Consider the following 57,671-nt stretch of genomic DNA (forward strand, 5'->3'; position numbering starts at 1 on the left):
CGTCGTCGGCGAGCTCCGGCGTCAACGCGGTCGCCCAGGACATGGCGGGTCAGCGACCGGCGCTGGCGACCCGCGACATCCCGGCGTTGATTTCGGTGCAGGTGATCGGCTTCGGCACCTGCGGGGCGGACGATCCGCGCTGCGCGAATTCGCCGTAGCTATCCGGGTTACGCGGCCGCGGGCGGCTCGCTTGCGGTGAAGCGGTCGAATGATCGAAAGGGGCGGCCATAGGGCCGCCCCTTTTATTTACGCGAACGACAAACAACGCGAAAGCCGCGATGCCTGCCTGTAGGAGCGGCGCGAGCCGCGACCGCGGGATCACATCTGCACCGGAGATATCGCCGCAGTTGCGTTGCCGCGGTCGCGGCTCGCGCCGCTCCTACAGGGGGATTGCATGCGCGGTCTTCGCGAAGATTTTATATTCATCGATAAGCGACGTTAGCCATGACGGCGATAACGAAGTTGTGGCACTACAACTGCTACGAAATTCTCATTGCAAACGTGATGCGGGATGGAAACGCACGCCGTCGCGAAACATAAAGAAAGCTTCGAAGTGTCCGTGTAGGAGCGGCGTAAGCCGCGACCGCGAAATCGCGCATATGACGAAAATAACGCCATAGTTGCGTTGTCGCGGTCGCGGCTTACGCCGCTCCTACAGGGATGCATTGCGACGTCCGTATCGGTCTGGCCGCAATGCACGCATCGATTGCGCCGGCGCCAATTGATAAAAAAAGCTCGCTCAACGTTGCATCCGCGCATCATCGCGCCCCTGAATAAAACCAAAAACCAAGACGCAAACACTGCTGCCCAATGCCGATGACATCGAATGCAATCGCGCACGCCGTCATCTCAACGAATCAAGACATGACAGTCGCATCCAACGCAGCGATACGCGCGATCGCAATGTGATGCGTTGCGCATCGCGCTTGTCATCTGGGCAAGCAACGACATTCGCATCGACACAAATGCTTAGCACTTGCGAATCCGAAACGAATTCGCGCGGCTAACTCCGCGTCGCGCATGCCTTTTGGCGATGTCACAAATTCTTACTTGCGCGGTCGTCGCCATGGCACACGCCGCGCGCATCGTGTGCCTGCGTCAAACAGCTCGTGATCGACGCACCGCATCGATTGGATTGATTCGCGGGCCCATGCCCGTAAACCCAACAAGGAGAAGTCTCGTGCATCGCAACAAGCTTCATATCAGCCTGCTGGCTGTCAGCGTTCTCATGGCCGCCGCCGGTTCGGCGACCGCGGCCGACCTGTATGCCGGTGGCGCCACCTTCCCGGCGCCGGCGTATGTCGGCGACCTGTACAACTCGCTGAGCCCGAAGGCGCGCCTGTCGCGCGACGCCGCGATCACCGCGCCGGCCGTCGGCTTCAGCGTTGCCGGTCTGGGCAACTCGACCGGCAGCAAAGTTCCGGTGTTCGCCAAGTACCGCACGCTGTTTCCCAGCGACGCGGTCTCCTACTGCCAGACCGGCAGCGGCACCGGCAAGAAGGTGTTGAACAACGACACCGTGTTCGCCAACGGCAACTGCGGCGACGCCTCCAGCGCCGCGGCCACCGGCTTCACCGCGCTGAGCACCACCCCGGACTTCATCGGCACCGACTCGCCGATCAGCACCGCGGACTACAACACCTTCAACACCAACATGGCCTCGACCCGCACCGCGATCGTGCAGATCCCGACCATCGCCGGCGCCATCGCCCTGCCGTTCAAGGACAACGCCGCCACCGGTCTGACCTCGGTCGCGCTGACCACCCAGCAGGTCTGCCAGATCTATTCGGCGCAGATCACCGATTGGGCCGACTCGCGCCTGGGCCTGACCCTGAGCGGTTCGCCGCACCCGATCACGATCGTCTACCGCAGCGAAGGCAGCGGCACCTCGTTCGCGTTCACCAGCTACCTGGCCGCTCAGTGCAACGGCAAGTTCGGCGTCGCCGCCGGTTACTTCAAGCCCGACCAGAGCTTCGCCGCCGCCGTCACCCAGGCCGGCAGCCTGCCGGCCTATGCCGCCGTCTCGCCGCAGAGCGGCAACAGCGGCGTGGTGTCGAAGGTCAAGACCACCACCGACGCGCTCGGCTACGCCGACATCGCCGAAGTGCTGTCGCAGGGCGTGATGTACGCCAGCGTCAACGGCTTCGACCCGGCCGCGCTGCCGGCCTCGATCAGCATCACCCCGGCCAACCTGCTGTCGGGTCAGGTGCTCAACGGCGCCACCACCGCCGCCGTTCCGGGCTCGGCTCCGGCCGCCGCCAAGAACTGCCTGCGTCTGGTCAGCCCGGCCGCGCCGATCTCCAGCGCCTACCCGATCGTCGCGATCACCTACGTCGCCGGTTACTACGCGGGCAACCCGGCCGCCAACGTCACCCCGATCAAGAACCTGTTCAAGCTGTTCTACGACACCACCAACCGTCCGGCCCTGCCGACCGGTTATGCCTACGTCGACGGCAACGCGCTGTTCCGCAGCTCGGTCGTTTCCTCGGTCAACAGCTGCATCAACTGATCGCGGGCGCGGCGGCGGAAGGATCCGCCGCCGCGCATGGGCGGTCAGGCAATAAAAAAAGCTCCCCGGTCGCATCGGGGAGCTTTTTCTTTGTTCGGACGTTGGCTTGCCGCGTGCTTCGGTGTTGCGTTGAAGCGATCAGCGCATCAGGTACCGCAGAAGCAGGTCGCGCTGGCGCCCGCGCGGGTGCCGGCCGGGGTGTCGATGAACAGCGAGCACTGCGAGGTATCGCTGCTGCCCTGGGTCGGCGTGCTCTGCGCGCTGGCGTTGCAGGTGCTGACGGTGCCCTTGCGGCCGCTGCTCACGGTCGCGGTCTGGCAGTTGGCCGAAATCTCGTCGCCGGTGCTCAGCAGCGCGCTGTTGTCGACCGCGACCACCGACTCGGGCGAGGACGCTAGGCCGGCGCCGAACACTTCGACCTTGCGCGAGCTCTTGGGGCAGGCGAACGAGGTGGTGCAGAACTTCGATTCCGACACGCCGGCATTGGCGTTGACGCTGCCGTACACCTGCACGACGCCGGGGAAGAAGCTGACCGTGTTGCAGCTGGCTTCGGCGCGGGCCTGCGGCGCGGCGAACACGCTCGCCGCGAGCATCGCGGCGGTCAACAGCAGTTTCGCGCCGATCGCGCGGTTGAGGTAATCCATTTGAGTCTCTCCATGAAAGCGTGAAAGGTGGGATGAATCCGGCACGGATGTGCGACATCCGCGGGGCGGGGAGACGCCGTGTACAGCCGGGCGCGAATGCGGCGGCTGGAGATCGAATGCAGATGGACGGCCAAGGCGCGCGTCGTGCCGGACGGCAGCCAGCAATGCTGAAAGTGTCGCGGGCGTTCCTTTCCCCAGCGATAGGAGAACAGCTTCACGTGTCGATGCTGTTGCATGCGCGTGAACCCGGTGCCGGCGCAAGGATTTATTTGCGGGTTTCGGGGTAGGGCGGCCCGGATCGTTAAGCCCCCTCGCCACGAAACCGCGCCATACCCCTGTAGGAGCGGCGTGAGCCGCGACCGCGGGATTTCGGCTACGTCGCGGGTTTCGTCGCAGCTACGGCGCCGCGGTCGCGGCTCACGCCGCTCCTACAAGGCGAGCACGAACCCACGCAATCTCCCTGTAGGAGCGGCGCAAGCCGCGACCGCGGGATTTCGGCAACGTCGAAGGTTTCGTCGCAGTTGCGGCGTCGCGGTCGCGGCTCGCGCCGCTCCTACAGGGCGAGCACGAACCCACGTAATCTCCCTGTAGGAGCGGCGCAAGCCGCGACCGCGGGATTTCGGTGACGTCGAAGGTTTCGTCGTAGTTGCGGCGTCGCAGTCGCGGCTCACGCCGGTCCTACAGTGCGAGCACGAAGCCGCGCAATCCCCTGTAGGAGCGGCGTGAGCCGCGACCGCGGGATTTCGGTAACGTCGAAGGTTTCGTCGCAGTTGCGGTGTCGCGGTCGCGGCTCGCGTCGCTCCTACAGGGCAAGCACGAAGCCGCGCAATCCACCTGTAGGAGCGGCGCAAGCCGCGACCGCGGGATTTCGGTGACGTCGAAGGTTTCGTCGCAGTTGCGGTGTCGCGGTCGCGGCTTACGCCGCTCCTACAGGGCCAGCCCGAGGCTAGCCGTTCAATCGCGCAACCGCGCCAAACTCCGCTCGCGCCGATGCATCAGCACGCCGGCCAGGCTGACGCCGATCGCCACCAGCACCACGATGATCGTGGTCAGCGCGTTGATCTCCGGGGTCACGCCGATCTTGACCTTCGAATACACCAGCATCGGCAGGGTGGTCGAACCCGGGCCGGAGGTGAAGCTGGCGATCACCAGGTCGTCCAGCGACAAGGTGAAGGCGAGCAGCCAACCGGCCAGCAAGGCCGGCGCGATCAACGGCAGGGTGATCACGAAGAACACCCGCCACGGCTTCGCGCCCAGGTCCATCGCCGCCTCTTCCAGGCTGGCGTCCATCGAGGTCATGCGCGAACGCACCACCACGGTGACGTAGCACGCGGTCAAGGTGATGTGGGCGAGGGTGATCGTGGTCATGCCGCGCTCGGGCCAGCCGAAGATCTGCTGCAGGCCGACGAACAGCAGCAGCGAAGACAGGCCGAGCATCACGTCCGGCATCACCATCGGCGCCGAATTCATCAGGCTCAGCAATCCGCGCCCGGGAAACCGGCCGAACCGCGACAAGGCCAGACCGCTCGCGGTGCCCAGCGCGACCGCGGCGGTGGCCGAGATCGCGGCGATCGTGAGGCTGCGCTGCGCGGCTTCGAGAATCTGCTCGTTGCGCAGCAGCGCGCCGTACCACTGCAGCGAGAACCCGCCCCAGGTGGTGGCGCGGTCCGAGCCGCTGAACGAGTACACGATCACCGACACGATCGGCAGGTACAAGAACGCGTAGCCCAGCACCATCAGCGTGTACAGCGCGAACGGCCGCCGGCTCACGACTGCGCCTCGCGCGCGACGCGCCGGTTCTCGACGTACTCGAACAACAAGGTCGGCAGCACGATCAACAGCAGCATCGCAACCGCGATCGCCGCGGTCAGCGGCCAGTCGCGGTTGGTGAAGAACTCGGTCCACAGCACTCGGCCGATGGTCAGCGCGTCGGGGCCGCCGAGCACATCGGGAATCACGAATTCGCCGACCGCCGGGATGAACACCAGCAAGGTGCCGGCGAGAATGCCCGGAAACGACAGCGGCAAGGTCACCCGCACGAACGCCTGCCAGGGTTTCGCGCCGAGGTCGGCGGCGGCTTCGAGCAAGGTGAAATCCAGGCGGATCAGGGTCGCCGCGAGCGGCAGGATCATGAAGGGCATGTAGTTGTAGGCGATGCCGATGTACACCGCCAAGTCCGTATGCAGTACCGCCTGGCCCGGCTCGATGATGCCGACCGCGGCCAGCGCCTGACTGATCACACCGTTGGCGCGCAGCAGGCCGATCAGCGCGTAGGTGCGCAGCAGCGAACTGGTCCAGAACGGCAGGATCACCAGCACCAGCAACAACAGACGCAGGCTGCGCGGCGCGCGCGCGATGCCGTAGGCGATCGGATAACCCAGCAACAGACAGCACAGGGTCGAAACCGAAGCGAACAACAGCGACTTCAGATAGGCCGCGATGTACAGCGGATCGGCCAGCAGCGCAGCGTAGTTGGACGCGTGCAGGCGCAGCGAGGTCGCGCCGTCGGCGCTGGTTTCCAATAGCGGCGTATACGGCGGCACCTGCCCGAACACCGCCTGGGCGAAGCTGATCTTCAGCACGATCAGGAACGGCACGCAGAAGAACAGCGCCAGCCACAGCATCGGGATCGCGGTGACGACGAAGCGCCCGCGCCGGGTGCGGAACTCGTCGCCTACGGCGCGGAACCACCCGAAAAGGTTGTAAACGACATCCGCCCAGAACCCCCAGGCCCCCGAGTCGCGCTTCTGCTCGCGCCCGCTCACGATGTCAGCACCACCGCGCTGGCCGCATCCCACGACAGCCACAAGGTATCGTCCCAATCGTAATGCGGCTGCGAGCTGCGCGCGACATGGGTTTCCTGCACCCGCACGATCGCGCCGGCTTGCGTCTGCACGTGGTAGATCGACACATCGCCCAGGTAGGCGATATCGCGGACCTTGCCGACCACCACGTTGTCCATGCCCTCGGGCCGGGTCTCGTGGACGTCGATTTTTTCCGGCCGCACCGCGATGCCGACCGCGGTGCCTTCCGGCAGCGGATCGGGATGGCGCGCGAGCAGTTCGCCGCCGACCTCGTCGCACTGGATGCGCAGGTTGTTTTCGTCGTGACCCAGCACGCGGCCGTCGAGCAGATTGATGCCGCCGATGAACTCGGCGACGAACCGCGTCGACGGGTATTCGTACAGCACCGCCGGGGTCGAGACCTGGACGATGCGGCCGGCGTCCATGACCGCGATGCGCGAGGACATGGTCATCGCTTCTTCCTGGTCGTGGGTGACCATGATGAAGGTGGTGCCGACGCGTTCCTGGATGCTGACCAGTTCGAACTGGGTGTGCTCGCGCAGCTTTTTATCCAATGCGCCCAGCGGCTCATCGAGCAGCAGCAACTTGGGTTGCTTGGCCAGCGCGCGCGCCAAGGCCACGCGCTGACGCTGCCCGCCCGACAACTGATCGGGCCGGCGATTGCCGAGCTGCGGCATGCGCACCAGTTCCAGCATCGCCTGCACCCGATCGCGGATCTCGCCCGCGCCGAGCCGATCCGCGCCGCTGGAATGCTTGAGCCCGAAGGCGATGTTCTGAGCCACGCTCATGTGCGGGAACAGCGCATAGCTTTGGAACATCATATTGACCGGTCGCTGGTACGGCGGCAGGTCGGTCACGTCGACGCCGTCGATCAGCACCCGCCCGCGATCGGGCGATTCGAACCCGGCCAGCACCCGCAGCAGCGTGCTCTTGCCCGAGCCCGAACCGCCGAGCAGGGCGAAGAACTCGCCGCGGTAAACGTCCAGGGAAATATCGTCGCAGGCGTAGACCTTGCCGAAGGTCTTGGTCACGCCCTCGATGCGCACGAACGGCTGCGCGGCCGGGTCGCGCCAGGGTTCGATCGCGGCGGGCGTCGCGGCGGAGCGGGGCGTGGGGACGCTCACGCGCTCAGTGCCCGCTCTTGATGCTGGTCCAGGCGCGCACGCGCTGGCGTTGCACGTCTTCGGGCAGGCTCTTGGGATCGATCAGCTTGGCGCGCACGTTTTCCGGCGGATACACGCCGACGTCCTGGGCGATCGCCGGATCGACCAGCGCGGTCGCGTCCTTGTTGGCGCTGGCATAGGCGACATGGTTGCTGATCGCCGCGGCGACCTTGGGGTCGAGCAAGTAGTCGATGAAGGCGTGAGCGTTGCCGAGGTGCTTGCTGTCCTTCGGGATCGCGATCACATCGACCCAGCGGATCGCGCCTTCCTTCGGAATCACGAAGCGCAGGTTCGGCGCCGGCTGTCCGGCTTTCTTGGCCGCATCGAAGGCATCGGTGCTGGCCTGGGCGATGTCGCCCGAGTAGCCCATCACCAGGCAGGCGTCGCCGTTGGCGAAGGCGTCCTTGTACTCGGCGTTGTTGAAGGTGCGCACGTACGGGCGGATCGCGCCGTAGACCTTGCGCACCGCGTCGATCTCGTCGGCGGCGCCGGCATTGGGATCGCGGCCGAGCCAGATCAGCGCCGCGCCGAAGGTTTCCTGATCGTCGTCGAGCACGGTGATGCCGCACTTGTGCAACTTGGCGGCATTGGCCGGATCGAACAGCAGCGACCACGAATCCAGCGGCGCATCGGCGCCGAGCGCGGCCTTGATCTTGTCGATGTTGATGCCCAGCCCGGTGGTGCCCCACATGTACGGCACCAGGTGGGCGTTGCCCGGATCGATCGCGGCGAGGTTGAGCAGCAGTTGCGGGTCCAGGTGATTCCAGTTCTTGAGCTTGCTCTTGTCCAGCGCGGCGTACATCCCGGCCTTGACCTGGCGCTGCGCGAACGGCCGCGCCGACGGGAACACCACGTCGTAGCCTGATGCACCGGCGCTGAGCTTGCTTTCAAGGGTTTCGTTGGCGTCGTAGACGTCGTAGTTGACCTTGATGCCGTTGGCCGTCTCGAAATTCTTGACCGTGTCGTCGGCGACGTAATCCGACCAGTTGTAGACGTTGAGCACCTTCTCCTCCGCGCCGGCCGGCGTGGCGGCCGTCGGGGCATCGGACGGCTTGCCGCCGCCGCAGGCGGTCAGCAGCAGGGCGCAGGCGAGCGGGGCGAGGCGCAGGATCACGGCGAACTCCGGAGAAACGAGGCGTTGCGGGGATGTTCGGAGCGGGGGCGCACGGTGTCAATGCGGGTATTGCTAGCTGTTTGCGACGACGCCCGGATTTGAAGCCCCTCTCCCGCCTGCGGGAGAGGGGTTGGGGTGAGGGTGTCGCGCCGCCGCGAAACGCCGCGCCCCCCCACACCCCGACCGCGCACCACCATGCACGCCGGCGCCTGCGTTATCGTCTGCCTCGACACCTGTCCAAGCCCACCACCACCGTTCGGGGAGAACTGTGATGCCGATTCGCCCACCCAACCGTTCCCCGCTCGCCACCGCGGCGCGGGCCGTCGCGCTCGCCTCGCTGCTGCTGCCGTTGCCGGCATTGGCCCAGGACGATCCGCCCGCCGCTCCCGCGAGCGCCGACGCCCCATGGTCGGTGCGCGGCAGCGTCAGCGCGATGAGCGACTACGTCTGGCGCGGCGTATCCCAGACCCAGGAAGATCCCGCCGTGCAGGCCGAGATCAACCTCGAGCACAGCAGCGGCTTCTATGTCGGCCTGTGGGCGTCGAGCATCGACTTCACCGGCGCGGGCGAAGAGGACGACGGCATCGATTACGAACTCGACGGCTACCTCGGCTGGGCCGGCGAACTGCGTCCCGGCCTGGAACTCGACCTCGTGCTGACCCGCGCCGCGTATCCGGGCGCGCGCAAAGGTTTCGACTACGACTACACCGAGCTGGAAGGCACCTTGAGTTTCGCCGAGTACTACCACGTGGGCCTGGCCTATTCGCCGGACATCTTCGGCCTGGGCGGCAAGGGCTATTACTGGAACGCGGGCGGCGAGTGGCCGCTGGGCGACAGCGGTTTCGGATTGAAGGCGCAGTTCGGCCACTACGATCTGCAGGATGCGGCCGGGGACAGTTACAACGACTATCTGCTGGGCGTGACGCGCGAGTTCGGGCCGGTCAAGGCGGAGCTTCAGTACACCGATACGTCCAGCTATGGGCCGAAATTATCGGAGGCGTTGGACGATGCGACGTTGGCCGATGGCAAGGTGACGTTGTTGGTTGGTTGGGAGTTTTAAGGGGGGATGGTGTGCCGACGTCGTGGTCTTCCGCTTTGTGTTGCTTTGCGGCTATGACGTAGGTTGCGAGATCGCTGTGATGACGCGGTCGCGGCTTGCGCCGCTCCTACAGGTAGGCCATGTGGCTTTTGCTTGGGCTTGAAGTCGCGCAGTTCATCCAGCGCTGCGAGGTCACTGGCTTGCGAGAACAAGAGGACACCCGTAGGGCGGCGCACATGGATGTGCGCCGTGCGCCACCGAGACAGGATGTCTCGTGTGGCGCATGCCCGCGAATGCTCCGCGCTTGCGGGCCCTTGATTCAAAGAAAAGCATTTTTCTTTGGTTACCTTTCTTTTGTTGCTTTAGACAAAAGAAAGTGACCCGCCGCTTTAGCGGCGGAACGCTTTTGATCCTGTTTGCAGCTTTAAAGGCTTCAAAGCTTTGAAGCTCTACAGCTTTTAAAGCTAAAGGCAAGATCAACAGCTTTCGTCCGCAAGCGGCCGAGTTACTTTCTTTTGTCAAAAGCGACAAAAGAAAGGTAACCAAAGAAAAACGCTTTTTTGTGAATCAAGGGCCCGCGCGTGAGGTGCCGACGCGGGCATGCGCCACACGAGACATCCTGTCTCGGTGGCGCACGGCGCACATCCCTGTGCGCCGCCCTACGGGTGTACCCTTGTTCTCGCAAGTCAGTGGCCTCGCAGCGCTGGATGAACTGCGCGGCTTCAAGCCCAAGCAAAAGCCGCATGGCCTACCTGTAGGAGCGGCGCGAGCCGCGACCGCGCCATTACGGCTACGACGAACGTTTCGCCGTTGCCGTAATGGCGCGGTCGCGGCTTGTAACCGACGGAAATCCAGTAGGACGCCGCTCCTGCCGGGGCCGGCGAAGCTCGCTATGCCTACGCGCTGAATGCAATTTATGGTGTTCAATGCAATGAACCGCAATCCAAACACGCGGCGCGAAAAGAACCACCCATCACCCAAACAACCCCCGCTCACACACCCCGCCCACCACCTCCCGCAACCACCGATTGGCCGGATCGAACTCGCTGTTCGCATGCCAATATAGATGCAGTTGCGCCGCCGGCAACGCGAACGGCACCGCCACCCGCAACAAACGCGAACGGCCGATGATCCGTCCCGCCAACCCCGCGGGCATCGTCAACAAGGCATCGGACTGCGCCACCACCTCGCAGGCCGAGTGATAGTTCTGGCAACGCAGCGCGATCGGTCGCTGCAGCCCGAGATTGAGCAGCGCGATGTCCTCGATCACCTGACCGCTCGCGCGCGTGGACACCGCGACATGCCGCGCCTGCAGGTACTGCTTCAAGCTCAGCCGCTTGGCCAACGCATGGCCGGCGCGCATCACCACGCAGAAGCCATCCTGAAACAAGGGCTGATGCCGCACCGGTTCGCTGATCGGCAAGGCCACGTCGATGGCCAGGTCGACCTGGCCGGCGGCGAGTTCGCGGCCCAGTTCGCGCCGCGCCACCGCCACGCTGGCCAGGGTCGCGCCCGGCGCCTGCGCGTGCAGTGCTTGCGCCAGGGCCGGCAGCAGGGCGGTCTCGGTCGCGTCAGGCATGCCGATGCGGAAGCCCTGGCGGGCCTGGGCGGGATCGAAACGATCCCATTGCTGCAGCAGTTCGCGCAGGCGGCTGAGCGCGTCGGTCAGCAGCGGCGCGATGCGCTGGCAGGCCGGGGTCGGGCTCATGCGCCGGCCGTCGCGCACGAACAGCGGATCGCCGAATTGTTGGCGCAGGCGCGCCAGGGCATGGCTCACCGCCGACGGCGTGAGGTACAGCGACTGCGCCGCGCGGCTGAGGTTCTGCTCGCGGTACACGGCCTCGAACACCTTGAGCAGGTTGAGGTCGAGCTGGTCGGTCCGGTTATGAATCTGGTTCATGATGCGAAGTTAGCAAAGATCACTTCATTCATGCCGGCCGGGCGCCTAGGATGCAGACGGGCCGGGCTTTCGCCGGCATCGGGAATTCGTGATGGACTTCGCACCCAGCGCGCGCAGCGCCGAGTATTTGCAACGCCTGCAAGGCTTCATCGCCGAACACATCGCGCCGTTCGAGGACACCTATCGGCGCGAGAACGCGCAGACCAACGCCGGCGCCGACTGGCGCCAGTGGCGGCTGCATCCGCGTATCGGCGAACTCAAGCGAAAGGCGCGCGAGGCTGGGCTGTGGAATCTGTTCCTGCCCGATGCGCAGCTCGGCGCGGGCCTGTCGGTGCTCGATTACGCGCCGCTGGCCGAGGCCATGGGCCATTACGAATTCGCCGCGGAAATCTTCAACTGCAACGCGCCCGACACCGGCAACATGGAAGTGCTGCATCACTTCGGCAGCGATGCGCAGAAACAGCAGTGGCTGCGGCCGCTGCTGGACGGCGAGATCCGCTCGGTGTTCTGCATGACCGAGCCCGATGTGGCTTCGTCGGATGCGACCAATATGCAGGCGACCGTGCGCGTGGACGGCGATCACTTGGTGTTGGACGGCCGCAAGTGGTGGTCGACCGGCATCGGCCATCCCGAGGCGAAACTCGCGATCTTCATGGGCCTGTCCGACCCGGACGCCGAACCGCACAAGCGTCACAGCATGGTGCTGGTGCCGCTGGATGCGCCGGGCGTGCGGATCGAACGCATGCTGCCGACCTTCGGCGAGTTCGATCCGCCGTACGGCCACGGCGAGGTCGTGTTCGACAACGTGCGCGTGCACAAGGACCAGTTGATCCTCGGCCTGGGTCAGGGTTTCGCGATCGCGCAAGGACGGCTCGGCCCGGGCCGCATCCACCATTGCATGCGCGCGATCGGCGCGGCCGAGCGCGCGCTGGAACTGACCATCCGCCGCGGCGCCTCGCGCCAGGCGTTCGGCCAGCCGATCCTGCGCCTGGGCGGCAATCTCGAACGCATCGCGCAGGCGCGCATGGCGATCGATCAGGCGCGTCTGCTGACCTTGTACGCGGCCTGGAAAATCGAGAGCTTCGGGGTCAAGGCGGCGATGACCGAAATCTCGGCGATCAAGGTGGTCGCGCCGAACATGCTGCAGGACATCGTCGACCAGGCGATCCAGATGCACGGCGGCGCCGGGGTGTCGAACGATCTGCCGTTGACCGGATTGTTCATGATCGCGCGCGCCTTGCGCATTGCCGACGGCCCCGACGAAGTGCATCGTGCGATGGTCGCGCGCATGGAACTGGCCAAGTATGGTCTGTCTTCCAATCGCAGCCGCGGCGCCAACAAGGAATCCGCATGACCAGCGCAACCCGCGTCTTCATCACCGGCGGCGCATCCGGGCTCGGCCGCGCCCTTGCCGAAGGCTACGCCCGCGACGGCGCGCGCGTGTGCATCGGCGATGTAAACGCGGCGCGCGGCGAAGAAACCCTCGCGGCGTTGCGCGCGTCGGGGGCGACCGCGCATTACCTGCACTGCGATGTGACCCGCGAAGAAGACTTGCAGGCCGCGGCCGACTGGCTGCTGGCGCAATGGGGCGGGGTCGACCTGGTGTTCAACAATGCCGGCGTCGCCGACATGGGGCCGGTCGAGGCCATGCCGATCGCCGACTGGCAGTGGATGATCGACATCAACCTGCTCGGCGTGGTGCGCGGCTGCAAGGTGTTCGCGCCGTTGCTGCGCAAGCAGGGCAGCGGCCGGCTGGTCAACATCGCCTCGATGGCCGGTTTGATCCATCCGCCGTTCGCGGGCGCGTACAACGCGACCAAGGCCGCGGTGGTGGCGCTGTCGGAAACGCTCAAGGCCGAACTCGGATCGGCCGGCATCGAAGTCAGCGTGGTGTGTCCGGCGTTCTTTCGCACCAACCTCAGCGAAAGCCTGCGCAGCACCGACCCGCGCTATGCGCGCTGGATGCGCAAGCTGGTCGACGAATCCACCATCGGCGCCGACGAGATCGCGACGATGATCCGCGCCGGCGTGGCGCGCGGCGAGTTCCGCATCCTCACCCATGCCTCGGCGCGGCGGTTCTGGATGCTCAAGCGGTTCTTGCCTTACAGCTGGTACGAAGCGGCGATGCGTCGCGCCGGCCAGGGTGGGGCGAAGAAGAAGCCGGCGCCGGTCGGCAGCAAGGCATGAGCGTGGCGGGCGAACGCAGCAGCGACGGCTCGCGCGCGGTGCGCGCGGGCGAGGAACTCGACGCGGCCGCGGTCGACGCCTGGCTCAAGCCGCGCCTGCCGCATCTGCAGGGTACGCCGCAGGTCACCCAGTACGCTGGCGGCGCGTCGAACTGGACCTATCGTCTGCACTACGACAACGACGACCTGATCCTGCGCCGCCCGCCGGCTGGCAAGAAGGCCAAGTCGGCGCACGATATGGGCCGCGAATTCCGCATCCAGCAGGCGCTGAGGCCGGTGTTTCCGTTCGTACCCGCGATGTACGCGCATTGCGAAGACCTTGAGGTGATCGGCGCGGAGTTCTACGTGATGCAGCGGCTCGATGGGCTGATCCTGCGCAAGAATCTGCCGCCCGGACTGGAACTGAGCCGCGACAAAGTGCGGACCCTGTGCATCCAGGTGCTGGACACCTTGATCGCATTGCATCAGGTCGATCATCGCGCCGCCGGCCTGGAGCACTTCGCGCCGGGCGCCGGTTACGGGCAGCGTCAAATCGACGGCTGGAGCAAGCGTTACACCGATGCGCGCACCTGGAACGTTCCCGGCGGCGGCAAGATCATGGCCTGGTTGCGGGCGAACCTGCCGCGGGACGAACGCATCTGCCTGACCCACAACGACTTCCGTTTCGATAATGTGGTGCTCGATGCGGACGATCCGACCCGGGTGATCGGCGTGCTGGACTGGGAGCTGGCGACGCTCGGCGATCCGTTGATGGATGTCGGCAATCTGCTCGCCTATTGGGTCGAGGCCGGCGACGACTTCATCGCCCGCGATACGCGGCGTCAACCGACTCATTTGCCCGGCATGTTCACTCGGCGCGAAGTCATGCAGTACTACAGCGAACGCACCGGCATGCAGCCGCGCAGTTGGGCGTTCTATGAGGTCTACGGACTGTTTCGCCTGTCGGCGATCGCCCAGCAGATCTATTACCGCTATCACCATCGGCAGACCCGCAACCCGGCGTTCAAACGCTTCTGGCTGTCGGTGAATTACCTGCATTGGCGTTGCCGACGCGCGATCGCGCAAGACCGGCGAGGGCGCTGACATGGCCGCGACCATCCATCTGATCCGCCACGGCCAGGCCGCGTTCGGCGCGGCCGATTACGATCAACTCAGCGAGCGCGGACGCGAACAGTCGCGTCTGCTCGGCGCCGCATTGGCGCCGTTGGCGGGCGAGGGCGACATCGCGATCTGCGGCGGCATGCGCCGGCATCGACAGACCGCCGAAGAATGCCTGGCGGCGATGTATCCAACACACGCACCCCAACACGACCACGCGGATGCAAGCCCCTCTCCCGTCCACGGGAGAGGGGTTGGGGTGAGGGCCCCCCCCCAAACCGACCCACGCTGGAACGAATTCGACCACCAGCAAATCATCGCCCGCCACAAACCCGAATACGGCGATCACGAACACTTGGTCGCCGAACTCGGCCGCGCCACCGACCCACGCCGCGCCTTTCAGACGCTGTTCGCCGCGGCGATGACGCGCTGGTCGGGCGGTGAGTTCGATCACGAGTACAGCGAACCGTGGCCGGCGTTCGGCCAGCGTTGCCGCGATGCCCTGCAGGCCGCGGCCGACGCCGCGCCGTCGTCGGCTTCGAATATCTGGGTGTTCACCTCCGGCGGCCCGATCGCCGCGATCGTCCAGCACCTGCTGCAGGCGCCCGATGCGCAGGCGATGAAACTCAGCTGGACGCTGGTCAACGCCGGCGTCACCCAAGTGCATGTCGCTCGCGGCGGCCTGCGTCTGTCCACCTTCAACGGCCACGCCCATCTTTACGGGCGCGCCGACCTGATCACTTATCGCTGAGGCTTCGCGCCTCAACCGGAACCGGAGTTCGCCGCATGCGCAAACGTATCCTCATCACCGGCGCCAGTTCCGGACTCGGCCGCGGCATGGCGCGCGAGTTCGCCCGCGCCGGCAGCGACCTCGCCCTGTGCGCGCGGCGCCTCGATCGCCTGGAAGCGCTCAAGGCCGAACTGGAGGGCGCGCATCCGGGCATCCGCGTGAGCATCCACAGCCTGGACGTGACCGATCACCAGCAAGTGTTCGCGGTGTTCGCCGCCGCCCGCGACGCACTCGGCGGCCTGGATCGGGTGATCGTCAATGCCGGCATCGGCCAGGGCGCGCCGGTCGGCAAGGGCCAGTTCGCCTTGAACCGCAGCATCGTCGAAACCAATTTCCTGGCCGCGCTGGCGCAGTGCGAAGCGGCGGTGGAAATCTTTCGCGCCGCGGGCCAGGGGCACCTCGTATTGATCTCCTCGATGAGCGCGATGCGCGGCATGCGCGGCGGCCTGACCGCCTACGCCGCGAGCAAGGCCGGCGTGGCCTCGCTGGCCGAAGGCATCCGCACCGACATGCTGCGCAAGCCCTCGATCAAGATCAGCACGATTTACCCCGGCTACATCCGCACCGAAATGAACGACGGCGCGCCGGCCAAGCAGACGCCTTTCATCATCGACGAGGCCACCGGTTGCCGGTTGCTGGTGCGGGCGATCGAGAAGGAGAAAGCCAAGGCCTACGTGCCGTGGTGGCCGTGGGCGCCGTTGGGGTGGTTGATGAAGCGGATGCCGTTGGCGTGGGTGGCGAAGCTCAATTGATCGTCCGCAGCCGTTCGTGTTGTTTCGGTAGCCCCCTGTAGGAGCGGCGCGAGCCGCGACCGCGAATTGCGGTCTGCGGCGAGGGTTTCGTCGTAGCCCGCTTGGTCGTCGTAGTCGTTGTGGCGCGGTCGTAGCTTGCGATGCGGGCTGCGACGCAGGCGTTGTGACGCGGTCGCGGCTTGCGCCGCTCCTACAGGGAGGCGCCGTAGCATCCGACGTGTATGTATATCCGTTATCTACCTGTAGGAGCGGCGTGAGCCGCGACCGCGCCTCATCGGTCATGACGTAATTTTCCAGAACGTCATTCCCGCGGAAGCGGGAATCCAGTGACTTCAAGCGTTCTCGCACGAAAGTCCCTGGATGTTCGGCTTCGCCGAAGTAAAGCAGAGCCCGCCTTCGCGGGAATGACGGTCTGGAAGGGACGCGGTGTTGCGTGGGGCATTCCCGGATCAACGATCCGTCTTTACGGTTTATTGTCCGTCGGCGCGTAAGGCATCGTCCGAGCCCCCACAACACTCATCCTGAGCAAGATCCTCAAGAATCGGACACTCCGGCCGATCGTCCCCGTGGCACCGCCGCGCCAGTTGCTCCAGTGTGTGCTGCATCGCCTGCATCTCGCGGATCTTCGCCGCCAGTTCAGCCGCGTGATCCAGCGCCAGCCGCTTGACCTCGCCGCTTTCGCGCGAGCGGTTGTCCCACAGCCCCAGCAAGGTCTCGATCTGCTTGATCGAAAACCCCAGCGAGCGCGAGCGCTTGATGAAGCGCAGCCGGTGCAGGTCGCTGTCGCGGTACAGACGATAGCCGGCGATGCTGCGGCCGGCGGTCGGAATCAGGTCGATGCTTTCGTAATGCCGGATCATCTTCGCGCTCACCCCGCTGAGCTGGGCGGCTTCGCCGATGTTGTGCAGGCCGTCGGCCTTGGCCTGGGCGAGTTCGGGCGCGTTGCGGGTCATGGCGCGGTTCCTGTTTCCGGTAACGAAGGGTACGTAAGCGTTCATGCCGGTTTCCAGCGGCGCAGCAGCAGAGTGTTGCCGATCACGCTGACGCTGGAGAAGGCCATCGCCGCGGCGGCGACCACCGGGTTCAACCAGCCCAAGGTCGCCAGGCCGATCCCTATCACGTTGTAGCCGAACGCCCAGAACAGGTTCTGGCGGATCTTGCGGCTGGTGCGGCGCGAGATTTCGATCGCGTCGGCGACCAGTCCCGGTTCGGCGCGCATCAGGGTGATGCCGGCGGCCTGCATCGCCACGTCGGTGCCGCTGCCCATGGCGATGCCGACGTCGGCCGCGGCCAGCGCGGGCGCGTCGTTGACGCCGTCGCCGACCATCGCCACGGTGCGGAATTGGCCGAGTTCGGCGACCGCGGCGGCCTTCTGTTCGGGCAATACGTCGGCGCGGATCTGGTCGATGCCCAGTTCGGCGGCGACCGCGCGCGCTGCGCCGATGTGATCGCCGGAAATCATCGCGGTGCTCACGCCCAGCGCGTGCAGGCGTTCGATCGCGGCCCGGGCGTTGGCGCGCGGGGTGTCGCGGAAGCCGAGCAAGCCCAGCAACTGCGCGCCGTCGGCGCCGTGGCGCGCGAGCCACGACACGCTGTGGCCGCTGTCGGCCAGGCGCTGCGCCGCTTCGCGCAGTGGTTGCAGATCGACGCCGGCCTCTTCGAGCATGCGGGTGCTGCCGAGCAGCAGGTTGCGGCCTTCGACCTCGCCGCGCAGGCCGCGTCCGGCCAGCGCCTGCAATTGCGACACCGGCGGCAGGCTCAGCGCGCGCGCCGCGTCGAGGGTGGCGCGCGCGAGCGGATGCTCGCTGCCCGATTGCAGCGCCGCGGCCAGGCGCAGCAGTGCGTCGCGATCGCCGTCGAGCGCGGTCCATTCGCTCAGCACCGGCTTGCCTTCGGTCAGGGTGCCGGTCTTGTCGAACGCGACCACGTCGATCCGATGCGCGATTTCCAGCGCTTCGGCGTCCTTGATCAGAATGCCCGCGCGCGCGGCCACGCCGGTGCCGGCCATGATCGCGGTCGGCGTGGCCAGGCCCAGCGCGCACGGACAAGCGATCACCAGCACCGCGACCGCGTTGAGCACGGCCTGGCTCCAGTCGCCGGCATACAGACCCCAACCGATCAGGGTCAGCAGCGCGATCGCGATCACCACCGGCACGAACACCGCGCTGACCCGGTCGACCAGATGCTGGATCGGCGCCTTCTTGGCCTGCGCGTCTTCGACCAGACGGATGATGCGGGCGAGCGCGCTCTCCGCGCCGACCGCCACGGTCTCGACCACGATGCGGCCTTCGCCGTTGATCGCGCCGCCGGTGACGCGGTCGCCGCTTTCGCGCGCCACCGGCAGGGATTCGCCGGTGAGCAGGGATTCGTCGACGTGAGTCAGGCCCTCGACGATGCGGCCGTCGGCCGGCAGGCGTTCGCCCGGACGCACCACCACGAGGTCGCCGACTCGCAGTTGCGCCAGCGGCAGTTCGTGTTCGACGCCGTCGCGCAGCACCCGCGCGCTGCTCGGACGCAGCGCCTGCAGGGCGCGGATCGCCGCGGTGGTCTGGCGCTTGGCGCGCGCTTCCAGCCACTTGCCGAACAGGATCAGGGTGACGATCACCGCCGAGGTTTCGAAATACAGCTGCATCTGATCGCCGCGCAGCAGGTGATACAGGCTCAGGCCGTAACCGGCGCTGCTGCCGAGCGCGACCAGCAGGTCCATGTTGCCGCTGCGCGCGCGCAGCGCGCTCCAGCCGGCGCGGTAGAAGCGCGCGCCGAGCCAGAACTGCACCGGCGTGGCCAGGGCGAACTGCAGCCAGCCCGGCAGCATCCAGTGCTGGCCGAACAACAGGCCGAGCATCGGCGCGACCAAGGGCAGCGACAGCGCGGCGGCGATCAGCAGATGACGGGTTTCGCGCGTCAGCGTGGGCTTGGCGTTGCCGTGGGCGGCGGCGGTGGCCGTGCCGCTGTCGGTGCGCGGCGCGTGCGTGCTGTCGCCAGCGGATGCGCTGCTTGCGCCGCCGCCGGACGGGTTGTCCGGGTCGCTGTCGGGCAGGCTCGCTTCGTAACCGGCGCGCTTGACTGCGGCGATCAGCGCGGCCGTGTCGGTGCCTTTGAGCATGCGCAGCCTGGCGCGCTCGGTGGCCAGATTGACCGAGGCCTCGAGCACGCCCGGCACCGCGGTGAGCGCCTTCTCGATCCGGCCGACGCAGGAGCCGCAATTCATCCCGCGCAGGGCCAGCACGAGCTCCTCGCTGGGGACGCTGTAACCGGCGGCGGCGATGGCGCGTTCGATCTGCGCGGCGGAGACGCTGGCGTCGTGGGCGACCTCGGCGATTTCGGTGGCCAGATTGACGCTGACCTCGGCGACGCCGGGCAGGGCGGACACGGCCCGCTCGATGCGGCCGACGCAGGAGCTGCAGGTCATTCCGGCGACGCGCAGGCGCAGGCGTTGCGGGAGGGGGGCGACGTGGTGCGGGGCGTTCATGGGGGTTCCCGGGAGACTCGATGCCGGGCAGGTTGGGGGTTCCCATGATGGTAAGGTCAAGCTTGGGGCCGGGGCGTGAGTGAAAGGCCGGTTCGACGCGGTGGATCGGGCGTCGGGCGTTGCGATTGCGATTGCGAGGCGTGAGTGGCGCCGTGGGCCGTTGGTTCGCGGTCGCGGCTCGCGCCGCTCCTACAGGAAGATACGAAGCCTCGGCCGCCCCCTGTAGGAGCGGCGCAAGCCGCGACCGCGCCACCGCAAACACGCCGCAAGCCCGAAGCCCCGCGCTCACCGCACATCGCCCCGTTCAGACATCTGCAATGCGCTTGCCCCCAAGCGGTGAACAATTCAGTCGCACCCACTGAGACACGTCGCCCACACGCTAGCCAATGCCAAAATCGGCCCCATATTCAGCAACGATCCCCAGTCACCGCTCCCAATCGGCAGGCCGTCCCCGCTCATGGTGCTAGACGATTTCCATCCCGCAGTCGCCGCCTGGTTCCGCGCGGCGTTTCCGGCGCCGACCCAGGCGCAGGAACTGGCGTGGCCGAACATCCGCGCCGGGCGCAACACCCTGGTGGCCGCGCCGACCGGTTCGGGCAAGACCCTGACCGCGTTCCTGGCCGCGATCGACGAACTGGTGCGCGAAGGGCTCGAACACGGATTGCGCGACGAAACCGCGGTGGTCTACGTCTCGCCGCTGAAGGCGCTGTCCAACGATATCCATCTGAACCTGGAAGCGCCGCTGGCCGGCATCGCCGAGCACTTGCAGCGCATGGGCCTGGCCGACCCCGGCATCCGCACCGCGGTGCGCACCGGCGACACCCCGGCCGGCGAGCGCGTGGCGATGCGCAAGCGGCCGCCGCACATCCTGGTGACCACGCCCGAATCGCTGTACGTGCTGATGGGTTCGGAATCCGGGCGCGCCATGCTGTCGACCGTGCGCTCGGTCATCGTCGATGAAATCCACGCGGTCGCCGACGACAAGCGCGGCAGTCACCTCAGCCTGACCCTCGAACGCCTGCGCGGCCTGTGTACGAAACCGCCGCTGCGCATCGGATTGTCGGCGACGCAGAAACCGATCATCGAAGTCGCGCGTTTCCTGGTCGGCAGCGACGCGGTCGATGCCGACGGCCAGCCCGATTGCGCGATCGTCGATATCGGCTACGCCAAGCAGCGCGATCTCGCCCTGGAATTGCCGGGTTCGCCGTTGTCGGCGGTGATGTCGCACGAACAATGGGACGAGGTTTACGAACGGCTGGCCGCATTGGTCGGCGAACACCGCACCACGCTGGTATTCGTCAACACCCGGCGCATGGCCGAACGCGCCGCGCGCCATCTCGCCGACCGGCTCGGCAAGGACGTGGTCGCCGCGCATCACGGCAGCCTGTCGCGCGAACTGCGCCTGGACGCCGAGCAGCGGCTCAAGAGCGGGCAGTTGCGGGTGCTGGTCGCGACCGCGTCGCTGGAACTGGGCATCGACATCGGCGATGTCGACTTGGTCTGCCAGCTCGGTTCGCCGCGCGCGATCGCCGCGTTCCTGCAACGCGTCGGCCGCGCCGGCCACCATGTCGGCGGCGTGCCGAAGGGCCGTCTGTTCCCGCAATCGCGCGACGATCTGGTCGAATGCGCGGCGTTGTTGGACAGCGTGCGTCGCGGCGAACTCGATGCGCTGCAGATTCCGCAGGCGCCGCTGGACGTGCTGGCGCAGCAGATCGTCGCCGAAGTGGCCGCGCAGGAATGCAGCGAAGACGCGCTGTACGCGCTGGTGCGCGGCGCCTGGCCGTATGCGCGGTTGCAGCGCAAGGATTTCGATGCGGTCGTGCGCATGCTCGCCGACGGTTTCACCACCCGGCGCGGGCCGCGCGCGGCCTATATCCATCGCGACGCGGTCAACGCGCGGCTGCGCGCGCGCCGCGGCAGCCGCATGACCGCGGTGATGTCGGGCGGCACGATTCCCGACACCGGCGATTACTCGGTGGTGCTGGAGCCGGAAAACCACATGATCGGCAACGTCAACGAAGACTTCGCGATCGAAAGCCTGGCCGGCGACGTGTTCCAGCTCGGCAACGCCAGCTACCGCATCCTGCGGGTCGAACCGGGCCGGGTGCGGGTCGAGGACGCGCAGGGCCAGCCGCCGAATATTCCGTTCTGGCTCGGCGAAGCGCCGGGCCGCAGCGACGAACTGTCGGCCAGCGTGTCGCGCCTGCGCGGCGCGGTCGATGCCTTGTTGGGCGAAACCGCGGGTGCGTCCGGCGCGATCGATAGCGGCGGCGCCGCGCGCAAACTCGGCGAACAGATCGATATCGATCCGGAAAGCGCGCTGCAGGTGGTCGATTATCTGGGCCGCACCCGTCAGGTGCTCGGCATCGTGCCGACCCAGGACACCCTGGTGTTCGAGCGGTTCTTCGACGAATCCGGCGGCACCCAGCTGGTGATCCATTCGCCGTACGGCAGTCGCATCAACCGCGCCTGGGGCCTGGCGCTGCGCAAACGCTTCTGCCGCAAGTTCAATTTCGAACTGCAGGCCGCCGCGACCGAGGACGCGATCGTGCTGTCGCTGTCGACCAGCCACAGCTTCCCGCTCGAAGACGTCGCGCGTTACCTGCATTCGGCCTCGGCGCTGGACGTGTTGATTCAGGCGCTGCTCGACGCGCCGTTGTTCGCGGTGCGCTGGCGCTGGAACGCGACCACCTCGCTGGCCTTGCCGCGATTCGTCGGCGGGCGCAAGGTCGCGCCGCAACTGCAGCGGATGAAGAGCGAGGATCTGCTGGCGACGGTGTTTCCCGATCAGGTCGCCTGCGCGGAAAATCTGGTCGGCGAGCGCGAAGTGCCCGACCATCCGCTGGTCGAACAGACCTTGCAGGACTGTCTGTACGAAGCGATGGACAGCGCCGGCTGGCTGCGCATGCTGCGACGCCTGGAAGCGGGCGAGGTGCGGGTGATCGGACGCGACGTCACCGGCCCGTCGCCGATCGCGGCCGAGGCGCTCAACGCCAAGCCCTACGCCTTCCTCGACGATGCGCCGCTGGAGGAACGCCGCACCCAGGCGGTGATGGCGCGGCGTTACGCCGAAGCCGACAGCGCCGACGATCTGGGCCGGCTCGATCCGGAGGCCATCGACGCGGTGCGCGCCGAGGCCTGGCCGGAAGCGCGCGACCCCGACGAAATGCACGAAGCGTTGATGGGCCTGGGTTACGTCACCGTCGACGAAGCGGCGGCCAATGCCTGGACCGATTGGCTGGGCGCGCTCGTGGCCGACGGCCGCGCCACCGCCTTGCGCCTGCGCGCCGACGACCCGGCGCCGTCGTGGTGGGTCGCGACCGAAACCCTGCCGCAGGCCCGCGCGATCTTCGCCGACGCCATCGCCGAACCGGCGGTCGAAGTGCCGCGCGAATACGCGCAAGTGCAGTGGGGCGCCGAAGACGCGCTGATCGATCTGCTGCGCTCGCGCCTGACCGGGCTGGGCCCGACCACGATCGCCGCGTTGGCGCGCGACAGCCGGCGTGAATCGGGTGAAATCGAACTCGCCCTGCTGCGGCTGGAGCAGGAAGGCTATGTGATGCGCGGCCGTTTCAGCCGCGCCAGCCTGCTCGCCGGCGAGGAAGAATGGTGCGAACGCCATCTGCTCGCGCGTATCCATCGCTACACGGTCGGACGCCTGCGTCGCGAGATCGAACCGGTCGCGCCACGCGATTACGCGCGCTTTCTGTTCGATTGGCAGCACCTGTCCAAGCCCACCCGCATGAGCGGCCCGCAGGCGCTGCGCACGGTGCTGGAACAACTCGAAGGTTATGAAGCGCCGGCATCGGTCTGGGAAAGCGAACTGCTGCCGTCGCGCATCGGCGACTACGATTCGGCCTGGCTCGACGAGCTATGCACCGCCGGACGGGTGACCTGGGCGCGGCTGCGTCCGAACGCCGGCGGCACCGACCCGAGCGCGCCGCAAGGCGTGCCGAGCGTGCGCCAGACCCCGATCGTGCTGCTGCCGCGCCGCGCGCTGGCCGACTGGAGCCTGAGCGCGGTGCGCAACACCGATCCCGCGCCGGTGTCCTCGCGTGCGCAGCGGGTGCTCGCCGCATTGGAATCGCGCGGCGCCTCGTTCTTCGACGAGCTCGAACATTCAGCGCATCTGCTGCGCACCGAACTGGAAGAAGCGCTCGGCGAACTGGTGACCCGCGGCCGCATCACCTGCGACAGCTTCGCCGGTCTGCGCGCCTTGCTGGTGCCGCCGTCCAAGCGCGCCTCGGCGCACGGCAGCCGGCGGCGTCGGGCGATGCTGACCGATCTGCAGGACGCCGGACGTTGGTCGCTGACCCGGCCGCTCGACGCATCGGCCGAGCCGACGACCGCCACACCGGCGCAGACCGCGGCGCGCAACACCGAGGCGACCGAACACATCGCCTGGCGCCTGCTCGAACGCTACGGCGTGGTGTTCTGGCGGCTGATCCAGCGCGAGGCGGCGTGGTTGCCGCCGTGGCGCGATCTGCTGCGGGTGTACCGGCGTCTGGAAGCGCGCGGCGAAATCCGCGGCGGCCGTTTCATCAGCGGCATGACCGGCGAGCAGTACGCGCTGCCCGATGCGGTCAACGCCTTGCGCCAGGTTCGCCAGCGCGAGCACAGCGGCGAGGTGATCTGCATTTCCGCCGCCGATCCGCTCAACCTCACCGGCAGCGTGCTGGCCGGCGCCAAGGTGCCGCGCATTCCCGGCGCGCGCATCGCCTTCCGCGACGGCGTCGCGGTGGCGAGCCTGCTGGCCGGGCAGGTGGAGGAAATCGAAAGCCTGCCGGCGGACGCGCAACGCGAGGTGCACCGCCTGCTGATGCGCCGCCCCGGCAGCGCCGCGGCGGCCGCGGAGTCGACCATCGACGAGGTGCTGCGCAATCTGGGGCGGACCTAGCCCGATCGCCTGTCGTCGCATTGTCTCGCCGCATTGCGGGCAAGCACGCGGCGGTCGCGCATCTTCTCGCGCATTTACTTGCGCGATTGCTTTATGACTCGGGTTGATCGCGCCGGTCCGACCAACGGCATGGGCCGCGTTCATCGCAAGCGCGCATTCGTCGGGCGCGCATATCGCTCGCGCCTCCGGTTAAGCCCGCGTGTTCGACGGATGAATCTCAGGTTAGACGGCCGCGTCGCAGCTTCGGTGTTGCGCCGGTGTGAGCGCGCCGTGTTGCGTCGATGCGCCGCCGCGGAATTGCGTCACAGTTAACGACTGAATGCTTCATCGGCTTCGCGTTACGACGCTCTGCGCCCCAGGCAGCTTGATGAACGAAAGCGCAATCGCGCGTAATCGCACTGACGCAGTCTTCGCATGCGCAAGTGGCAAGGTACGGCACACAGCGATTCACGCAGCGCGCCATCGATGTCGCCGATCCAGCGAACGCCGCGCGCTCCTCGCGATTCAATGCAGCCCGTCCATGCAGCTCGCTCCCGCAGCTCGTCATCGGTCGCCTGCGCCCCGTCCGTCAAGAGGATTCGATCATGCCCGTCGACAATTACCGAACCAGCGATTCCGAATCGTCCGCTTTGAACGTCACCGCGCAGGCTTCCGTCGACGCGTCGTGCCTGGCCGCAGGGTCCACCGGCTCGATGCTGGCGCACGATGTCGTCGACATGGATTCGGAGCTGCTGTATTGGCGCGGCCAGTATCGTGTCCTGGTCGATCGTCCCGGATTGCGCTACAGCGACTACGAACCGGCGGTGAAACTCGGCCTGGACGCCTACATGCGTTCGCACGGCCGCGGTTTGCGCGAAATGGAGGAGGACCTGATCCGCTGCTACAAGCGGGTACGCGGCGTGTCGAAACTCGATTGGGACGAAGCCCGGCCGATGGTCGAAGCGGCCTGGCATCGCCTGGAACAACGCGATCGGCTGCGTCCGCGCCGCAGTCACCACGCATGAGCCTGCGCCACGCCTTCGAGCGCGGCGCGAAGGCCGCGGCGCGGTTCACCGGCCATCCGACCTGCTTCGGACTCGCGGTCGGCGTGGTGCTGGCGTGGGTGGTGTCCGGTCCGCTGTTCGGTTTCAGCGATACCTGGCAACTGGTGATCAATACCGGCACGACCATCATCACCTTCCTGATGGTGTTCCTGATCCAGAACTCGCAGAACCGCGACTCCGCCGCGGTGCAGATCAAGCTCGACGAACTGATCCGCGCGGTGCGCCGCGCCGACAACACCTTGCTGGACATGGAGGAACTCGACGAGGCCACGCTGGAACAGTTCCGCAACCGTTACGAAGCGCTGGCGAAGAAAGCGCGCGACGGCGGGGCGAGGGCGGCCTGCGAGGATCCTTCGTTCGGCATGGACGACGACGGCGATCGCGACGCTCCGCCGCGGTCCGATCAACAAGGCGCCGACCCGCGCGATCGCGACGGCGACCGCCGTTCCAACACCCAAGACGAGGTTTGACCATGGCCCGCCCGATCTGGACCGGTACCCTGTCGTTCGGCCTGCTCAATATCCCGGTCAAGCTGATGACCGGCGAGCGCCGCGTCGACCTGCATTTCCGCATGCTCGACAGCCGCAACAAGGCGCCGATCCGCTACGAGCGGGTCAACGAGGAAACCGGCGAAGAGGTGCCGTGGAAGGAAATCGTCAAGGCGTTCGAATACGACAAGGGCAGCTATGTGGTGATCGAGGAGGCCGATATCGCCGCGGCCTCGCCGGACAACAAGGAGAGCGTCGACATCGACACCTTCGTCGACGCCGACTCGATCGGCGCGCAGTTCTTTGAGAAGCCCTACATCCTCGAGCCGGGCAAGAAAGCCGAGAAAGGCTATGTGCTGCTGCGCGAAGTGCTCAAGCGCAGCGGCAAGGTCGGGATCGGCCGGGTGGTGATCCGCACCCGCGAATACCTGGCCGCGGTGATGCCGCACGGCGAAGCCTTGCTGTTGATGATCCTGCGCTACGCCCAGGAACTGGTCGATCCGGCCGACTACAAACTGCCCGAGGGCGGCTTGGCGAAGTGGAAGATCTCGCCGCGCGAGATCGACATGGCCGAGCAGTTGATCAAGTCGATGAGCAGCCAGTGGCAGCCCGACAGCTACAAGGACGACTTCCGTCAGCGCCTGCACAAGGTGATCGAGCAACGGGTCAAGTCGAAGAAGGTGGTGCGCGGCAAGGACACCGACGACGCCAAGCTGCCCGAGAACGCGGCGACCAACGTCATCGACTTCGCCGAGCTGCTCAGGCGCAGCCTGAGCAAGAAGAGCGGTAGCGCTCAGGCCGCGCCGGCGCAGGCGGGCAAGAAAACCGCGAAGAAGGCGGCGAAGAAGACCGCGCGCAAGGCGCCGGCCAAGAAACGCGCACGCAAGTCGGCTTGAGGCCGTGAGTAGCGTCCGCCGCGTGGACCGCCGTCGATGAGCCTGCGCGACTATGTGCGCAAACGCCGGCTCGACGCGACTCCTGAGCCCGGAGTCGAGCGGGCGAACACCAAGCCGGGCGCGAAATCGCGGCACAGCCGCGCGCAACCCATTTTCGTAGTGCAGCTGCATCACGCCCGCGCCCGTCATTACGACTTCCGCCTGGAAGCCGACGGCGTGCTGAAGAGCTGGGCGGTGCCCAAGGGCCCGTCGCTGCGCGCCGGCGAACGCCGGCTAGCGGTCGAGGTCGAGGATCATCCGCTCGACTACGCCGGTTTCGAAGGCGATATCCCGCAGGGCCATTACGGCGCCGGCCATGTCGATATCTTCGATCGCGGCACCTGGCACAGCGACGGCGATGCGCTGGAACAGATCGCCGCGGGCAAGCTGGATTTCGAGCTCGACGGCGAGCGTTTGCGCGGCCGTTTCACTCTGGTCAGGACCAAGCCCTCGGGGCGGCAGCGGCAATGGCTGTTGATCAAGCGCAGCGACGAATATGTGCAGGACAGCGATGCCGATGCGATGGTCGAGGCGATGGGGGCGGGTGTCGACGCGGCCACTGGTTCCGCGCGTTCGCGCGGCGGGGCTCGGGCGACGACGAAGACAAGCAAGCGGGCCGCGAAAAAGTCGGCGATGAAAGCCGCCGCGAAGCCCGTCGATAAATCCTTGCAGACGGCAAGGGCGGCCAAGGCCAAGCCTGCCTCGAAGAGTTCTGTCGCGAAGGCTTCGGCCGCAAGCACCGACTGGCGCAAGCAAGCGCTGGCCTTGCCGGGCGCGGAGGTCGCGGCGATGCCGAAACAAATCGAACTGCAACTGGCGACGTTGCGCGAGCATCCGCCGGTCGGCGGCGACTGGCTGCACGAGATCAAATGGGACGGCTACCGCCTGATCGGGTATCGCCAACGCGCCACGCGCCTGGAATCGCGCAATCGCCTGGACTGGACCGGACGCTTCCCGGCCTTGGCCGAGGCGGTGGACGCGCTGCCGCTGCGCAGCGCCATCCTGGACGGCGAATTGATCGCGCAAGACCGCGCCGGCCACAGCGATTTCGGCGAACTGCAGCGGCGGCTGGAAGCGGGGCAGGTCGATGCATTGCGCTACGTCGTGTTCGATCTGCTGTACCTGGACGGGATCGATCTGCGCGGCGCCGCGCAGTCGGCGCGTCGCGATCTGTTGCGCGAGGTATTGGCGGCGGGCGAAGCCTCGCCGCTGGCCTTCAGCGAGCACGTGCAAGGTCCGGCCGATCAGGTGCTCGCGGCCAGCGCCAAGGCCGGGCTGGAAGGCATCATCAGCAAGCGCGCCGATGCGCCGTACCGCGGCGGCCGCAGCCAGGCCTGGATCAAGCTCAAGCACAAGGCCGACGAGGAATTCATCGTGGTCGGCTACACCCCGCCGAAGAACAGCCGGCAGGGCTTCGGTTCGTTGCTGCTCGCGCGTCCCGAGCAAGGCGGCCTGGTGTATGTCGGCCGGGTCGGCAGCGGCTTCAACGACGACACCTTGCGCAGCCTGACCCGGCGCCTGCGTGGCCTGCATAGCGAGCACGCGTCGGTCGAATTGCCAGAACACGTACCGTTTTCGCGGCGCAGCGTGCATTGGGTCGAACCAAAACTCGTCATCGACGTGCATTCGCGCGGCCGCGGCAAGGAAGGCCTGATCCGTCAGGCCAGTTTCGCGCGCTTGCGCGAGGACAAGAGCGCCGCGGATCTGGGTGCTGCGTCTGCGGGCGAGGGCAAGGGTAGAGGCAGCGGGGGTCGGCCATCCGCCGCTACCGATGGCCGCGCCAAGCCGAGCGCAAAATCCGCCGCGAAATTGCCCGCGAAGTCACGAGCAAAGGCCGCCGTCGAGGAGCAGGGCATGTCCGAACAACGCATCACCCATCCCGAACGCATCGTGTTTCCGGATGCGAAGATCAGCAAGGGCGAGGTCGCCGACTACTATCGCGCGGTCGAACGCTGGCTGTTGCCGGAACTGATCGACCGGCCGGTCTCGCTGCTGCGCTGTCCCGACGGCATCGGCTCGCAGTGCTTCTTTCACAAGCACCACAGCGACGGCTTCGGTCCCGATGTGCATCCGGTGAGCTTGCGCGAATCCGCAGGCCAGGCCGACTACGTCTATGTCGACGACATCCAGGGCGTGTTGGCGCTGGTGCAGATGAATACCCTGGAGTTCCATCCCTGGGGCGCGCGGCGCGACAAGCCGGACCGGCCCGATCGTCTGATCTTCGATCTCGATCCCGCCGAAGGCATCGCCTGGAGCGAACTCAAGCGCGCCGCGCGCGAAGTGCGCGACCGGCTGGCCGAGATCGGCCTGGACAGCTGGGTGCGCCTGTCCGGCGGCAAGGGCGCGCATGTATGCGTGCCGATCCAGCGCGGGCCGGACTGGCCGCAGGTCAAAGCCTTCTGCGAAGCCTTCGCCGATGCGATGGTGGAGAACTCGCCCTTGCGTTACGTCGCCACCGCATCCAAGGCGGTGCGCAAGGACCGCATCTTCATCGACTGGCTGCGCAATGCGCGCGGCGCGACCAGCGTCACCGGCTGGTCGCTGCGCGCGCGCGAGGGCGCGCCGGTGGCGATGCCGCTGCGCTGGGACGAATTCGCGCGCAGCCGCGCCTCCACCGATTTCGATCTGGGCAAGGCCCTGCGCCGCGCGAAGCGGCTGCGCAGCGATCCGTGGGAAGGCTACGCCTCGAGCCGGCAGCGATTGCCCAAGCTCTAGCGGCCACGCCCTGGCGCGAAACCGGCGGCCTCACACCATTCCAGGCCACCCCATCTCCGGCTCCGCTTAGCTCCCTCTCCCGCTTGCGGGAGAGGGCCGGGGTGAGGGCCCGCGCCCAACCGCAAGCATCCAATCGCCCCGAACAAAGCGCCTTACTCCCCGCGTCGCCCCCGAGCCTAGCCACGTGATGCATCACCTTCGCCATCGCCCTGCGCTTGCGTCACACCCCTCATCCCGAACCGCCGTTCGCTCCAGTTCAACACCGTAAGCACCAATAAAGTCAGCACCGCCGCGGCCACGGCGAGCACGTGATAACGCAGGCCGGTGCAGGCGCCGATCACCGCGACCATCAGCAGCGAGGCCGCGGTGGTGATGCCGGCCACATTGCGGCCGCCGCGCGAGGCGAAGATCGTGCCCGCGCCGATGAACGACACGCCGCCGATCACCGCCTCGACCAGGCGCATCGGGTCCATGGTGATCATGAAGGGCATGCGGAAACGCGGATCCATCATCGCCAACTGGCCCATGCCGATCAGCAGCGACGAGGCGCCGGCCACCAGCATGTGCGTGCGAAATCCGGCCGGCCGGTTCTTGAGTTCGCGTTCGAATCCGATCGCGCCGCCTAACGCCATCGCGTACGCGGCGCCGCCGACCACCCACAACTGATCCATGAGTTGCATGAATGCGCTCCGCTGCGCCGATAGCAGATTCATGGATAACGACGCCGCCGTTATTCGAATGTGACTGGCGCTTGCTCGCGCTGAAGCTTGTTCGCTGAAGGATTCATCGTGACGCGACGACGATGAACCGCACACCTCGCGCTAACACCGCACTGGCCTGCTCTTAACTTGTGCGCGCGTAGTTTCGGTGGCGTACCCACAGGCTCCAGGGAGAGCGACCATGCCACGCGGCGACAAATCCTCGTATACCGACAAGCAGAAGCGTCAAGCCGAGCACATCGAAGCCGGCTACCGCGAACAAGGCGTGTCCAAGCAGGAAGCCGAGGAGCGGGCTTGGCGCACCGTCAATAAAAAAGATCACGGCGGCAAGAAGTCGGGATCCGGACGCAAGGACCATCACTGAGCGTACCCGGCGCGTCGCGCCTTCGGTGCAAGCAGCAGCAAGCGACCGCTTTCAACACGCGACACCTTCGAGACCACGCGTCTCAGCCAATGAGGAATACCCCGATGAACAGCACTCACACCCATTCCATCCGAATCGCCACCGCCGTGCTCGCCCTGGTCCTCTCGGGCGGCGCGTTCGCGCAGAGCGCGGGCACCCCCAACGGCAACGATCCGGCCACGGCCGCGGCGAAGAACGACTCGGCGCAGCCGGTCAGCGACACCTGGATAACCACCAAGGTCAAGACCGAATTGCTGGCGTCCAGCGAGGTATCGGGCACCGACATCAAGGTCGAGACCGTCAACGGCGTGGTCAAGCTGTCGGGCACCGCGAACAAGGCGCAGGTCGAGAAGGCCAAGTCGATTGCGCAGAACATCGATGGCGTCAAGAGTGTGGATACCAGTGGGTTGATGGCGGGTAGCAAGAGCGCCAAGAAGTAAATAGTGTGAGAAGTGAGGAACGAGAGTTAAAGCAAAGAGCTAAAGCCAAGCGAAAGAAGTAGGCCTGCGAACACGGCTAATTGGCGCCGGCGCGTGAACCGCTCATGCGCGCCGGCGTCCTCGGCCGACGTGGGTCCGGCGATATTCGCTACATCGGCGGCACGGTCAGGCCGGAATTGTCCGGCCTGACCGCCGCGGAGAACCCGTGATGACCCAGACAGCCGATCGCGTCTATACCGATCCCGCCGATATCGATCGGTTGCGTCAGTTGATCGGGCGTCTGCCGGACGCGGGCCTGGTCGATATCGTATTGATCGACGGAAGCCGCCAGTCCGCGGTCGTCACCGTGCGTCCGAGCCTGCAGACCTTTCTCGACGGCGAGGGCAACGAAGGCATCAACGCGGTCGTGCGGCTGGACGATCCCGAGGTCGCCAACGGCAGTCGCTATCTGTGGATCGACGAGATCCTCGATATCCATCCCATCCATTCCGATGAACGCGTGTTCGCGCAGCCGCCGCGGCGGCCGTGACGGCGCGGCGGCGGACTCGGCCGTTGAGACGCCGATGCGGGAGCATGCCGGCATGTCCTTCCTGCGCACCCGCGATCCAGACACCGGCCCCGGCTGCAGCGAAGGCGTTTGCCATGTCTACGTGCTGCCATGCGCCTACGAGGATCTGCTCAAGCTGGGGTTCTCGCGCAATCCCTTGTCGCGCGCGCAGGCGCTGCAGGCGCGCTATTTCGAATTCTTCGATCTGGACCGCGCCTTCCTGATCCAGACCGAGACCGTGCGCGATGCGCGCGACCTGGAGCTGCGTCTTCGCCACGTGCTCATCGAGCACAACGCGCCGGCGCCGTTGACGGTTCGCCGCGAAGCCGGCGGTCATAGCGAGTGGTATCGCGGCGCGTACACGGCCTTGGCCGGGCAGGCCGACGCGCTCGAGGCGCGGGGATACACAGTGTATCGGCCGTCGCGCGCCTGGTTCGCGCGCGAACTGGCGGCCCAGGGCGATCAGTTGTTCGAACGCGCATCGATGCTGCTGGCGCAACTGCAGGGCGATCTGGATTGGTTGCGGCGCCCGGATCTCGGCCCGTTGCGGCGCAACCTGATCGACGCGCTCGATGCGCATGCCGCGCTGGAGATCGACCTGGAACCGCGCCTGCCGCAGGCGCTGCTCGACTGGTACCGCGACGACCGGCCGGCATAAGGCGCCGGACCGAGGTCGCCTCACTCATTGGAGCCTACGACCATGACCCCGCTCGACAGACCCTTGCGACGCGAAGTGGAGATCGATGGCAAACCCTACACGCTGATCCTCGATCCCGAAGGCCTCAAGCTCAACGCCAAGGGACACCGAAAGGGGCTGGCGCTGAGCTGGACCGATCTGGTGTCCGGCGATGCGGCGCTGGCGGCGGCCTTGCAGGCCTCGACGGCGGATTGATCGCCGCCGCTTCGTCGCTGGCGGTGGCTCAGAACCTTCGCACCCTAAACGCCAGACTGATGCGCGGATCGAGCACGCCCGGCGCTTTGGGAATGCCGTGATCGTAGTGGTACTGCGAGGCGTGGCTCATCACCACCAGGCTGCCGGCCTCCAGTGGCATATGCCAGCACTCGCGCGGCTCGCGCTTGGCGCGGATGGTCATGCGCCGGGTCGCGCCGAGCGACAGCACCGCGATCGGTTGGCCGGGCGCGAGGTCATGCACCTTGTCGTTATGCGGCGCGACGCTGTCGTGGCCGTCGCGATACAGGTTCAGGCCGACGCTGTTGAACGGCGCGTCCAGCACCTGCGCGACGCGTTGCGCGGTTTCGGCCAGCAGCGGCGGCAACGCGTCGTGGTCGAGACGGTAGCTGGCCATGCGCCGCGGCACCTCGACCAGGCGCTCGTACATCATGCGTTGCTGCGAGGTCCATGCGGCGTGGGTCAGCAGGATCTCGAACAGGCGCTCGCACCACGGCGGATCGAACACCCCGGGCAGATAGCGCAGGCCGCCCTCGGCGTCGAGCACCGGTTGCTGCGGTTCGCTGTCGAAGAAGGAAGCCTGATGCATGCGCCATCGTGCCCGGCGGTAATCCCGGTATCTGAGATTCGAGGTATGGGCATGTGCGCGGCTTGCAAGTCGCGCGTTAGATCGCCGCATTCAGGCCGGATGCTTCTCCAGCTTCGGCAGGAACCACGCCATCAGCCCGATCGCCGGCAGATAGGCGCACAGGCCGTAGACCGCTTCGATGCCGATATGGTCGGCCAGCTGGCCCAACGCCGCCGCGCCCAGGCCGCCCATGCCGAAGGCGAAACCGAAGAACAGGCCGGCGATCATGCCGGTGCGGCCGGGGATCAGCTCCTGCGCGTACACCAGGATCGCCGCGAACGCCGACGACAGCACCAGGCCGATCACCACCGTCAGCACCGTGGTCCACAGCAGATTGGCGTGCGGCAGCATCAGGGTGAACGGCAATACGCCGAGGATCGAAAACCAGATCACGTAGCGACGGCCGATGCGGTCGCCGATCGGGCCGCCGAGCAAGGTGCCGGCGGCGACCGCGCCGAGGAATACGAACAGGTGCAGCTGCGCATCGCGCGCGGCCAGATGGAATTTCTCCATCAGGTAAAAGGTGTAGTAGCTCGACAGGCTGGCCATGTAGAAATACTTGGAAAAGATCAGCACGCCGAGCACCGCAAGAGTCATGGCGATGGTCTTGCGCGGCAGCGTCGGCCGCGCGACCGCATGCGCGCGCGCCTTGCGGTGGGCCGGGATCTGTTCGCGATACCACAGGCCGATGCGGCTGAGGATCACGATCGCGGCGAGCGCGGCGAACGCGAACCAGGCGACGCTGCCCTGGCCGCGCGGCATCACGATGTAAGCCGCGAGCAAGGGCCCGAGCGCCGAACCGACGTTGCCGCCGACCTGAAACAGCGATTGGGCCAGGCCGTGGCGGCCGCCGGAGGCCATGCGCGCCACCCGCGAGGATTCGGGATGGAACACCGACGAGCCCGAACCGACCAGGGCCGCGGCCAACAGCAGCATCGGGAAAGTCGTCGCGCGCGACAGCAACAGCAGGCCGGTCAGGGTGAAACCCATGCCGATCGCCAGCGAGTAGGGCATCGGGCGCTTGTCGGTGTAGATGCCGACCAGCGGCTGCAGCAGCGAGGCGGTGACCTGGAAGGTCAGGGTGATCAGGCCGATCTGGCCGAAATCCAGCCGGAACGATTGCTTGAGCAAGGGGTACAGCGCCGGCAGCAGCGACTGGATCATGTCGTTGAGCAGGTGGCAGACGCTGAGCATCGCCAGGATCGGCAAAGCGATCTTGTTGGCGGTTTCGGCGGCCGGCGCGGGCGCGGCTTCGAACGGCGGAACGTGGGCGACCGTCGGCGCGTCGACAAGGTCGGCCGTTGCCGCGGCGGGGGCATCCAGGGTGGTCATGGGCGGGGGCCAGGAGAGAACGGGACTGCGCTGGACGACCGCGGAGGCGAGGGCGTTGAGGTTGCCGTTGCTGTCGAGGTGCCTGCTGCGCCAACCAGTAGACGCCGTCGCGACACTGCCCGCACTATCATTCAGGTCAACAATCTGCGAGATCGGGCCAATGCGCAACGTCCAGGCGACCCTTGCCGACCAATTGCCGGGCCGTATCGTCGCGACGTCGAACGAATACCCCAGCCACCATCGCATCGCCCGCCACAAGCATCGGCGCTCGCAATTGCTGTACGCCGCGCACGGGATCATGGTGGTCGGCACCGAGACGGGGCGCTGGATCGTGCCGCCCGAGCGCGCGGCCTGGGTTCCATCCGGCATGGCCCACGATGTGCACGTGCTGGCGCAGATCAGCACGCGCAGCATCTACATCGAGCCCGAGGTCAGCGCCGCGTTGCCGCGCGATTGCCGGGTGATCGGGGTGTCGCCGCTGATGCGGCAGTTGCTGCTGGAAACGCTGGACCTGCCGCTGCAGAGCGAGTCCGGCAGCGGCTCGCGTCCGGACCTGATTTATTCGTTGATCGTGCATGAGATCGAACGCGCGCCGGTGCTGCCGCTGGACATTCCGTTTCCGGCCGATCCGCGCCTGGCCAAGCGGTGCCGCGCCTATCTGGCGCATCCGTCGCCGCACGACAGCATCGACGATTGGTGCGCCGATCTGGCGATGAGCCGGCGCACCTTCACCCGGCGTTTTCGCGCCGAAACCGGAACCAGTTTCGCCCAGTGGTGCCGGCAGGCGGCGATCTTCGCGGCCTTGCCGCGGCTGGCCGCGGGCGAGGCGATCACCGCCTTGGCGCTGGATCTGGGATACGAGAGCGCGTCGGCGTTCACCACCATGTTCAAACGGCTGATCGGCATGCCGCCGAGCCGGTATCTGGCGGTGTCGAATCCGATGCGGGAGGTGGCGGGGCCGATGCGGGCGACGATGCGGGGGTTGGATGGGTGAGGCGGGTTTGATTTGATCGCGGTCTGAGGCGAAGGCGTCGCGGTGCGTGTTGGCCCGCGACATCGGGTTTGCGTGGACGTTGCGGGTTCGCGGTCGCGGCTTGCGCCGCTCCTACAGGTGGATACGTGACTTGCGATTCATCCTGTAGGAGCGGCGCGAGCCGCGACCACGAACCTTCGGCTGCGACGCCGGCCGCATTGCCTCCGCATCGCAAAGACCAAAGACCTCAGCCAGCCGTCGCCTTTGCCGCTTCCTCGATCAACGCGAACACCTCGCGCGGATGCGAGGCCAACGAGGCATGGCTGGCCACCAGGGTGATCGTCTTCTTCGCGCCGATATGCGCGGCCATTTCGGCCTGCGTGGCCGGCGGAATCATGTGGTCCTGGCTCGACACCTGATACCAGCTGGGCTTGGTCTTCCACGCCGGCGCACCGGCCGTATCGGCGAAGCAGCGCCCGGCGATCGGCTTTTGCGCGACCGCCATCACCAGCGCTTCGCCCTCGTCGAGATCGGCGCTGAAATTGGCGTGGAAACCGTCCTGGGTCAGCCACAGAAAACCGTCCTGATCGGGGCGGATGATCGCCGCGCCCGCGGGCGCTTCGCGACGTCCGAAGATGCCGCCGAGGCTGTCGCCTTCGTCGGGCGCGAATGCGGCGATATAGACCAGCGCGACCACGTTGGCGGCATGACCGGCGCCGCTGATCACCGCGCCGCCGTAGGAATGCCCGACCAGGATCGTCGGCCCTTCCTGCGCTTCGGTCAGACGCCGGGTGCGGTCGACGTCATCGGCCAGCGAAGTCAGCGGGTTCTGCACGGCCTTGACCGGGTAACCGGCCTGATGCAGCAGCGGAATCACATGACGCCAATGCGAGCCGTCGCCCCAGGCGCCGTGGACGAGGACGATGGTGGGTTTGCTGGACATGGTGGCTTGCTCCTGGGGCGCGGCGGGCGGGGCGCTCAACGTAGCGCTGGGGGTGTCATGGTGGTGTTACAGGGTGGTGGGTGAGTTAGTTCGGTTCTGCTCGCCCGAAGCCGCGGATATGGACGCGCGGCGTTCCTATCAGACGGCATTCCCGCGCAGGCAGGCTCTGCTTTATTTCAGCGTAGCCGAACATCCAGAGGCTTCAGCGCCATGTCAGCAAAACGTCATTCCTGCGAAGTCGGGAATTCAGAGGCTTCAGCGCCATATTTCCAAAACGTCATTCCCGCGAAGGCGGGAATCCAGAGGCTTTAGCGCAAATCCGCCAGTCCGTGATTCCCGCGAACGCGGGCTCTGTTTTACTTCGGCGTAGCCGAACATCCAGTGACTTCAAACGTTCTCGCACGAAAGGCCCTGGATTCCCGCGTTCGCGGGAATGACGAATTGAGGTGTCGCGCTGAAGCTCTGGACGATTCCCCGTTCTAGGTTTCCGACTCTCAGCTCTCAGCTCTCAGCTCGCAGCTCTCAATTTCCAATTTCCAATTTCCAATTCCCGAGTCCCGAGTCCCGAGTCCCGAGTCCCGAATCCCGAATCAAAATCCCCAACCACCTCACTTGGCAACCAACACCAACACCGACCTCCCCTGCATCGCATACGTCGTATTCTCCCCGCCGATCAGCGTCTCGCTGCCCGGCAAGGCCACCGTATTCGGCCCCTCGTTCCAGGTCGCCGTATCCGTCACCCGATACCACTGCTTGCCGGTGCCCGCCCACGGCAGGACGAAATTCACCGGAGCGGACCAGCCGTTGTAGGCGATATAGATCGCGCTGGCGCTGTCGCCGAACTCGCTGCCGTCGATGCGCCACGCCAGCGCATGGTTGTCGCTGCCGTTGAAGTACGCGCTGTCGGCCTGGGCGCCGTCGGGCTTGAACCAGCGCAACTGCTCCATGACGTTGCCGTTGTTGTCCACGCCGGAATAGAACCCGATCGGACGCAGCGCCGGATGCGCCTTGCGGAACGCGATCATGCGCTTGGTGTAGGTCTCGTGGTCGGCCTCGATGCTGCTGCGTGTCCAGTACAGCCAGTTCGCCGCCGAATCCAGGTTGTAGGTGTTGTTGTTGCCGAACTGGGTGCGCAGCGCTTCGTCGCCGCCGGTCATCATCGGCACGCCGGCGCTGAGCAGCACGAAGGCAAGCCCGGTGCGCGCGGCCTTGCGCTGTTCGGCGACCACGCCGCCCTGGTTCCAGCTGAGGTTGTGGTCTTCGCCGCCGTCGGACGGGCCGTACGGCCAGGGCTGATTGTTCTGCTTGCTGTCGTAGGCATACAGATCGTTCAAGGTGAAGCCGTCGTGGGCGACCATGAAATTGATCGAATGCCAGGGCTTGCGGCCGTCGTCGCCGTAAAGATCGCTGGAGCCGGAAAAGCGCGAGGCCAGCGTGCCGGGCGTAACCACTTCGACCCCGAGCTTGTTCTGCTTCTTGCGCAGCGCGTCGCGGTACAGGCCGTTCCATTCCGCCCAGCCGGCCGGGAAATTACCGACCTGATACGAATTGCCGCCGATCGCCCACGGCTCGGCGATCAGGTCGATGCCGGCGCCGCCGCCGGCCGCGCGCGGCGGCAGTTCGGCGCTGATGCGATTGAGCGCATTGCCGCTGTCGGTCTTGTCGAAGTTGAAGCAGCCGTGCTGGCAACTGTTGCCCAGCACCGAGGCCAGGTCGAAACGGAAGCCGTCCACGCCGAGCGCATCGCGCCAATAAGCCAGCGAGTCGACGATCAGATTCTGCGCGATCGGATGACGGGTGTTGTAGTTGCCGCCGACGCCGGTGTTGTCCCACGGGTATTGAAAGTCGCTGCTGAGCGAGTAGTAGGCCGGGTTGTCGAGGCCGCGGAACGACAGCAGGTTGTACACGGTCAGGCCGTCGGTTCCGCCCCAGGCGCCGCCTTCGCCGGTGTGGTTGTAGACCACGTCGATATAGACCTTGATGCCGGCGTCGTGGAACGCCTTGACCATCGCCTTCCATTCGCGGGTCGGGCCGCCGGCGCTCTTGTCGAAGGCGTAGCGACGATCGGGGGCGAAATAGTTCAGGGTCATGTAGCCCCAGTAGTTATCGTCCGTGGTCGAATTCGGATCGACATCGTTCTGGTCGTTTTGGGTTTCCTGCACCGGCAGGAATTCCACCGCGGTCACCCCGAGCGCGGCCAGCGCGGCGGCCTTGCGCGCGGCGCCGAGGTAGGTGCCGCGTTCGGCGGCGGGCACGCTGGCGTCATTGCGGGTCAGGCCGCGCACGTGCACTTCGTAGATCACCTCGTCCTTGAGCGCGCGGGTGGGCTTGCTGCCGAACGACGTGGTGTCGGCGAGCAGCGCCACGCCCTTGCTCGCGCAGGCGCCGCTGTCCTTGTTGCGATGGGTCGCGCCGCTGGCGTAGATCGTGCCGTCGGTGCAGGCGGCGGTGTTCGGGTCCTGGCTGATCTCGCGCGCATACGGATCGAGCAGCAGCTTGTTCGGATTGAAGCGGTTGCCGGCGCTGTCGACATCGCTGACGAAGCCGGTGCCGCTGCCCTTGGTCCAGGCCGCGTTGTACGGCCAGTTCGGGCCCCAGGCGCGATAGCCGTAGTAGACCGTGCCGGTGATGCCGTAGCTGTTCTTGATCGTCGTCACGGCGACCGATTTCGACCACACCTGAGTGGTCGCATCCTTGGTCAGCACCAGCTTGGCGACTTCCTGCGCGCCCGACGGCGTCTTGTACAGCCACACTTCGATCCGGGTGGCGCGCGAGGAATACACGCGGAAGTTGAGATTGGCTTGAGTCGCGTCGTAGCGCGCGCCCAATTGCTGGCTGTCGATCGCGGCCTGCGCTGAAGCCGCGTGCAGCCCCAGCAGCGATGCGAGTAGCCATCCGGTGGCCGTGATCCCTGCTTGAATCCATGCTTGCTTGGCAGTGTGCATCGCGCTGAGTTCCGCTACGCGCCCGGCATGGCGCGCGGTCGACTCTACGGCGTAGCCGCAGCGCACCATGCACGGCTGCAATCGTATTCAATGGCCGATTACGTGATCGCTGCCAGCGTTGGGCGATGCGATGCCGCGTCGGTCGCGGTGACGAACCGCCACGGCGGTCAGCGCGGCGGCGGCCGATCCCAGCCGATCTGTTCGATCCGCCCATCGAAGCCCTGCCGCACCGGCATGGGGAAGAATGCCGCGAGCCGTTCGATATCGCCGGCGTCGTGGCGCAGCGCCGGCAGCTGCGCGCGCCGCGCCGGCACGATCACCGACAGGTTGTAGCCGTAGGTCTTGAGCCGCGCGTCGCGGCAGTCGATGCCGGCGACGATCAGGTTGTACAGCAGCAGTCCGGCGTTCCACAGGGTCAGGTGCCCGCCGACGATGCGCGGCCGCGCCGGCGGCACGGTGATCGCGAGCAGTCCCTCGGGTTTGGCGAAGTGCAACAGCCGTTGCAGGAAGCGGCCGACGTTGGGCTGGTGCTCCAGCGCGTGCGAGCACCAGACCACATCGAAACGCTGCTCGCTGGCGTAATCGTCGAAGTCGCCGACGAAATCCGGGGCGAAGCCGCCGTAGGCTTCGAACGAGATCGTGGTGACCTGTTTGCCGTGGGCGCGCAGGTGCTGGGCCTGACGGCCGTTGCCGCAGCCGACGTCGAGCACGCTGTCGAAGGCGTAGTCGCGCAGCAGCAACGACAGTGCCTGATCGCCCAGCCACGGCGGCGCCGGCGATTTCGGAGCGACGCGCGCCAATCTTCTGGCGCGTGTAGGGCGGGCCAGCGATTTCATGCGACCGCCCGTTGTTTGTCTTCGGCCTGGCGCTCGGCCAGTTCGACGGCCAGACGCAGGTTCGCGTCCAGCCAGGCACGCATGCCGAACTCGGGGCATTGCGGCGGCATCTGTTGGCGACGTTGCCGCCAGGCATCGCGTTGTCCGACGACTTCGTCGATCGCCTGCGCCATCGCGGCTATATCGTCGACCAGCCGGCCGCGTTCGCCGTCGCCGAGCCACTGCGGTGTCCAACCGACGCGCGGCGCGATTACCGGAACGCCGGCCCGCAACGCGTCGAACAGCGGCCACGGGCTGCAATCGGTGCGGCCGTTGACGACCACCGCGTCCAGGCGCGCGATCCATTCCGCGCAGCGCGCCAGGGGATGCCGCGACACCGGCCACAGCGCGCAGTCGATGCCGGCGCGCTTGAGTTCGCGCGCGGCCGTATCGAGGCGTTCGCCGATCAGCACCACCCGCAGCGGTCGGCGCGCGAGTTTCACCGCGGCGACGAATTCGCTCAGGCCGCTGGGGTCGCTGTCCGATGCCGCATCGGGCGACCACTTGCCGGGCCGTCCGACCCAGCCGACGTTGGCCACCGCGTCGCGATTGGCGGACAGCGGGGCGCCATCGCCCCAGCCGACCGGCTGCATGCGCCAGCGTCGCCGCGACAGGTCGATGCCGGCTTCGGCGAGCACGCGCTGTTGATCGGGATGCGCCAGCATCAGGCCACCGCAGCGCGCCACATCGGCGCGCACGCCGCCGGAGCGGTACAACTCCGCGCCGCCCAGATCGTGCAACTGCGCCAGGCTGCGCATCGGATCGGGCGCGCGTCCGGCTTCGCTGGCGCGCAGGAAGATCCAGGCATCGGCCTGGACCAGCGGCCGTTCGCTCGCCGCGATCCGATACCCCGGCAGCGGCGTCGCCGCGAGCGCCTGTTTCCAATGTTCGAACAGCCAGCCTTTGTGTTCGGCCACCACATTGATCACCGGCGGCGCGGGCGGCTGCGGCTTGATCGCGCGGGTCGCGATCGCGCGCGGCGGCGGCCGCGCGATCACCGAGCCGGTGCGTGGCATCGGCCGTTCGCGCAGCGCCAGTTCCAGCAGGCCGGCGACACGCTGCGGATCTGCGGCTTCGGCCAGGCTGACCTGATGCGCGATCAGATGCTGCGCATAGGCGCGACGGCAGGCGCGCGCCTGCGGCTCGTCGACGCTGGCCTGCAACCGCGACCAATCGCGCGGCGCGTCGGTCAGGAACGGCGGATTTTCGCCCCGGCTCGGCCAGACGTTGCGGCCCAGCACGATCGCGGGCACGTCCCACAGCAAGCCATCGTGGGCGACATTGCTGTTGAGGGTGAGAATGCCGCGGCAGGCGCCGCTGCGCAGCATTTCGTGGATATTGCCGCGGGTCTGCGGCCACAGCAGATCCTGTTTACGGCGCAATTGCAGACGCAGGTGGCGATTGCCGGTGCGCGCATCGGCCGGATGCTGCTTGAAGATCACCGGCCAGGGCGGGTCCAGGCGCGAGGCGTGATCGATCAAGGCCTGCATCGTGCGCAGCCGCGCCGGCGCGTGGCGGACGATGTTGGTATCGGACTCGATCTGCAGCGGCACCAGCAGGAATTGCGCGGGCAGGTTGCTCGCGGCCGGCCCGCTGGCCTGCATGTACTGGTAGTAGCCGCTGAATTCGGTCGACTTGATCGCCTGCAGGCGATGTTCGAGTTGCGCATCGCGTTCGCCATCGAGCGGCTGGCCGTCCCACGCGAACGGCGCGGCATGCGAGTCGGCATTGATGCCGCGCGGACTGATCTGGTAATCCCAGCGCGGCAGCCAGCCGTGTTCGCAGTACAGAGTCGGGCCGGCGGTGCCGTAGCCGCGGCCGTTCCAGACGATCGACAGCACGCGCGGATTGCGCGCGCTGGCGCGCGGATCGCGCACGACGGTGTGGCCCAGTTCGGCGACCGAGCGGGCGAGGGTGTCGAGCAGATCGCCGACCAGGCCGGCGGAGCGTTTTTCGATCGCGACTTTCATGCTGGGACTCCGGGCCTGCGCGATGCGGGCGGGTGCGGGGACGGGGAGCGCGACGGGTTCGGCCGACGCGCGAACCTGCGCCATTGTCGCCGCTGATGCGGCGTGTTCGTACCAGGCGCCGTCGTCGATACGCCCGCGCGGCAACGCGGTAAGCCGGCTGATCGAACTGAGGTTGATCAACTCGACGCCGCTACGCCGCAATGCCCCGGCCAGGCGGCCGTACTGCGCATCGATTTCCTTGAGGCGGCCGGCCAGCGAATGCCGTCCGGTGATGGCGAAGAAATGATCGTCGGTGAAATCCACCCCGATCAGGCCGATCCGTCGCGCGCCCATCAACGCGGCCAGGCGCACCGCGACATACGGCGAGTTCTGACTGTAATGCAGCGCGCCGTCGGCTTCGGCGTCGACGCCGCCGTATTGGCCCAGGCGAAAGCGCACCACCGGCGGCCGCACCGCGCCGAGTTCGAGCTGGGTGAACAGGACCCGCGCATTGGAGCGCTCGACGAAGGCGTAGCGATCGCCCTTGAATTGCTGGCGCGGGTTGAGCACCACCAGATAGGTCGGATCGAACAGGCGGCCGACGTCGTTGACGCCGATGGTCAGCAGCTCGCGCGGACGCGGCAGCTCCAGCAGCGAGGGGCCGCAGCCGCAGACCACGATCGAGCTGCCGCTTGCCACCGACTTGAAGTCCGCGAGCGGCATGATCATGGGCCTCTACAGTTGCGCCAGCAGCGCCAGGTGTTCGCGGACCTTGACCTTGCGCAGCGATTCGACGCTGCCGTCGCCGCCAAGGGCAATCGCGGGAAAGAAGCCGAAGCATTCGTCGTCGGCCAGCGGCCCCAGCCGCTTGCTCGCGGCGCGAAATGCGGGGCGCAACATGATGTTCTTGAGAAAACCCGGATCGCACAGCTGAGCGTCGAACACGTCGGTCACCTCGGGAAACAGTTCGATGCGCGTGTCCGACCAGACGTTGACGAGGTGGTTTTCTTCACCGTCGCGATGAATGAAGCTGCCGAACGCATCGACCAGGAAGATCGAGTCCGCCGCGCGTGGCTCGCCCCATGCTTCGGCGAGGGGCTTCGCCCAGGTTGGCGTTACCGTTCTGAACAGCCCGTTTTCGTACTGGCCGACACCGTGATCGCGGAAGAATTCGATCAACTCGTCGGGCAGATGCTTGGCCGCGGCGGTCAATTCGGCGGCGTCGGGCTTGCGCGCCGGGGAAGGTTCGCCGTAACGCTCGAGGAAAGTTTTAAAGAGGCTCATTCGCATGCTCCATGAGATTTACTGACGACCGGCTCATATCACCGCTTTGGTGTTGACTGTCAAGCTGACATTGAGGGTGACGTCCGGCCTTGCATCGGCGGGAATTTTCTCGGCGCCTGCTTCGATCAAGCCGATGCGGTTCTTCGAGCGCCACTGAGCGCCTATCGAAAAATCAATTCGTGCGTCTCCCAGTTCTTCCTCGATCTCCTTGCCCGAGCCACCGGCGATCTGATCCAGCTTGTGGATGACCGCCTTGCTTTCCGCCCAGGTACGAGCCTGGGCCAACGCCGTGGCCGCGTCCAGCGCGGGATTGTCTTTCTTGAGCTGCAGCGCTTTTTCCTGGATCTTCTTCTCGCGATGTATCGCCGCGAGCCTGTCGCCGGCGGGGTCGCGTCCCTGCGGGCTCTTTTTCTTCGCCTTCTTCTGTTCGGCGAGGCGGTTCTTGAAATCGCTTCGCCGCTTGAGGAAGGTTTCGGCGTCGAGCGACTTCAACTCTCCCAGTTGGCCGCGGATCTGATCGCCGAACTCCTTTTCGTCCAGCCCGGTCTTGCATTTGAAATCAACGGTGACCAGGTCCATCTCGACCTTGGGCTTGGCCACGTCGACTTCGGTGCCGGGGTTGATCTTGGCGCTGATGTGAATGGTCTGGGTCTTGCCGCTGCCGGCCTTGACCGAGGAGGTCAGTTCCGTCATCCGGTATTTCTTCTTGATCACGCCGAGCTTCTTGTCGAGCTTCTTCGCCGCGATGGTCTTGTCCTTGGCCAGGGTGGTGGCCTCGGCGACGGCGCGCTTGAGGTCGGCCAGTTTCTCCGTGTCGGTACGCTTGTCGTCTTCCTTCTTCCCGGTCAACTTGCCGAACAGCTTCTTGACGAAATCCGCGGCTTTCTTGAGCACCTTGTCGATCGCCTGATCGACCTTGGCCTGCACCTTGGTGATGAAGCCCTTGATCTTGGCGCTGATCCCGCCCAGGCCGATCAGCGCGGCCAGGAAGCCGATCAGGATCGGCACCGCGTTGCCCAGCGCCTGTTCGACCTTGCTGATCGCGCCGCCGATCGAGCCGGTGGCGATGGCGTGGATCGAGTTGATCACCGACTCGACGAATTCCATGATCTGCGCGGCGCGTTCGATCACGAACATCACCACGTTGATGATCATCATGATCGCCTGGATGATCGCGCCGGCCGGGTTGAACATCGACACGACCTTGGCCACGGCCTTCTGCACGATGGTGGTGACGATCCAGTCCTGGATCGCGCCGATCACCATCTCCTTCAGGTTCGACAGGTCGCCCTTGATCTGTTCCCACAGCGCGGCCGGGCCGCCGCCGATCAGGGTCTGCAGGTAACCGACCAGTTTCTCGATCACCGTCACCGCGGTCGGGCCGAGCAGCTTCACCGCCTTGGCGCGCATGCGGTCGTAGGTGATGCCGAGCACGCCGAGCACCAGCTTGAGGATCGAGACCAGCGACAGATCGCCGGGGATCTCGATGCCGGCGCTGGCGAGCGCGCCGAACAGCCACTTCATGAAGCCTTTCTTGAGATGGTCCCAGATTCTGCCGGCGAACGCTGCGAAGCCGCCCTTGACCGCGGCGATCAGGTTGGACAGGAAGCCGCCGGGGTTGTCGAGGATCAGGTCGATGGTGTCCTGGCCCTTGCGCAGGATGCCCATCAGCTTGTCCTTGAATTCCATCAAGGCCTTGGCGACTTCGGCGATCTTTTCCTTGGCCTGGGTGACCAGGCCCTTGTTCGCGTCCTGGATCGCCTTGAGCGCTTCGTCAGCCTTGTCGAAGGCTTCCTTGTACTTCTGCGCGAGGCCTTCGGCGAGCTGCTGTTTCTTGTCTTCGATCCCGGACTTGAGTTCGCCGAACTTGTCGGCGTACTCGGCGGTGAGCTGCGCGCCGCGCGCGCGCACCGCCGGCGACAGCGCGGCCTGCGCGGCGGCGATCTTGCCCTGGGCCAGGGCGACATCGTTCTTGGCCGCGGCCAGTTCGCGCTCGACCAGATTGGCGACCTTGACCGCCAATGCGTCCATCGCCGAGGTGAACAGCTTGCGTCCGGCCTCGTAGAAGCGGTTGACCTCCGGCGGCAGGTCGAGGATCTGGTCCTTGATCCACAGCAGCGAGCCGCCGGGCATCAGCAGGTAGCGCTCGAGCTTGTACTTGAACAGCGCGTCCTCGACATAGCTCTTCATGCTGTTCAAGGCCGCGTCGGTGCCTTGATCGAACATGGTGTTGACGGTGGTGTCCAGCGTCTCCAGGCGTTTGTCGACCGCGGCCTTGGCGGTGTTGAAGGTGGTGACGACGAAGTTGGTGAACTTGCTCAGTTCCAGTTCTTCGCGCGCCTTCTGCTGTTCCTGCTTGGACGCGACCTTGGCCTTGCTGCCGCCCTTGGTCGCCAGCAGGCTGCTCACGCCTTTGCCGGCGACGCCCTTGGCCTGCGCGCCGGCCTTGCCGAGCGTCGCCGCTTCGCGGCCGCGGTATTGCGCCGGACCGGCGTCGGCTTGTTTGTGCACGGCTTTTTCCGCGCTCATCACCGCCGAGAAACGCGGGTCGTTGGCGTTGGTCAGGCGGGTTTCGGTCTGCTTGGTCGCTTTCTTGGCGTCGGCGACCTCGGTCTTGCTGTCCTCCAGCGAGACTTCCGCGGCCGGCTTGGGCGCGGGCATGGCCGCGGCGGCGTCGATCTGCGGCGTGGGCGCGGCGGGTTCGGGCGGAATCGGCGTGACCGGTTTGGCGGCGACGCCGGCTTCCGACGGCGCGGCGCTCGAGTTCTGCTTGAGGTCGCCGGTCGCGGCCTGTTTCTGATTGCCCACTTCGCCCTTGAGCGAGCTCTTGATGTCGTTGCCCGAGCCGCCCTTCATGAATTTTTCGGTGTCGCCCAGGGTCTTGGGCATCACCTTTTCGATTTCCGCGCGCAGCATCGACAGGAAGCTGGCGGTCTGCGGCTTGGGCGTGTCGCTTTGTTCGAGCTTGTCGACCTGCTTGGCGCGCGCGCCGGCGGCTTTTTCGTTGGCCGGGCCCTTGGCGGCCTTGGCCGATTCGTCGGACTTGCGCGACGGCGGCGGGTGTTGCTTGAGCTTGCGGGTGTCGGCCTCGAGCTTGGACACCACGCGTTTATAGCGCGGATCGGAGCGCGGATCGGCTCGCCTGGCGATGCGCGCGACGGCCATGGATCAGGCGCCCGGAACCGAACGTGCGGTCGAGCGTGCGATCGAGGGCGCAATTGGGCGCGGCTCGCGTTCGGCCACGCGCATCGGGCAGTTGCCGCCGATCTTGCGGTACTCGCGCGCCAGCGCGGCCTGCAGGTGCGCGGTGCCGACCGGTCCGCCGCTGCGCAGGGCGAGCAGGCGCGCGTGCACGACCACGTTGCGCCACTGGCCGCCGCTGAGCGCGCAGCGGCTGGCCGCGTCCTGCAGCCAGGCCTCATCGCAGTCGCTGTCGCCCAGGTGCAGGCGCACGATTTCGTAGCGCCGCCACGCGTCGGGCGCGCGGAAGTTGATCACCACGTCCATGCGCCGGGCGAAGGCGCGATCGATGCGGTCGGCGGCGTTGCTGGTGACCACCAGGATGCCTTCGAACGATTCGATCCGTTGCAGCAGGAAATTGGTTTCCAGATTGGCGTAGCGGTCGTGCGAGGAGCCGACGTCGGTGCGGTTGGCCATCAGCGCGTCGCCTTCGTCGAGCAGCAGCACCACATCGAGTTCCTCGGCGGCGCTGAGCGCGCGGTCGAGGTTCTTCTCGGTTTCGCCGAGGTATTTGTTGACCGCCGAGGCCAGGTCGATGCGGTATACGTCCTTGCCCAATTCGACCGCGAGCATGCGCGCGGCCAGGGTCTTGCCGGTGCCGCTGGGGCCGGCGAACAAGGCGCGCACGCCGACCCCGCCCAGCGCGACCGTGGCCGAGGCGCCGGCCAGCGGTTCGCGCCATTGGCAACGGGTGACCAAAGCATCGATCTCGTCGCGGGTGAGGTCGTCGACGATCAGTTCGCTCAGCGAACCCTCAGCCGGCAATCGCGTCGCCAGCGTGTCCAGGCGCGCGGTCGGCAAGCCGCGACAGGCGCGGCGCAGGTCCTCGCGCAGCGGTTGCTCGCGTTGCGCCAGTCGCGCGAACGCGCTCGCGCTGGCCGCGACTTGACGCAGATGGCCGCTCGACAGACGCCGCCATCCGGCCAGTTCGCTCAAGCTTTGCGTCGACGCCTGCGGCAGGCATGCGCGCCAATGCGCCAGACGCTGGGTCGGGTCGGGCAGCGGCAATTCGACGTCCAGCACCGGCCGATTGCCGGCGCAGGACCAAGCGCCTTGCCGATTGGTGACCACCAGCAAGGGCGCGTCGACCAGGGGCAAGGCGGCCAGTTGCCGGGTTTCGCCGGGAACCGAATCGGCTTCGATCGCCGGCACCGCGTCGAGCATCGCCGCCAGCACGCCGAACAAGCGCCAGCGGCTTTCGTCTTCGAACACGCCCGCATCGGCCCACAGCAGATCCTTGCCGAGCGCTTGCGCGAGCACGCCGGCCAGGGTCTTGCGGCCGTTGCGGACCGCGCCGCGAATTAGCAGGGTCGGCGCCGCCGCGTCGTTGCGCAGCGCCTGCAACAGCAGCTCGCAATGCAGGTCCTCGTTGGGCGCGATGTAATCGTGCGGCCGCGGCAGCTGCGCGTGCGGCAGATGCCGCAGCCAGCGGGTCGCGCTGAGTTCGCCGCGCAATCCGTCCCAGACGGCCAACTGCACCGTCGGCGTCCAGTCCGGTCGCGGCGCGTCCTGATTGGGCAATTGCAGCAGGCCCAGTTCGATCAGTTTGTGCAGCGAACGCCGCACCGGATCGACGCTGTCGCCGCCGTCGTGGTTGCGCCACCAGGCCATCAACAGGCCGAAGCTGGGGCGGCCGTCGCGGCGCAGGCCGGCGTCGAATCCGCCGTGCCGATCCTGCGCCTGATCGCGTTGGGCGTGTTCGAACAGGGCGCCGAAACGCGGGTCTTCCTCGATCAGGCCGACCGCGAGCAGCAGTTCCAGGTCCAGGGCGCTCAGGCCGGCGCGTTGCAGGGCGAGCAGCGGCAGGGTCGTTTGTCCGTCGTGCGCGGCGTGCTCCCAGGCGCTCAGCGCCGCGCGCCAGTGCAGCGCGGGCGCATCGAAGTGGCCCAGCGTGCTTTCGATTTCCTCGGCATAGTCGGCGAGGAACGGGTGCAACTGTATCGCCGTATCGACATCCTCGGCGCAGGCTTCGATCAGGGTCGCGATCACCGCATACAAGGCGAGCTTGAGGTGTTGGTCGGGGCGATAGGGGCGGTCGGCGAAGACATCGGCGGCGGACGCGGCGGGCAGGGGGTTCATGCGCGGTCTCCAGCGCGGTCGGCGCGGTCGGGGTTGATCGTGTCGAAGCCGGCGGCGTCGAAATGGAAGCGGATGCTGCGCCCGGCCGCGGGGATCCAGCCCGGATCGCGATCCAGGCCGGCGATGCGCAGCGACAGCGGCAGGCTCGCCAGCGACAGATGCACGTCGATGTGGGTGAGGTCGCAGCGCAGGCGTGCGTGGTGGCGGCAGACCTGCGCAGGAAGATCGGCGTCGTGCGCATCCAGGCCGAGTGCGCGCGCGATGCGCGCACGCAGGTACGGCAACTGGCGATCGAGCCAACGTTGCGCCGGCCGGCGCGATCCGGCTCGCGATGGCGAGCGCACAATGCGATGCAGCGTGGCGCCGCGCAGATGCTCGCGCGTGGCGCACAGGTACGCGGCTTGAGCAGCGGGCGACAGCTCGCGATCGCGCGGCTGATCGAACACGACGAAGCCCTGCGGATGCCACAGACGCAGTCGGCCCGCGTCGGCGCGATAGCCGAGGCGATCGATTTCGCCCCAGGGCCGCAGCCAGGCGTCCGGCATGGATGTGTCACGGCCGGGATCGAAATCGTCGCCGGGCCGTTGATTTGCGCCGCGGCCAGCTAATTTCGCCAACAGGGCATCCAGCGGATCGCTACGGAACGAAGCGCCGAACCAGACGCGTCCTATCATCGCCAGCCAGTCCCATGGCGAAAGCGCGATGCCCGGTGTGCGTGGCGAGGTGAAGTCGCCGTACAGCTCGAGGGCCAGGGCGACGTTGAGCAGATACAACAATCCGCCGAAGTCGGTATCGATGGCGTGTGCGGTGTATTCGTTGCCGACGGACTCGGGCGACGATGGCGTCGGCGAGCCGTCGATGTGCGTCGCTGGATCGATGACGGGCGCGGAGAGGGTTTCCGTTTCGGCGGCGTCCATGTTCGCCGCGCGGTCGGACGCGCTCGGTTCGATGGTCGCTTGTGGGTCGGGGTTATTCGCCGCTACGGTTCGTGCCGCCTGCGCGGATGTCGCCGGGAGATCGGCTTGCGTCGTATTTATGCGTGCCTGGGCCGGACTGTCGGGGAATGGACGATGCGTTTCCCGATCCGGCGAAGCCGCTTCATGCGGTCGGGGTGGTACGGACACGAGCGTCTGGTTAGCGTCGACGATGCGGATCGGCGACGAAGCGCTTGCTCCCGGGCCGTGTATGGCGCGGGGCGCGGGTTCGTGGCGCTCGGGCGCAGCGGGCTCGATCGCGTTGACCGCCTGCGAATCGATCCAGCGGTGCAAGGTGTCGACGAATTCCTGGCTGCGCAGCCAGTTCGGGTCGTGCATCGCCACCCGGGCATGCGCGAGCAGGCGTTGCGCTGGCGCAAGCAGGCGGGCGTCAGGCAACTCGGGCGCGGCGGCAAGCAGCCGAGCAATGGCGCGCGGCGAGACGGAGGGTGAAGTCGAACCCTGCGCGGCGTGCGCCGCGGCGGTCGTTGATGCCTGCTCTGTCGAAGAGGTAACCGCAACATCCGGGTCAAGCCTTCCAGATGCGACATCGCCATTTCGATGGTCGAGATCCAGCGAATGCGAATGCCGTGTCGGGTATTGCACCGACGGCACCGCGTAATCGCGAATCAGCGCATCCAATCCTCGCGCCGCGTCCGGCTCGGGCAATCGCGCCAACCACGCGACCGCATCGCCGCGGGCGCACAGCATCGCCAGCAACGACACCACGCGCTCGCCATGGTCCAGCACGTGCTCGCGCAGCCATTGCGTGGGATCGCGTCCTTCGAGCACGCCGGGCCACCACCATCGCTGTGAGACCCGGCCGCGCACTGCGTCGCGGGCCAGGCAGGCGGCGAGTTCGCCGCGATCGAACCACACCGCCTCGGCCTCGGCGGCGTGTTCGTCCAGCCACGGCCGGCGCGCGTTGCGGCTGTGTTCGTGCAAGGCCTGGGTGACCGTGCGCGCCAGTGGGGTGCGCGCGCCGCGCGTGGCGACCAGCCGGCGCACCAGCAACAGGGCGCCGGCGGGCAGGCCGCGCGGCGTCCAGTCGACCGCGTCGAGCGCGCGTTCCAGCCGCAGCCGGGCGAGCAGGCGATCGCGCTCAGTGCCGCGCAGCGTGACGCTGCGCAGCTGTTTCAGATCGCGATGCGCGTCCGGCCGCATGCCGTGCTCACTTGCGCCGCAGCAGCAGGAACAGCAGCAACAGCACGATCAAGATCAGCCACCACCAGCGCTTCCACCACGGCTGGCCGGGGCCCGGCGGGACGTTGTCGATGATGTCGTTGCCGATGCTGTTGCCGGGCGTCAGGCTGCCGGCCGGCGGCACGAAGCTGTCGGGACGATAGATCGGTTCGGGCAGGAAGTGCAGCGAGACCTTCGGCGGCGTGCCGGTGAATGGAATCTGCACGGTGTAAGTACCATCCAGATTGTCCTTGGGCTTGACCGGCGCCTGGCCTTGCGCGTTGAACCAGAAGTAGTTGGCCCAGCCCGGTCCCATCTTGCCGCCGAGCACGTTCTTCGGGGTGGCGACGATGACCACCGCCTTGCCGCCATCGATCGTGACGATATTGCTGCTGTACTGAGTCTTGGCCGGATCGGGCAGCGAGCGCACATGCACGGTGCGGATCTGCTGGCGCACAAACGGGCCGCCGGATTCGGATTTGCCTTCGACCAGGAACACGAACTGGTAATGGCCTTCGAAATCGGCCGGCACCAGCGCGCTGTAGCGGCCGTCGCCGGCCTTGCTGTCGCCGTTCGCGGCGGCGCCGTTGTCGAGCAGGGTGATGGTTTCGTTGGCGTGCTTGAGCGCGTCGGGATCGGCCGCGAGCAAGGCCTTGAGCTTGAGCTGCGCCGCGCTGGCCTGATCGCCCTGCGGCGCCGATCCGCCTTGCACGGCGGCGTCGGACAGCACGTCGCCCAGGTTGTTGCCGGGCTTGACCACGAACACTTTGACTTGCGCCGCGGGCTGGGTGTTCAAGCCGAGCAAGGGCTGGTCGAGATCGTTGACCTGCGCGCTGAGCTTGATCTTGCCGCCGACCGCATATTCGGCCGCGACCGGGCCCAGCACCGAATTGACGTCGGAGTCGTCGCCCAGCAGCGACAGATTGAACGCGACCGGTTTGCCGAAGCCGCCCATGACCTGCAGCTTCCACACGCCCGCGCTTTGCGCAACGCCCACGCGCGGGAAGGCGACATTGCCGATCAGGCGGCCGCCGAGGGTCGCGGTGGAGGGAACGAAGTCGATCGGGGTCGCGCCGGCCGGCGGCGTCAGCCGCACGCGCAGCGAACCCATCGCGGCGTTCCAGTTCAGATTGAACGCCAGGCTGTGGGTGCCGGTGGTGACCGGGAAGCTGGTCTCGAACGGCGCCGATTCGGTGGTGACGTCGCTGATCACCCGCAGCGTTTCCACCGAACTGAAGCGCACCGCGTTCTGCAGCACCTGCACGAACAGGTTGGGCAGGATCGCCGCATCGTCCTCGGTGTTGAGATAGAAACCGTTGCTGGCGATCGAGGCCTGCTGGTTGATGGTCGCGTCCACCGCCACGCCGGTGCCGACGGTCACGCCGTAGATCTGCACCGGCGGCTGGTTCGGCAGCGCGACCGGGGCGCCGCCGCCGGTGGTGGTCTGCACTTGCGATCCGCTCACCTGCGCGAGCGGGTCGGTGTTCTGCTGACCGTCGCTCATCAGCAGCACGATCTTGCGATTAGGCTCCGACGGGGCCGGCGCCAAGGCTTGCGCGCCCTTGAGCAGGCCGCCGCCGATCGAGGTGGCGCCGGCCGGATTGACCGCGTTGATCGCGGTCTTCTCGGTGGTCAGGTTGAGACCGCCGAATTCCTTGAGGCCGTCGATGCCGGAGCTGGCCTGCAATTCCTTCAACCATTTGATGTCGTGATCGAAATAGACCACGCCGAGCCGATCCACCGGTCCTTGCACCGCCGGCGCGCCGCCATCGGCCGGACAGGCGACGGCGAAGTTCTGGCATTCGTTGTCGCGCAGCGCCTTCCACATGTCGATGAAGGTCGCGGCGGCTTCGTGCAACCGCACCATCTTGGTCGGCGCGCCGGGCGACGCGCTGACCGCGTCGGACATGCTGCCGGAACGATCCAGCACCATCACCGCGTCGACGCCGATCCGGCCGCCGGAGAGAATCTGCGGCGTGCCGGTGATGCTCGCGACCGGCCCGTCGTTGCGCGGTATCGGCCGGAACGCGGTGCCGCAGGCGGGATTGCCCGCGCCGACGGTCTGCTTGTCCAGGCTCTGCACCGAGGCGGCGACGATCCGCGCCGCGCCGCCGACCACGCTGACCGTCCAGGTTTCCGGAGCGAGCAGGGTGGAGGTGCAGCCGCCGCCTTCGTTCAAGTTCGAACGCAGGCGCAGCACCAGCACCAGCTTGTTGTCGGCGCCGCCGGGATCGGCGCCGGCCTGCTGCGACTTGATCACGGTCAGGCGGTCGGCGCTGACCGCGCCGGCCGGCGTGTTCGGAAAGGTTTTGAAGCAAGCGTCGTCGGGGGCGAGAAAACAGTCGTTGTTCGCGTTGGTCAGGACCATGCTTTCGGTCGCCAACGCGCCGCTGCCAGCCTCCTGCAGGTTCACCGCGATGTTGGCCGAGGTGTCCAGCTGCAAGGTGATCTTGAGCGCGCTGATCTGCAATTGCCCCGGCCCGTTGCGGTTGGGCACGGTGATGTCGAAGCTCGAGGCGGGCGCTGCGGCCGCCAGGCACGACCAGGCCGCCAGCGCGCACGCCAGCAACAATCGTGGCGCCAGGGTAGTCAATAGGGTGCTCATCGAATGGTCCTCGGAGGTTTGCGCGTGGTTCGTGCGGTGGGACGGTGCGGTGCGGATACGACGGCGGGCGATGCCGTCAGGAGGTGCGTTCCAGCGATATGCCCAGGGTCGCGGCGACGTTGGCGTTGGGCACGGTCACGCTGAGCGTCGCCGGCGCGGAATCGCCGATCGCGATGCCGTGGGCATTGGTCAGCGCCGGCATGTCGACCAGCAAGGTCGAGGGCAGCGGCGCGGTCTGGATCTGCGAGCCGGCCTTGACCACGAGCGGGAAGCTGACCTGGGCCGGGCCCGGATTGAGCACCAGGCTGACCTGGTTGTTGGCCGCCGGGGTGGCGAAATTGAGTCCGGTGATTCGCGCCTCGCGCGACGAACGCAGGATGGCGTTGCCCGATACGACATCGCGCGCGTCGCTGATGCTGGGATTGGGCGCGCCCGCCACCTGCGGCAGCAGCACATAGGGTTTCTGGTCGGTGCCCTTGGAATTGACGATGCGCACCAGCACCGACTTGGTCTGGCCCGACGGCACGCTGAGATTGGTCGGAATGGTGAAGACCAGCTGGATGTTGTTGCTGCCCGCCAGCAGCGCGGCCGGCGAGATCGGTACGCCGTCGATGGAGACGGCGTTGGTCGCCAGCGGGAAATCGAAATTGCCGAACAGGGTCAGGTTCTTGCCGATGTTCTGCTGTTGCGCCGGCGAGAAACCGGTCAGCAGCAACCCGGTCTGGGAGCCGCCGCCGTTGCCCCCGGCCAGCAACGCATCGTGCTCGTTGAGCAGCCCGATGATCCGGTTGAGCAGATCCGAAGAGATCACGTCCCCGGGGCGTACGGTGTCCAAGATCGCCATAAATCCTCCTGATCGGTTGTGCTACGCGCTTTCGCAGCAGTTCGCGTAGTTGCTGTAGTCGAAGCGCGCCATGTCGAGCCTGGGCGACGCGAAGTCGGGCAATTGGCCGCTGGCGAAGGCCAGCATCGGTTGTACGGACTGGTTGTCGTGCAGGGCCTTCGCGTTTTGCCAGGGACGCCAGACCCACAGGAATTCCCTCTGCCCCAGATCGACCGGCGCATGTTCGAGCGCGCGCTGTTGCACCGCGCCGAGCTGGCGCACGTCGATGAAGGGCGTGCCTTGTTGCGAGCCCGGGCCCGGCCGCCGCGCGATGCCGTTGAAGAACGCCGCATCGTCGAAGCCGCGCAGCGGCAGCCGTTGCAGCGGCACGATGCCGAACGGCGGCAGGTAGCGGAAATATTCGCTCGCGTTCAATGCCGCGGGCGCGCCGCTCGCCGCCAGCACGTCGCCCAGCTGCTGCTGGAACTGCGCGCACATTGCCTGCGCCTCGACCAGCCGCCGCGCACGCGCCACGAACGCGAACGAAGACAACTCGCCGGGGACCAGCGGATTGCGCTGGAACGAGAAGCCCGACAGCGCGTCGGGTTCGAGCAGCGCGCGCCGCACCGCCCAGGTGTCGACGAAGTTCAGCCCGGCCGCGGTCCAGTACACCAGCGCAATCGGGACGTCGCAGTCGCTCAATGCGCCGCTGCGCAGTTCGTCGATCAGGCCGTAGCTCGGCGGATCCACCCGCCACGGGTCGAAGGCATTGGCCTCGCGCGCTTCCACGCCGAAACAGCGGTAGGCCAGGCGATTGCGGAACAGCGGCGAGGATGGGTCGAGATCGGCGAAACGCAGGGGATTGATCGCGAGCAAGCGAAACTGCACCGCGTCGATGGTGGCGTCGGTGTTGCAACGCACGTTGGACGGGTCCAGGCCGTTGCTCGGCGCGCGGCCTTCGCTCGATTGCGCCGGCGCGATCGTCAGCACGTACACGCCTGCGCCGGCGACGTAGGTGCCGTCGGCGAGCGGGTTGCATTGCGCGAACACGCATTGGCAGCCGTCGCCGCCGTCGTCGGCATCGTAACGGCGGGTCAGGGCGACGCTGGTGTCGGCGCCCAGGCGCAGGGTCTGGCCGAGGCGGTTGATCGCAAGGCCGGCGCGCACGCGCAGCACCGGTGCGTTGGCCTGATCGAGATCGGGATCGCGCGCGGCCTCCAGGCCGAACGCCACGCCGTCGCCGATCGCCATTCCCAGGCGCGCATCGGCCTGGCGATGGGCGAGTTGTTCGCGCGCGAGGTCCTTGCCGGTCAGCAGCCGGCCGTTGAAGAAATTGACCTGGCGGATGCCGCCTTCCTTCAAGGGCTGCTGCAGTTGCAGGACATTGTCGAGAGTGCTCATGGCCGCCTCACGCTGTCGCGATCGAATGCCACTGCCCGGCGCCGTCGGCGATCAGGGTGATGGCTTTCTTCTTCTTGACCGACAATTCGGCCAGGCCGTCGATGCCGTCGCCGGACTGCGCGTCGGGTTGCAGGATCAGACTGGTGAGGTCGGCGTTCTTGACCACCACCTGGCGGCCGGCGTTGGCCGGCGTCGACGGCGGCAGGGTCAGCGCGGCCTTGCCGCCGCCGCGTCCGATCACGATCCGCGGCTGGCCTTCGAGCACGCCGTCCTGTTCGAGGAACTGCACTGGCGGCGGCAGCGGCGGTGGGTCGATCGCGAGGTTTTCGAAGGAACCTTCCGAGGACGCCTGCATCAGCGCCATCGGCCCGCCGAAGGCGTCGTCGCTGCCGGCGCAATCGCAGCCGCACAAGGCCCATTCCTGCAGCAGGCGCTGATGGATCAGATACGGGCGCGCGCTTTCGTCGAGCTGCAGGCTGGCCGGACTGCCGTCGACCTGCCACACGCCGCTGGGCGAGCCGCCGATCCAGCTGACCTGCATGGTCAGCGAGGCGAGGAACACGCAATCGCTGTCGGGATACTGCGGGCCGTGGCAGCGCATCGCCATCCACAGCGGACGCAGTTCGCTGATCCAGAAACCGAAGGCGACGCGCAGGAACTCGCATTGCTGTTCGCGCGCGATGTCCAGGCCGGGCGAACCCAGGTCGAACAGGTAATCGCCCAGGCTCTGCGCGCTGGCCGGCGGCGACAGCGGCGGCGATGCGTTCTGCGCGTCGATCCACGGTTGCACCGCGCCGCGCAATGCGGTGCGCCATCCGTTCGGATCGGGCGACAGCGGCGGGCTGGTGTCGATCACGTTGATGTTGCCGCGCAGCCAGTGGACGAAATCGCGCAGCGCTTCTTCCTCGACCTGCACCGGCGGGTGTTCGCGCAGTTCCAGGCGGAAATCGTCGGCCACGCGCGAGGGCTTCATCAGTTCGTCCTCGGAGCGGCACGGTTCGCCGGGAATCGGCACCGGCCGGGTCTGGCAGTCGGCGTAGCACAGGCCCAGGTACAGCGAGACAACGCCGGCGGTCACCACCGGCGGCGAGTTCGGCGGCAGGGTGGGATCGAGCATGCGCGCGACCATCGCCGCGTTGTCGGTCTTGGCCAGCCAGCGATTGATCAGCGCGCACTGGTCGGCCGGCACGCAGATCAGGCGCCCGCTCGGGCTCAGCGCGGAACCGGCGCTCACGTGCAGGCGCGGACCGTCGCTGCCGTCGTCCTCCATGTACACGCGCAGGCCGCTGAGCGTGCCGTAGCCGAGCGCGTCGCGCGCCAGCCATCGGTCGCGCCCGGCCAGATAGGCGAACTCCTGTTTGAAGTCGTCGACGCCGAGCACCATGCCGCGCTCGTAGTTGACGTGCTGTGCGGGGTCCGCGGGCAGGCCCGTCAGAGTGGTCACCGGTTCGTTGCAGCAGCCCATGGTTCAACTCCTGGAATCTTTAGCGCTCAGCATTCGAGCGACAGCCGGTCGCGGCCTGACAGGCGCTCGCGACCGCCGACGAAACTGGCGCCGAGGTAGGCACGGCCCACCACGGCATCGGGGATCAGCTCGCTCGCGCGGCTGCCGGCACCCAACTGTGTATCGAGCCCCAGCCGCGCTTCGCCGACGCGGTTGAAGGCCCAGTAGAAGCGCACGTCGAACACGGTGTGCGCGGGTTTTTCCAGTTCGACGATGCGCCGCGCCAAGCCCAGGCGTTGCTCCAGCGCATACGGATCGGCGATCACGCTGGCGACCGGCAGCAGCACCGAGAAGCGGTGCGCGGTGCGATGCATCGCCAGCAACTGGCGTTCGAACTGCAGCCAGTCGGTCTGCGCGGCGAAACTC

At 66.9% G+C, this 57,671-nt stretch carries 43 protein-coding genes (2 of these 43 running past the window's edge); 19 read left to right on the forward strand and 24 right to left on the reverse strand.

All coding sequences use genetic code 11. The annotated features are described in order from the left end of the window. Positions 1-158 carry the final stretch of a filamentous hemagglutinin family protein gene (locus IEQ11_RS11600; RefSeq protein WP_191823100.1) on the forward strand. It extends 11,836 nt beyond the left edge of the window, so the window shows 158 of its 11,994 coding nt (coding positions 11,837-11,994); the start codon falls outside the window, past its left edge; its stop codon occupies positions 156-158. Positions 159-1,180: 1,022 nt separating this feature from the next. Next, on the forward strand, positions 1,181-2,509 hold the full coding sequence (locus tag IEQ11_RS11605) for a substrate-binding domain-containing protein (RefSeq protein ID WP_157753953.1): 1,329 nt from the start codon (positions 1,181-1,183) through the stop codon (positions 2,507-2,509). Between the two features lie 146 nt (positions 2,510-2,655). Here the strand turns inward: IEQ11_RS11605 and IEQ11_RS11610 are convergent, their stop codons facing one another. From IEQ11_RS11610 to IEQ11_RS11630, 5 genes are all read right to left on the reverse strand, one after another. Beyond that, positions 2,656-3,153: a hypothetical protein gene (locus IEQ11_RS11610; RefSeq protein WP_191823914.1), complete on the reverse strand. Its 498-nt coding sequence runs from the start codon at positions 3,151-3,153 to the stop codon at positions 2,656-2,658. Positions 3,154-4,107: 954 nt separating this feature from the next. After that, complete coding sequence (locus IEQ11_RS11615) at positions 4,108-4,890, reverse strand: ABC transporter permease subunit (protein WP_191823903.1); 783 nt, start codon at positions 4,888-4,890, stop codon at positions 4,108-4,110. Between the two features lie 29 nt (positions 4,891-4,919). Further along, positions 4,920-5,777, reverse strand: a complete 858-nt coding sequence (locus IEQ11_RS11620) for an ABC transporter permease subunit (RefSeq protein ID WP_191823904.1) — start codon at positions 5,775-5,777, stop codon at positions 4,920-4,922. A 137-nt stretch (positions 5,778-5,914) separates the two neighbouring features. Further along, positions 5,915-7,039 (reverse strand): ABC transporter ATP-binding protein, encoded by a 1,125-nt coding sequence (locus IEQ11_RS11625; protein WP_425494683.1) that lies wholly within the window; start codon positions 7,037-7,039, stop codon positions 5,915-5,917. A 46-nt stretch (positions 7,040-7,085) separates the two neighbouring features. Further along, entirely contained in the window at positions 7,086-8,234 is a 1,149-nt protein-coding gene (locus IEQ11_RS11630) for a polyamine ABC transporter substrate-binding protein (protein ID WP_247024809.1), read from the reverse strand. 271 nt (positions 8,235-8,505) lie between these two features. Between IEQ11_RS11630 and IEQ11_RS11635 the strand changes: the two genes are divergently transcribed. After that, on the forward strand, positions 8,506-9,294 hold the full coding sequence (locus tag IEQ11_RS11635) for a TorF family putative porin (RefSeq protein WP_191823902.1): 789 nt from the start codon (positions 8,506-8,508) through the stop codon (positions 9,292-9,294). A 952-nt stretch (positions 9,295-10,246) separates the two neighbouring features. On the opposite strand, the gene IEQ11_RS11640 is transcribed toward IEQ11_RS11635, so the two are convergent. Next, positions 10,247-11,173, reverse strand: a complete 927-nt coding sequence (locus tag IEQ11_RS11640; RefSeq protein ID WP_191822583.1) for a LysR family transcriptional regulator — start codon at positions 11,171-11,173, stop codon at positions 10,247-10,249. 91 nt (positions 11,174-11,264) lie between these two features. Between IEQ11_RS11640 and IEQ11_RS11645 the strand changes: the two genes are divergently transcribed. The 5 genes from IEQ11_RS11645 to IEQ11_RS11665 are packed head-to-tail and all read left to right on the forward strand — an operon-like array spanning position 11,265 to position 15,999. Beyond that, a complete protein-coding gene (locus IEQ11_RS11645; RefSeq protein WP_191822582.1) occupies positions 11,265-12,527 on the forward strand; it encodes an acyl-CoA dehydrogenase family protein in 1,263 nt (420 codons plus the stop codon). After that, positions 12,524-13,360 carry an SDR family oxidoreductase gene (locus tag IEQ11_RS11650; RefSeq protein WP_191822581.1) on the forward strand — a complete coding sequence of 279 codons (837 nt, stop codon included), beginning with the start codon at positions 12,524-12,526 and terminating at the stop codon, positions 13,358-13,360. The genes IEQ11_RS11645 and IEQ11_RS11650 overlap by 4 nt, the downstream gene beginning before the upstream one ends. Continuing rightward, a complete protein-coding gene (locus tag IEQ11_RS11655; protein WP_191822580.1) occupies positions 13,357-14,442 on the forward strand; it encodes a phosphotransferase family protein in 1,086 nt (361 codons plus the stop codon). Before IEQ11_RS11650 ends, IEQ11_RS11655 begins: the two co-directional genes overlap by 4 nt. Position 14,443: 1 nt before the next feature. Further along, positions 14,444-15,208, forward strand: a complete 765-nt coding sequence (locus IEQ11_RS11660) for a histidine phosphatase family protein (protein WP_191822579.1) — start codon at positions 14,444-14,446, stop codon at positions 15,206-15,208. Between the two features lie 35 nt (positions 15,209-15,243). After that, positions 15,244-15,999 (forward strand): SDR family oxidoreductase, encoded by a 756-nt coding sequence (locus IEQ11_RS11665; protein ID WP_191822578.1) that lies wholly within the window; start codon positions 15,244-15,246, stop codon positions 15,997-15,999. 470 nt (positions 16,000-16,469) lie between these two features. Here the strand turns inward: IEQ11_RS11665 and cueR are convergent, their stop codons facing one another. Together cueR and IEQ11_RS11675 are read right to left on the reverse strand one after the other, a co-directional pair. Further along, the gene (gene cueR / locus IEQ11_RS11670) at positions 16,470-16,952 is read right to left on the reverse strand and encodes a Cu(I)-responsive transcriptional regulator (protein ID WP_191822577.1); all 483 of its coding nucleotides are present in this window, start codon (positions 16,950-16,952) and stop codon (positions 16,470-16,472) included. Between the two features lie 41 nt (positions 16,953-16,993). After that, positions 16,994-19,471: a heavy metal translocating P-type ATPase gene (locus tag IEQ11_RS11675; protein ID WP_191822576.1), complete on the reverse strand. Its 2,478-nt coding sequence runs from the start codon at positions 19,469-19,471 to the stop codon at positions 16,994-16,996. Between the two features lie 457 nt (positions 19,472-19,928). Between IEQ11_RS11675 and IEQ11_RS11680 the strand changes: the two genes are divergently transcribed. From IEQ11_RS11680 to ligD, 5 genes are all read left to right on the forward strand, one after another. Continuing rightward, positions 19,929-24,368 carry a DEAD/DEAH box helicase gene (locus IEQ11_RS11680; RefSeq protein WP_191822575.1) on the forward strand — a complete coding sequence of 1,480 codons (4,440 nt, stop codon included), beginning with the start codon at positions 19,929-19,931 and terminating at the stop codon, positions 24,366-24,368. 584 nt (positions 24,369-24,952) lie between these two features. Further along, complete coding sequence (locus IEQ11_RS11685; RefSeq protein WP_057921573.1) at positions 24,953-25,372, forward strand: hypothetical protein; 420 nt, start codon at positions 24,953-24,955, stop codon at positions 25,370-25,372. Then, on the forward strand, positions 25,369-25,881 hold the full coding sequence (locus IEQ11_RS11690; RefSeq protein WP_191822574.1) for a low affinity iron permease family protein: 513 nt from the start codon (positions 25,369-25,371) through the stop codon (positions 25,879-25,881). The genes IEQ11_RS11685 and IEQ11_RS11690 overlap by 4 nt, the downstream gene beginning before the upstream one ends. A gap of 2 nt (positions 25,882-25,883) precedes the next feature. Then, positions 25,884-26,795, forward strand: coding sequence for a non-homologous end joining protein Ku (ku, locus tag IEQ11_RS11695; protein WP_191822573.1), 912 nt, complete (start codon positions 25,884-25,886; stop codon positions 26,793-26,795). Between the two features lie 36 nt (positions 26,796-26,831). Further along, positions 26,832-29,549, forward strand: coding sequence for a DNA ligase D (ligD, locus tag IEQ11_RS11700; protein WP_191822572.1), 2,718 nt, complete (start codon positions 26,832-26,834; stop codon positions 29,547-29,549). Positions 29,550-29,725: 176 nt separating this feature from the next. On the opposite strand, the gene IEQ11_RS11705 is transcribed toward ligD, so the two are convergent. After that, entirely contained in the window at positions 29,726-30,229 is a 504-nt protein-coding gene (locus IEQ11_RS11705; protein WP_191822571.1) for an MgtC/SapB family protein, read from the reverse strand. 220 nt (positions 30,230-30,449) lie between these two features. Here IEQ11_RS11705 and IEQ11_RS11710 point away from each other — a divergent pair, with 220 nt between their 5' ends. From IEQ11_RS11710 to IEQ11_RS11730, 5 genes are all read left to right on the forward strand, one after another. Next, entirely contained in the window at positions 30,450-30,632 is a 183-nt protein-coding gene (locus tag IEQ11_RS11710; protein WP_046656558.1) for a hypothetical protein, read from the forward strand. Positions 30,633-30,736: 104 nt separating this feature from the next. Beyond that, positions 30,737-31,111: a BON domain-containing protein gene (locus IEQ11_RS11715; protein ID WP_228464791.1), complete on the forward strand. Its 375-nt coding sequence runs from the start codon at positions 30,737-30,739 to the stop codon at positions 31,109-31,111. Positions 31,112-31,319: 208 nt separating this feature from the next. After that, positions 31,320-31,640, forward strand: a complete 321-nt coding sequence (locus tag IEQ11_RS11720; RefSeq protein WP_157753956.1) for a DUF3247 family protein — start codon at positions 31,320-31,322, stop codon at positions 31,638-31,640. 52 nt (positions 31,641-31,692) lie between these two features. Continuing rightward, entirely contained in the window at positions 31,693-32,316 is a 624-nt protein-coding gene (locus tag IEQ11_RS11725; RefSeq protein WP_228464789.1) for a GIY-YIG nuclease family protein, read from the forward strand. Positions 32,317-32,358: 42 nt separating this feature from the next. Continuing rightward, a complete protein-coding gene (locus tag IEQ11_RS11730) occupies positions 32,359-32,550 on the forward strand; it encodes a hypothetical protein (RefSeq protein ID WP_046656561.1) in 192 nt (63 codons plus the stop codon). A 28-nt stretch (positions 32,551-32,578) separates the two neighbouring features. Here IEQ11_RS11730 and IEQ11_RS11735 read toward each other — a convergent pair whose 3' ends face one another. Both IEQ11_RS11735 and IEQ11_RS11740 read right to left on the reverse strand, forming a co-directional pair. After that, positions 32,579-33,157 carry an alpha-ketoglutarate-dependent dioxygenase AlkB family protein gene (locus tag IEQ11_RS11735; RefSeq protein WP_036107429.1) on the reverse strand — a complete coding sequence of 193 codons (579 nt, stop codon included), beginning with the start codon at positions 33,155-33,157 and terminating at the stop codon, positions 32,579-32,581. 90 nt (positions 33,158-33,247) lie between these two features. Then, positions 33,248-34,528, reverse strand: a complete 1,281-nt coding sequence (locus IEQ11_RS11740; RefSeq protein WP_051547389.1) for an MFS transporter — start codon at positions 34,526-34,528, stop codon at positions 33,248-33,250. 61 nt (positions 34,529-34,589) lie between these two features. On the opposite strand from IEQ11_RS11740, the gene IEQ11_RS11745 reads away from it, so the two are divergent. Then, positions 34,590-35,522 carry an AraC family transcriptional regulator gene (locus IEQ11_RS11745; RefSeq protein ID WP_247024811.1) on the forward strand — a complete coding sequence of 311 codons (933 nt, stop codon included), beginning with the start codon at positions 34,590-34,592 and terminating at the stop codon, positions 35,520-35,522. Positions 35,523-35,748: 226 nt separating this feature from the next. On the opposite strand, the gene IEQ11_RS11750 is transcribed toward IEQ11_RS11745, so the two are convergent. The 13 genes from IEQ11_RS11750 to IEQ11_RS11810 all read right to left on the reverse strand — a co-directional run. After that, a complete protein-coding gene (locus IEQ11_RS11750; RefSeq protein ID WP_191822568.1) occupies positions 35,749-36,444 on the reverse strand; it encodes an alpha/beta fold hydrolase in 696 nt (231 codons plus the stop codon). 608 nt (positions 36,445-37,052) lie between these two features. Beyond that, complete coding sequence (locus tag IEQ11_RS11755) at positions 37,053-39,389, reverse strand: isoamylase (protein WP_191822567.1); 2,337 nt, start codon at positions 39,387-39,389, stop codon at positions 37,053-37,055. A gap of 167 nt (positions 39,390-39,556) precedes the next feature. After that, positions 39,557-40,225 (reverse strand): class I SAM-dependent methyltransferase, encoded by a 669-nt coding sequence (locus IEQ11_RS11760; RefSeq protein ID WP_191822566.1) that lies wholly within the window; start codon positions 40,223-40,225, stop codon positions 39,557-39,559. Next, a complete protein-coding gene (locus IEQ11_RS11765; protein ID WP_191822565.1) occupies positions 40,222-42,942 on the reverse strand; it encodes a glycosyltransferase in 2,721 nt (906 codons plus the stop codon). Before IEQ11_RS11765 ends, IEQ11_RS11760 begins: the two co-directional genes overlap by 4 nt. A 6-nt stretch (positions 42,943-42,948) precedes the next feature. Beyond that, complete coding sequence (locus IEQ11_RS11770) at positions 42,949-43,497, reverse strand: T6SS immunity protein Tdi1 domain-containing protein (RefSeq protein WP_191822564.1); 549 nt, start codon at positions 43,495-43,497, stop codon at positions 42,949-42,951. A 33-nt stretch (positions 43,498-43,530) separates the two neighbouring features. After that, positions 43,531-46,662, reverse strand: a complete 3,132-nt coding sequence (locus IEQ11_RS11775) for a polymorphic toxin type 15 domain-containing protein (RefSeq protein WP_191822563.1) — start codon at positions 46,660-46,662, stop codon at positions 43,531-43,533. 3 nt (positions 46,663-46,665) lie between these two features. Continuing rightward, the gene (locus IEQ11_RS11780) at positions 46,666-48,816 is read right to left on the reverse strand and encodes an AAA family ATPase (protein WP_191822562.1); all 2,151 of its coding nucleotides are present in this window, start codon (positions 48,814-48,816) and stop codon (positions 46,666-46,668) included. Further along, the gene (locus tag IEQ11_RS11785; RefSeq protein ID WP_191822561.1) at positions 48,813-50,669 is read right to left on the reverse strand and encodes a hypothetical protein; all 1,857 of its coding nucleotides are present in this window, start codon (positions 50,667-50,669) and stop codon (positions 48,813-48,815) included. Before IEQ11_RS11785 ends, IEQ11_RS11780 begins: the two co-directional genes overlap by 4 nt. A 292-nt stretch (positions 50,670-50,961) precedes the next feature. After that, the gene (locus IEQ11_RS11790) at positions 50,962-53,577 is read right to left on the reverse strand and encodes a choice-of-anchor X domain-containing protein (RefSeq protein WP_191822560.1); all 2,616 of its coding nucleotides are present in this window, start codon (positions 53,575-53,577) and stop codon (positions 50,962-50,964) included. Positions 53,578-53,653: 76 nt separating this feature from the next. After that, on the reverse strand, positions 53,654-54,421 hold the full coding sequence (locus IEQ11_RS11795; protein ID WP_036107414.1) for a hypothetical protein: 768 nt from the start codon (positions 54,419-54,421) through the stop codon (positions 53,654-53,656). Positions 54,422-54,442: 21 nt separating this feature from the next. Then, complete coding sequence (locus IEQ11_RS11800) at positions 54,443-55,801, reverse strand: hypothetical protein (RefSeq protein ID WP_191822559.1); 1,359 nt, start codon at positions 55,799-55,801, stop codon at positions 54,443-54,445. 7 nt (positions 55,802-55,808) lie between these two features. Beyond that, a complete protein-coding gene (locus IEQ11_RS11805) occupies positions 55,809-57,245 on the reverse strand; it encodes a hypothetical protein (protein WP_191822558.1) in 1,437 nt (478 codons plus the stop codon). Between the two features lie 47 nt (positions 57,246-57,292). Next, positions 57,293-57,671 carry the final stretch of a phage tail protein gene (locus IEQ11_RS11810; RefSeq protein WP_191822557.1) on the reverse strand. 2,639 nt of this gene lie beyond the right edge of the window, so only the last 379 of its 3,018 coding nucleotides appear in the window; its start codon lies beyond the right edge, outside the window; the stop codon is at positions 57,293-57,295.

This window comes from Lysobacter capsici, assembly GCF_014779555.2.
GTDB classification, from domain to species: domain Bacteria; phylum Pseudomonadota; class Gammaproteobacteria; order Xanthomonadales; family Xanthomonadaceae; genus Lysobacter; species Lysobacter capsici.

What these genes read in the sequence shown, in the direction of transcription:
- IEQ11_RS11665 (WP_191822578.1), top strand. Translation starts at nt 15,244, where the DNA reads ATGCGCAAACGTATCCTCATCACCGGCGCCAGTTCCGGACTCGGCCGC.
- IEQ11_RS11760 (WP_191822566.1), bottom strand. Translation starts at nt 40,225, where the DNA reads ATGAAATCGCTGGCCCGCCCTACACGCGCCAGAAGATTGGCGCGCGTC.
- IEQ11_RS11610 (WP_191823914.1), bottom strand. Translation starts at nt 3,153, where the DNA reads ATGGATTACCTCAACCGCGCGATCGGCGCGAAACTGCTGTTGACCGCC.
- IEQ11_RS11640 (WP_191822583.1), bottom strand. Translation starts at nt 11,173, where the DNA reads ATGAACCAGATTCATAACCGGACCGACCAGCTCGACCTCAACCTGCTC.
- IEQ11_RS11675 (WP_191822576.1), bottom strand. Translation starts at nt 19,471, where the DNA reads ATGAACGCCCCGCACCACGTCGCCCCCCTCCCGCAACGCCTGCGCCTG.
- IEQ11_RS11755 (WP_191822567.1), bottom strand. Translation starts at nt 39,389, where the DNA reads ATGCACACTGCCAAGCAAGCATGGATTCAAGCAGGGATCACGGCCACC.
- ku (WP_191822573.1), top strand. Translation starts at nt 25,884, where the DNA reads ATGGCCCGCCCGATCTGGACCGGTACCCTGTCGTTCGGCCTGCTCAAT.
- IEQ11_RS11740 (WP_051547389.1), bottom strand. Translation starts at nt 34,528, where the DNA reads ATGACCACCCTGGATGCCCCCGCCGCGGCAACGGCCGACCTTGTCGAC.
- ligD (WP_191822572.1), top strand. Translation starts at nt 26,832, where the DNA reads ATGAGCCTGCGCGACTATGTGCGCAAACGCCGGCTCGACGCGACTCCT.
- IEQ11_RS11725 (WP_228464789.1), top strand. Translation starts at nt 31,693, where the DNA reads ATGTCCTTCCTGCGCACCCGCGATCCAGACACCGGCCCCGGCTGCAGC.
- IEQ11_RS11790 (WP_191822560.1), bottom strand. Translation starts at nt 53,577, where the DNA reads ATGAGCACCCTATTGACTACCCTGGCGCCACGATTGTTGCTGGCGTGC.
- IEQ11_RS11620 (WP_191823904.1), bottom strand. Translation starts at nt 5,777, where the DNA reads ATGCTGTGGCTGGCGCTGTTCTTCTGCGTGCCGTTCCTGATCGTGCTG.
- IEQ11_RS11775 (WP_191822563.1), bottom strand. Translation starts at nt 46,662, where the DNA reads ATGGCCGTCGCGCGCATCGCCAGGCGAGCCGATCCGCGCTCCGATCCG.
- IEQ11_RS11660 (WP_191822579.1), top strand. Translation starts at nt 14,444, where the DNA reads ATGGCCGCGACCATCCATCTGATCCGCCACGGCCAGGCCGCGTTCGGC.
- IEQ11_RS11750 (WP_191822568.1), bottom strand. Translation starts at nt 36,444, where the DNA reads ATGTCCAGCAAACCCACCATCGTCCTCGTCCACGGCGCCTGGGGCGAC.
- IEQ11_RS11680 (WP_191822575.1), top strand. Translation starts at nt 19,929, where the DNA reads ATGGTGCTAGACGATTTCCATCCCGCAGTCGCCGCCTGGTTCCGCGCG.
- IEQ11_RS11765 (WP_191822565.1), bottom strand. Translation starts at nt 42,942, where the DNA reads ATGATCATGCCGCTCGCGGACTTCAAGTCGGTGGCAAGCGGCAGCTCG.
- IEQ11_RS11795 (WP_036107414.1), bottom strand. Translation starts at nt 54,421, where the DNA reads ATGGCGATCTTGGACACCGTACGCCCCGGGGACGTGATCTCTTCGGAT.
- IEQ11_RS11730 (WP_046656561.1), top strand. Translation starts at nt 32,359, where the DNA reads ATGACCCCGCTCGACAGACCCTTGCGACGCGAAGTGGAGATCGATGGC.
- IEQ11_RS11615 (WP_191823903.1), bottom strand. Translation starts at nt 4,890, where the DNA reads ATGGTGCTGGGCTACGCGTTCTTGTACCTGCCGATCGTGTCGGTGATC.
- IEQ11_RS11710 (WP_046656558.1), top strand. Translation starts at nt 30,450, where the DNA reads ATGCCACGCGGCGACAAATCCTCGTATACCGACAAGCAGAAGCGTCAA.
- IEQ11_RS11780 (WP_191822562.1), bottom strand. Translation starts at nt 48,816, where the DNA reads ATGAACCCCCTGCCCGCCGCGTCCGCCGCCGATGTCTTCGCCGACCGC.
- IEQ11_RS11735 (WP_036107429.1), bottom strand. Translation starts at nt 33,157, where the DNA reads ATGCATCAGGCTTCCTTCTTCGACAGCGAACCGCAGCAACCGGTGCTC.
- IEQ11_RS11650 (WP_191822581.1), top strand. Translation starts at nt 12,524, where the DNA reads ATGACCAGCGCAACCCGCGTCTTCATCACCGGCGGCGCATCCGGGCTC.
- IEQ11_RS11705 (WP_191822571.1), bottom strand. Translation starts at nt 30,229, where the DNA reads ATGCAACTCATGGATCAGTTGTGGGTGGTCGGCGGCGCCGCGTACGCG.
- IEQ11_RS11715 (WP_228464791.1), top strand. Translation starts at nt 30,737, where the DNA reads ATGAACAGCACTCACACCCATTCCATCCGAATCGCCACCGCCGTGCTC.
- IEQ11_RS11690 (WP_191822574.1), top strand. Translation starts at nt 25,369, where the DNA reads ATGAGCCTGCGCCACGCCTTCGAGCGCGGCGCGAAGGCCGCGGCGCGG.
- IEQ11_RS11800 (WP_191822559.1), bottom strand. Translation starts at nt 55,801, where the DNA reads ATGAGCACTCTCGACAATGTCCTGCAACTGCAGCAGCCCTTGAAGGAA.
- IEQ11_RS11720 (WP_157753956.1), top strand. Translation starts at nt 31,320, where the DNA reads ATGACCCAGACAGCCGATCGCGTCTATACCGATCCCGCCGATATCGAT.
- cueR (WP_191822577.1), bottom strand. Translation starts at nt 16,952, where the DNA reads ATGACCCGCAACGCGCCCGAACTCGCCCAGGCCAAGGCCGACGGCCTG.
- IEQ11_RS11655 (WP_191822580.1), top strand. Translation starts at nt 13,357, where the DNA reads ATGAGCGTGGCGGGCGAACGCAGCAGCGACGGCTCGCGCGCGGTGCGC.
- IEQ11_RS11770 (WP_191822564.1), bottom strand. Translation starts at nt 43,497, where the DNA reads ATGAGCCTCTTTAAAACTTTCCTCGAGCGTTACGGCGAACCTTCCCCG.
- IEQ11_RS11635 (WP_191823902.1), top strand. Translation starts at nt 8,506, where the DNA reads ATGCCGATTCGCCCACCCAACCGTTCCCCGCTCGCCACCGCGGCGCGG.
- IEQ11_RS11645 (WP_191822582.1), top strand. Translation starts at nt 11,265, where the DNA reads ATGGACTTCGCACCCAGCGCGCGCAGCGCCGAGTATTTGCAACGCCTG.
- IEQ11_RS11685 (WP_057921573.1), top strand. Translation starts at nt 24,953, where the DNA reads ATGCCCGTCGACAATTACCGAACCAGCGATTCCGAATCGTCCGCTTTG.